Origin of the sequence: Herbidospora solisilvae (assembly GCF_009901565.1) — a bacterium.
GTDB classification, from domain to species: Bacteria; Actinomycetota; Actinomycetes; order Streptosporangiales; family Streptosporangiaceae; genus Herbidospora; species Herbidospora solisilvae.
This window is the reverse complement of the sequence record NZ_WXEW01000012.1, coordinates 109,079-166,749: the sequence shown is the minus strand read 5'-3', so window position 1 is coordinate 166,749 and position 57,671 is coordinate 109,079. Positions and strand designations below refer to the sequence as shown.

General features: G+C 71.5%; 39 protein-coding genes (2 of these 39 running past the window's edge). 16 read left to right on the top strand and 23 right to left on the bottom strand.

Going from position 1 to position 57,671, the window contains the following annotated elements:
* Positions 1–634, top strand: the 3' portion of a protein-coding gene (locus tag GT755_RS35070; protein WP_161483864.1) for a TauD/TfdA family dioxygenase. Its footprint begins 302 nt before the window's first position; the window shows 634 of its 936 coding nt (coding positions 303–936); the start codon falls outside the window, past its left edge; the stop codon is at positions 632–634.
* Here GT755_RS35070 and GT755_RS35065 read toward each other — a convergent pair.
* The gene (locus tag GT755_RS35065) at positions 631–1,953 is read right to left on the bottom strand and encodes a cation:proton antiporter (RefSeq protein WP_235968113.1); all 1,323 of its coding nucleotides are present in this window, start codon (positions 1,951–1,953) and stop codon (positions 631–633) included. The genes GT755_RS35070 and GT755_RS35065 overlap by 4 nt on opposite strands.
* A gap of 100 nt (positions 1,954–2,053) precedes the next feature.
* Here GT755_RS35065 and GT755_RS35060 point away from each other — a divergent pair, with 100 nt between their 5' ends.
* Together GT755_RS35060 and GT755_RS35055 are read left to right on the top strand one after the other, a co-directional pair.
* On the top strand, positions 2,054–3,547 hold the full coding sequence (locus GT755_RS35060) for a tryptophan 7-halogenase (RefSeq protein WP_161483862.1): 1,494 nt from the start codon (positions 2,054–2,056) through the stop codon (positions 3,545–3,547).
* 77 nt (positions 3,548–3,624) lie between these two features.
* Positions 3,625–4,098, top strand: a complete 474-nt coding sequence (locus tag GT755_RS35055; protein ID WP_161483861.1) for a hypothetical protein — start codon at positions 3,625–3,627, stop codon at positions 4,096–4,098.
* Positions 4,099–4,148: 50 nt separating this feature from the next.
* Here the strand turns inward: GT755_RS35055 and GT755_RS35050 are convergent, their stop codons facing one another.
* Positions 4,149–13,529, bottom strand: a complete 9,381-nt coding sequence (locus tag GT755_RS35050; protein WP_161483860.1) for a non-ribosomal peptide synthetase — start codon at positions 13,527–13,529, stop codon at positions 4,149–4,151.
* A 225-nt stretch (positions 13,530–13,754) separates the two neighbouring features.
* On the opposite strand from GT755_RS35050, the gene GT755_RS35045 reads away from it, so the two are divergent.
* Entirely contained in the window at positions 13,755–15,677 is a 1,923-nt protein-coding gene (locus GT755_RS35045; RefSeq protein WP_407929446.1) for an ABC transporter ATP-binding protein, read from the top strand.
* Here GT755_RS35045 and GT755_RS40240 read toward each other — a convergent pair.
* The 5 genes from GT755_RS40240 to GT755_RS35020 form a co-directional block, all read right to left on the bottom strand.
* Positions 15,593–17,977, bottom strand: a complete 2,385-nt coding sequence (locus GT755_RS40240; protein WP_161483859.1) for an aminotransferase class I/II-fold pyridoxal phosphate-dependent enzyme — start codon at positions 17,975–17,977, stop codon at positions 15,593–15,595. The two genes, GT755_RS35045 and GT755_RS40240, sit on opposite strands and share 85 nt — an antisense overlap.
* A 19-nt stretch (positions 17,978–17,996) precedes the next feature.
* Complete coding sequence (gene hppD, locus GT755_RS35035; protein WP_161483858.1) at positions 17,997–19,046, bottom strand: 4-hydroxyphenylpyruvate dioxygenase; 1,050 nt, start codon at positions 19,044–19,046, stop codon at positions 17,997–17,999.
* Between the two features lie 116 nt (positions 19,047–19,162).
* Entirely contained in the window at positions 19,163–20,302 is a 1,140-nt protein-coding gene (locus GT755_RS35030) for a sensor histidine kinase (RefSeq protein WP_328794726.1), read from the bottom strand.
* Positions 20,299–20,952: a response regulator transcription factor gene (locus GT755_RS35025; RefSeq protein WP_030455509.1), complete on the bottom strand. Its 654-nt coding sequence runs from the start codon at positions 20,950–20,952 to the stop codon at positions 20,299–20,301. The genes GT755_RS35030 and GT755_RS35025 overlap by 4 nt, the downstream gene beginning before the upstream one ends.
* 50 nt (positions 20,953–21,002) lie before the next feature.
* Positions 21,003–21,986: a ParB/RepB/Spo0J family partition protein gene (locus tag GT755_RS35020; protein WP_202610897.1), complete on the bottom strand. Its 984-nt coding sequence runs from the start codon at positions 21,984–21,986 to the stop codon at positions 21,003–21,005.
* A gap of 683 nt (positions 21,987–22,669) precedes the next feature.
* On the opposite strand from GT755_RS35020, the gene GT755_RS35015 reads away from it, so the two are divergent.
* Positions 22,670–23,605, top strand: a complete 936-nt coding sequence (locus GT755_RS35015; protein ID WP_202610896.1) for a ParB/RepB/Spo0J family partition protein — start codon at positions 22,670–22,672, stop codon at positions 23,603–23,605.
* 90 nt (positions 23,606–23,695) lie between these two features.
* Here the strand turns inward: GT755_RS35015 and GT755_RS35010 are convergent, their stop codons facing one another.
* Both GT755_RS35010 and GT755_RS35005 read right to left on the bottom strand, forming a co-directional pair.
* Positions 23,696–24,844 carry a pectate lyase gene (locus GT755_RS35010; protein WP_161483856.1) on the bottom strand — a complete coding sequence of 383 codons (1,149 nt, stop codon included), beginning with the start codon at positions 24,842–24,844 and terminating at the stop codon, positions 23,696–23,698.
* A gap of 114 nt (positions 24,845–24,958) precedes the next feature.
* Positions 24,959–25,549 (bottom strand): hypothetical protein, encoded by a 591-nt coding sequence (locus tag GT755_RS35005; protein WP_161483855.1) that lies wholly within the window; start codon positions 25,547–25,549, stop codon positions 24,959–24,961.
* Positions 25,550–25,571: 22 nt separating this feature from the next.
* Between GT755_RS35005 and GT755_RS35000 the strand changes: the two genes are divergently transcribed.
* From GT755_RS35000 to GT755_RS34990, 3 genes are read left to right on the top strand one after another with little or no spacing between them, the layout of a single operon-like run.
* A complete protein-coding gene (locus tag GT755_RS35000; protein ID WP_161483854.1) occupies positions 25,572–26,066 on the top strand; it encodes a hypothetical protein in 495 nt (164 codons plus the stop codon).
* A gap of 17 nt (positions 26,067–26,083) precedes the next feature.
* Positions 26,084–26,386: a hypothetical protein gene (locus GT755_RS34995; protein WP_161483853.1), complete on the top strand. Its 303-nt coding sequence runs from the start codon at positions 26,084–26,086 to the stop codon at positions 26,384–26,386.
* Positions 26,387–26,396: 10 nt separating this feature from the next.
* Entirely contained in the window at positions 26,397–26,783 is a 387-nt protein-coding gene (locus GT755_RS34990; protein WP_161483852.1) for a VOC family protein, read from the top strand.
* Between the two features lie 55 nt (positions 26,784–26,838).
* Here GT755_RS34990 and GT755_RS34985 read toward each other — a convergent pair whose 3' ends face one another.
* On the bottom strand, positions 26,839–27,042 hold the full coding sequence (locus tag GT755_RS34985; RefSeq protein WP_030455501.1) for a cold-shock protein: 204 nt from the start codon (positions 27,040–27,042) through the stop codon (positions 26,839–26,841).
* Positions 27,043–27,389: 347 nt separating this feature from the next.
* Between GT755_RS34985 and GT755_RS34980 the strand changes: the two genes are divergently transcribed.
* Positions 27,390–29,102: an NAD-dependent malic enzyme gene (locus GT755_RS34980; RefSeq protein ID WP_161483851.1), complete on the top strand. Its 1,713-nt coding sequence runs from the start codon at positions 27,390–27,392 to the stop codon at positions 29,100–29,102.
* Positions 29,102–30,517, top strand: a complete 1,416-nt coding sequence (locus GT755_RS34975; RefSeq protein WP_161483850.1) for a class II fumarate hydratase — start codon at positions 29,102–29,104, stop codon at positions 30,515–30,517. The genes GT755_RS34980 and GT755_RS34975 overlap by 1 nt, the downstream gene beginning before the upstream one ends.
* Before the next feature lie 500 nt (positions 30,518–31,017).
* Here GT755_RS34975 and GT755_RS34970 read toward each other — a convergent pair whose 3' ends face one another.
* Positions 31,018–31,926, bottom strand: coding sequence for a protein kinase family protein (locus tag GT755_RS34970; RefSeq protein ID WP_202610895.1), 909 nt, complete (start codon positions 31,924–31,926; stop codon positions 31,018–31,020).
* Between the two features lie 76 nt (positions 31,927–32,002).
* Positions 32,003–32,521 (bottom strand): hypothetical protein, encoded by a 519-nt coding sequence (locus tag GT755_RS34965; protein ID WP_161483848.1) that lies wholly within the window; start codon positions 32,519–32,521, stop codon positions 32,003–32,005.
* 122 nt (positions 32,522–32,643) lie between these two features.
* Here GT755_RS34965 and GT755_RS41450 point away from each other — a divergent pair, with 122 nt between their 5' ends.
* Together GT755_RS41450 and GT755_RS34955 are read left to right on the top strand one after the other, a co-directional pair.
* Positions 32,644–33,690, top strand: a complete 1,047-nt coding sequence (locus tag GT755_RS41450) for a sensor histidine kinase (protein ID WP_161483847.1) — start codon at positions 32,644–32,646, stop codon at positions 33,688–33,690.
* Entirely contained in the window at positions 33,687–34,346 is a 660-nt protein-coding gene (locus GT755_RS34955) for a response regulator (protein ID WP_161483846.1), read from the top strand. Before GT755_RS41450 ends, GT755_RS34955 begins: the two co-directional genes overlap by 4 nt.
* 6 nt (positions 34,347–34,352) lie before the next feature.
* On the opposite strand, the gene GT755_RS34950 is transcribed toward GT755_RS34955, so the two are convergent.
* The 7 genes from GT755_RS34950 to GT755_RS34920 form a co-directional block, all read right to left on the bottom strand.
* Entirely contained in the window at positions 34,353–35,564 is a 1,212-nt protein-coding gene (locus GT755_RS34950; RefSeq protein WP_202610894.1) for an ROK family transcriptional regulator, read from the bottom strand.
* 1 nt (position 35,565) lies between these two features.
* Entirely contained in the window at positions 35,566–36,627 is a 1,062-nt protein-coding gene (locus tag GT755_RS34945) for an ABC transporter permease (protein ID WP_161483845.1), read from the bottom strand.
* Entirely contained in the window at positions 36,620–38,122 is a 1,503-nt protein-coding gene (locus tag GT755_RS34940; protein WP_161483844.1) for a sugar ABC transporter ATP-binding protein, read from the bottom strand. The genes GT755_RS34945 and GT755_RS34940 overlap by 8 nt, the downstream gene beginning before the upstream one ends.
* The gene (locus GT755_RS34935; RefSeq protein ID WP_161483843.1) at positions 38,123–39,184 is read right to left on the bottom strand and encodes a sugar ABC transporter substrate-binding protein; all 1,062 of its coding nucleotides are present in this window, start codon (positions 39,182–39,184) and stop codon (positions 38,123–38,125) included.
* Positions 39,181–40,542, bottom strand: a complete 1,362-nt coding sequence (locus tag GT755_RS34930) for an L-fuconate dehydratase (RefSeq protein WP_202610893.1) — start codon at positions 40,540–40,542, stop codon at positions 39,181–39,183. The genes GT755_RS34935 and GT755_RS34930 overlap by 4 nt, the downstream gene beginning before the upstream one ends.
* A gap of 350 nt (positions 40,543–40,892) precedes the next feature.
* Positions 40,893–44,132: a discoidin domain-containing protein gene (locus GT755_RS34925; protein WP_161483841.1), complete on the bottom strand. Its 3,240-nt coding sequence runs from the start codon at positions 44,130–44,132 to the stop codon at positions 40,893–40,895.
* Between the two features lie 131 nt (positions 44,133–44,263).
* Entirely contained in the window at positions 44,264–47,389 is a 3,126-nt protein-coding gene (locus GT755_RS34920) for a glycosyl hydrolase family 95 catalytic domain-containing protein (protein WP_202610892.1), read from the bottom strand.
* 476 nt (positions 47,390–47,865) lie between these two features.
* Between GT755_RS34920 and GT755_RS34915 the strand changes: the two genes are divergently transcribed.
* Entirely contained in the window at positions 47,866–49,980 is a 2,115-nt protein-coding gene (locus GT755_RS34915; RefSeq protein WP_161483840.1) for a ThuA domain-containing protein, read from the top strand.
* 110 nt (positions 49,981–50,090) lie between these two features.
* On the opposite strand, the gene GT755_RS40230 is transcribed toward GT755_RS34915, so the two are convergent.
* The 3 genes from GT755_RS40230 to GT755_RS34900 all read right to left on the bottom strand — a co-directional run bounded on the left by GT755_RS40230 (position 50,091) and on the right by GT755_RS34900 (position 53,555).
* Positions 50,091–51,461, bottom strand: coding sequence for a chitinase (locus GT755_RS40230; RefSeq protein WP_161483839.1), 1,371 nt, complete (start codon positions 51,459–51,461; stop codon positions 50,091–50,093).
* 182 nt (positions 51,462–51,643) lie between these two features.
* Entirely contained in the window at positions 51,644–52,738 is a 1,095-nt protein-coding gene (locus GT755_RS34905; RefSeq protein WP_161483838.1) for a hypothetical protein, read from the bottom strand.
* A complete protein-coding gene (locus GT755_RS34900) occupies positions 52,713–53,555 on the bottom strand; it encodes a hypothetical protein (protein WP_161483837.1) in 843 nt (280 codons plus the stop codon). The genes GT755_RS34905 and GT755_RS34900 overlap by 26 nt, the downstream gene beginning before the upstream one ends.
* Before the next feature lie 198 nt (positions 53,556–53,753).
* Between GT755_RS34900 and GT755_RS34895 the strand changes: the two genes are divergently transcribed.
* The 3 genes from GT755_RS34895 (at position 53,754) to GT755_RS40835 (ending at position 57,581) form a co-directional block, all read left to right on the top strand.
* Entirely contained in the window at positions 53,754–55,208 is a 1,455-nt protein-coding gene (locus GT755_RS34895; RefSeq protein WP_328794725.1) for an MFS transporter, read from the top strand.
* Between the two features lie 74 nt (positions 55,209–55,282).
* Positions 55,283–55,600, top strand: coding sequence for a nuclear transport factor 2 family protein (locus tag GT755_RS34890; protein WP_161483836.1), 318 nt, complete (start codon positions 55,283–55,285; stop codon positions 55,598–55,600).
* Positions 55,601–55,694: 94 nt separating this feature from the next.
* Complete coding sequence (locus GT755_RS40835) at positions 55,695–57,581, top strand: hypothetical protein (RefSeq protein WP_161483835.1); 1,887 nt, start codon at positions 55,695–55,697, stop codon at positions 57,579–57,581.
* Between the two features lie 7 nt (positions 57,582–57,588).
* On the opposite strand, the gene GT755_RS34880 is transcribed toward GT755_RS40835, so the two are convergent.
* On the bottom strand, positions 57,589–57,671 hold the 3' portion of the coding sequence (locus GT755_RS34880) for an NUDIX hydrolase family protein (RefSeq protein WP_202610891.1). The gene runs 454 nt beyond the window's last position; 83 of the gene's 537 nt are visible here — the last part of the coding sequence; its start codon lies off the right edge, out of view; its stop codon occupies positions 57,589–57,591.

Sequence of the window (57,671 nt, the reverse complement as noted above, 5' to 3'; positions counted from 1 at the left end):
CTACGCCCACCGCTGGCCCACCCGGCTGGCGTTCTACTGCGAGAAGGCGGCCGAGCGCGGCGGCGCGACCCCGGTCGTCGACGGGGAGCGGTGGCTGGCCTCGCTGGACCCGCAGGTCAGGGAGGCGTTCGCGGGCGGCGTCCGCTACGTGCAGAACCTCCACGACGGGTTCGGCTTCGGCAAGAGCTGGCAGGACACCTTCGAGACGGCCGACCGGGGCGTGGTCGAGGACTTCCTCCGCGAGTCGGGGGCCGAGTGGGAGTGGGGCCCCGACGGGCTGCGGGTGGTGCAGCTCCGTCCGGCGACCACGCGCCATCCGGTGACGGGAGCCGAGGTCTGGTTCAACCAGGCCGACCAGTGGCACCCGGCCGGCCTCGGCGACGAGACCTCGGCGGAGCTGTACGACATCCTCCCGCCCGAGGAGTTCCCCCAGTACGTGACCTTCGCCGACGGCACGCCGGTGCCCGACTCCCACGTCGAGCAGATCCAGGAGCGCGGGCTGGCCGCCGCCGTGGACGTCGACTGGCGCGACGGCGACGTGCTGCTCATCGACAACGTGCTGCTGGCGCACGGGCGGCGGCCGTTCGAGGGCACCCGCCGGGTGCTGGTGGCGATGTCGGGGGTGCCGTCCTAGACGGCCCGGGAGCCCGAGCCGTCGTCGACGCCGAAGGCCTGGGCGCGCAGCCGTTCCTCGGCGGTGTGCTCGATCCGGGACATCGCCGTGCGCAGGATCGGCGGGGCCATCAGCGAGGTCGCGATCGCCACCAGCACGATGATCGTGTACATCTCGGGCCCGAGCACGCCGAGCCGCAGCCCCACCATCGCGATGATCACCTCGATGACGCCGCGGGCGTTCATGCCGGCGCCGAGCGCGAGCCCCTCCCAGTGGTTCAGCCTGCTGAGCCGGGCCCCTAGGTAGGCGCCGGCGAACTTTCCGACGACGGCGACGGCGAGCACCCCGAGCCCGGTGAGCAGCACGACCGGGTCGGCGAGCGCGGTGAGGTCCATCCGCAGCCCGGCGGTGGCGAAGAAGACCGGCGCCAGTACCGCGGCCACCATGGTCTGGAGCGGGGCGATGCGCTCCCGGTCGAGCGCGTCCGACCTGCTGATCACGATGCCGGCCACGAACGCGCCGAACACCGCCTCCAGGCCCATCGCGTGGGTGGCGGCGGCCGCCAGCAGCGTCATCAGCACGACGACGGTGACGAGCGTCCCGTTCCCCGGCGACCGCTGCGCGGCCCGCAGCAGGGCGGCGACGGGACGGCGGGCCAGCCCGGCGCCGAGCAGGACCACCGTCAGCCAGACGATCGGCAGCACGACGTCGCCCGCGCCCACGCCGGTCGTGGCCATGGCCGCGACCACCGACAGCAGCATCCAGCCGACGATGTCGTCGACCATGACCGCGCAGAGGATGAGCTGGCCCACGTTGCGGTGCAGCAACTTCATGTCCATCAGCGTCCGGGCGATCACCGGGATCGCGCTGACCCCCATCGCGACCCCCATGAACAGCGCGAACGTGGGCCGGTCGGCGGTGTCGGGGACGAGCGAGCCGGGCAGCGCCAGGCCGAGCCCCACCCCCGCCGCCAGCGGCACCGCGATCCCGGCCACCGAGATCCGCAGCGCGTCGCCGCCGCGCCGCCGCACCAGCCCGAAGTCCATGTGCACGCCGGTCAGCGCGATGAGCAGCAGCACGCCGAACTGGCCGACGGCGTCCAGCATGTACTGCTGACCGGGGTCGCGCGGCAGCAGCCACTCGCTGACGGCCGGGGCGACGTGCAGCAGCACCGAGGGCCCGACGAGCACGCCGGCGCACAGTTCGCCGACCAGGGGCGGCAGCCCGACCCGCCGGGCGAGGCGGCCCAGCACGAACGCGAGCAGCAGCAGTCCGCCGACCTGGAGGAGGAATAGCAGAAGCTGGTGGGCGGGAATTGGCGGTATCGGCGCCGTCGGCATGGTCACCATTCCATGGAAAAGGGCCGCGCATTTGGCGGGCGAAGGAAGTGGAGAGCATTATCTTCATCGGCGATTGCCCAAATTCGGAAGGCGGCCGTGAATGACCAGCGTAAATCAAGAGGAATTCGATGTCGTCGTCGTGGGCGGCGGCCCCGGCGGTTCGACCCTGGCCACGCTCGTGGCAATGGCCGGGCATCGGGTGCTGATCCTCGAGAAGGAGTCGTTCCCGCGTTACCAGATCGGTGAGTCCCTGCTACCGTCGACGGTGCACGGCGTCTGCCGTCTCATCGGCGTGACCGACGAGCTGGCGAAGGCCGGATTCACCCACAAGCTCGGCGGCACATTCCGCTGGGGCGCCCGCGACGAACCCTGGACTTTCTCGTTCTCGGTCTCCAGGAAAACCGCGGGCAGCACCTCCTACGCCTATCAGGTCGAGCGCATGAAGTTCGACCAGATCCTGCTCGACAACGCGCGGAGGAAAGGCGTCGAGGTCCGGGAGCGCTGCGCGGTCAACGACGTGGTCGAGGACGACGGGAAGGTCGTCGGCGTCACCTACACCGACGCCGACGGGACCGTCCGCCAGGCCGGCGCCCGCTACGTCGTGGACGCCTCGGGCAACACCGGCCGCCTCCACCGCCACGTCGGCGGCACCCGCGAGTACTCCGACTTCTTCCGCAGCCTGGCGCTGTTCGGCTACTTCGAGAACGGCAAGCGCCTGCCCGCGCCGCGGTCGGGCAACATCCTGTCGGTGGCGTTCGGCAGCGGCTGGTTCTGGTACATCCCGCTGAGCGACACGCTGACCAGCGTGGGCGCGGTCGTGCGCCGCGAGGACGCCGACAAGATCCAGGGCGACCCCGAGACCGCGCTGATGAAGCTCGTCGCCGAGTCGCCGCTGATCAGCGAGTACCTGAAGGACGCCACCCGGGTCACCACCGGCGAGTACGGCAAGCTGCGGGTCCGTAAGGACTACTCGTACACGAACACGAAGTTCTGGAAGCCGGGCATGGTGCTCGTCGGCGACGCGGCCTGCTTCGTCGACCCGGTCTTCTCCTCGGGCGTCCACCTGGCCACCTACAGCGCCCTGCTGGCGGCCCGCTCGATCAACAGCGTGCTGGCGGGCGAGATCGGCGAGACGGCGGCCTTCTCCGAGTTCGAGAACCGCTACCGCCGCGAGTACAGCGTCTTCTACGAGTTTCTGATGTCGTTCTACGACATGCACGTCGACGAGGACTCCTACTTCTGGCAGGCGAAGAAGGTCACCTCCAGCACACGCGGCGAGCTGGAGTCGTTCGTCGAGCTGGTCGCCGGGATCTCGGCCGAGGAGTTCGACCTGAGCGACGCCGAGTCGGTGGCGCTGCGGTTCAAGAAGCGGTCGGCCGAGTTCGCCGACGCGGTCGGCGAGTTGTCCGGCCCCGAGGAGGGCGGCGACATGAAGCCGCTGTTCAAGTCGTCGGTCGTGCGCCAGGCGATGGAGCAGGGCACGCAGGAGCAGACCCGGGCCATCCTCGGCGTGGGCGCCGACGCGCCGATGTTCCCCGGAGGGCTGGTGCCCTCGGGCGACGGCCTGCGCTGGGCCGTCCCCGACACCGACTGACCCGGCCCGGCCGGATAAGGAGAGGGTTAACGTTGGCGGTCACCGTGCCGAAACCCCCGGTTCGCGATCCTCAGGGCATGAGGAGACTGATGCTCGCGGCGGCGGTCCTGGCCGTGTCCACGCTCGGGCTCGCCGGCTGCGGAGACGAGCTCACCGGACGGTCGATGTCCCAGGCCGACCGCGACAAGATGGTGAAGTACGCCGAGTGCATGAAGGAGTACGGCGTTCAGGTGCCCGTCCCCGACCCCAACGGCGGACCGGCGATCGGCGGCGGCCAGACCGCCGACCCGAACGACCCGAAGGAACTCGCGGCCCGCGCGGCGTGTGAGCGGTTCGCCCCGCCCCTCGTCGCCGACCAGGCGCCGCCCGCCGGGGTGGTGGAACACGCGCTGAAGATGGCGGCGTGCCTGCGCGAGCAGGGCATAGCCGCGAAGGATCCCAAGCCGGGCGAGAACAACCTCACCCTTGAGGAGGGCGCCGCCGAGTCGCCCGAGAAGCTGCGGGCCGCGTACGCGACCTGCACCCAGAAGTATCCCGCCCCCGAGGCCTGACCAGCAGACGGAAGCCCGTCCCCCGATCGTGGGGGACGGGCTTTCGCGTGTCAGCGGGCGGGCTGGCGCATCGGCCGCAGCCGGGGCCGTTCGTCGGCCCGGTCGCCGGTCGCCAGCCACGCCGCGAGGGCGGCGGGGGTCGGCCGGTCGAACAGCTCCTGGATCGGGATCTCCTCGCCGAGCGTCACCCTGACCCGGCTGACCAGGCGGGTGGCCAGGAGCGAGTGGCCGCCCAGGGCGAAGAAGTCGTCGTCGACGCCGACCGACGGCAGGCCCAGGATCTCCGCGAACGCGGCGCACAGCGCCTCCTCGCGGGCGCTCGACGGGCGGGGGCCGGTGTCGGCGGTGACCCGTTCGGGCTCCGGCAGGGCGGCGCGGTCGAGCTTGCCGTTGCCGGTGAGCGGCAGGTGGTCCACCAGGACGACGGCGGAGGGCACCATGTGCCGGGGCAGGTTCTCGGCGGTGAAGTCCCGCAGGCCGCGCACGAGTCCGGGGTCGGCGCCGGTGGGCACCACGTACGCGACCAGGGACAGGTCCCCGGCCGGGTCGGGGCGGGCGACGACGGCCGCCTGCGCCACGGCGGGGTGCGCGGCGAGCACGGCCCGCACCTCGCCGGGCTCGACCCGGTGGCCGCGGATCTTGACCTGGTCGTCGGCCCGGCCCCGGTGCTCCAGCACTCCTCCGGTGGTCCAGCGGGCGCGGTCGCCGGTGCGGTAGACGCGGGTGCCCGACCCGAACGGGCTGGCCACGAAGCGTTCGGCGGTCAGGCCCGGCCGTCCGGCATAGCCGCGGGCGAGCTGCGCGCCGGCGACGTAGAGCTCGCCCTCGACGCCGGCCGGGACGGGACGCAGCGCGTCGTCGAGGACGTAGGCGGCCGTGTTGGGCACGGGAGTGCCGATCGGAACGGCGCCGTCGGCGGCGAGGCGGCCGGTGACGACGCCGATCGTGGTCTCGGTCGGGCCGTAGTGGTTGTGGACCGGCAGGTCCCCGGCGGCCTCCACCAGGCGCCGGGCCCAGCCGGGCTCGGCCGCCTCGCCGCCCAGGACGAGGGAGCCCTGGGGCAGCAGCCACGTCAGGTCGCCCGCCGAGCCGAGTGCGGCCAGGTGGGAGGGCACCATCTTCACGTGGTCGATCCGGTGGCGGGCCAGGTAGCCGGCGACCGCCACGGGGTCGGTGACGGTGTCGGGGTCCAGGACGTGCAGCACGCCGCCCGTGGTCAGCGCCGCGAGGACCAGCGTGTTGCCCAGGTCGGTGACGAGCGGCTGGAGCAGCGCGTAGCGGGCGCCCTCTTCGCCCAGGCCCAGGCGGGGCGGCACGTGGGCGGCGTAGTTCGCCAGGTTGCCGTGGGTGACGGCGACGCCCTTCGGGCGGCCGGTCGAGCCGGAGGTGTAGATCACGTAGGCCGGCCATCCGGGGTCGGGGACCAGGCCCAGCGGAGTGGCGGGCTGGGCGGCCACGGCGGGGTCATCGATCGCGACCAGGCGGACCCGGCGGGTGACCGGCATCTCGTCGAGGACGTCGGCCGACCCCACGAGCACCCCGGCCCGGCTGTCGGCGAGCACGGCGGCGGTCCGGGACACCGGGTGGGCCGGGTCGAGCGGCACGTAGGCGCCGCCCGCCTTCCAAACGGCCAGCATCGCGGCGACCATGTCGAGGCCGCGCGGCAGGCACAGGCCCACCACCGACTCGGGGCCGACCCCGAGGGAGCGCAGGTGACGGGCCAGCCGGTTGGCGCGCTCGTCCAGGTCGCCGTAGCGCACCTGATCGGGGCCGCAGACGACGGCGACGGCGCCGGGGGCGCGGGCCGCCTGCGCGGCGAACGCCTCCGGCACGGTCGGCACGGGCCCGGCCGCGGCGGTCCGGTTCCAGTCGCCGACCACCCGTCGCCGCTCCTCGGGGTCGAGGACGTCCACGGAGAGGAACGGCCGGGCGGGGTCGGCGGCCAGCGCGCCGGTCAGGTTCTGGAGGCAGGTGCGCAGCAGGGCGTGGACGCGGGCCGGATCGGCCGGGGTGCGCGCGTCGACGGTCACCACGAAGTCGGCGCCGGTGTCGCGCACGATCAGCGTCACCGGATAGTTGGTGCGCTCGGTGGTGGCGCGGACGGTGACGCCGTCGAGGACCGGGACCGACTCCTTGAGGTGCTGTTCGTGCTGGTAGTTGAGGATCGAGGTGAACAGCGGGCCGCCCGAGGCGATCCCGGCCGCCTTCTGGGCCAGCGCGAGCGGCGCGTGCTCGTGGTCGAGCAGGTCGGCCAGGCCGCTCCGGACCTCCGCCAGCGCCTCGGCCACGGTCCGGTCGCCGGCCCTGACCCGCAGGGGCAGCGTGTTGAGGAACAGGCCGGGCACCCGGTCGGCGCCCGCGCCGCCGTTGAGACGGCCGGTGAGCACGGTGCCGAACACGACGTCGTCGCGTCCCGAGAGGGTCGCCAGCACGCGCGCCCACGCCAGATGGAAGACGGTCGCCGGGCTCGTGCCGAGACGTCTGGCGGCGGCCCGGACCCGGTCGGCCAGGGCGCCGTCGACCGGGCCGCCCGCCCGCGACAGGCCGCCGCCGTCGCCGCGCACGTCGACCAGCCCGTAGGGCGCGGTGGTCTCGGTGACGTCGCCGAGCAGGGCGGCGAAGTGGCGTTCGTGCTCGGCGGCGGGCGTCCCGAGCCGGGCCTGGGCGACCAGGTTGCGGAACGGCAGCGGCTCGGGCAGCGCGTCGCCCCGGCCCGCGAGGAAGGCGCGCACCTCGTCGAGCAGCAGGCCGACGGTGGTGTGGTCGCCCACCATGTGATGGATGCGCAGCAGGGCCCGCACCGGCCCCTCCCCGCCGGCCTTCACCTGCACGCCCATGAGCGGGGCCCGGTCGAGCGGCAGCCGCTCGGCTCCCCCGAGTTCGCCGGTGACGTCCTCGATCGGGATGACCGCCCGCCGCCAGACCACCTGGACCGGCTCGCGCAGCCCTTCGGAGACCACGGCGGTCCGGTAGACGTCGTGGCGGTCGACCACACGTTGCAGCGCGCCGAAGAAGGCGTCGAGCCGGTCCCGGGTGTCGAACTCCAGCACCACCGAACGGAGGTAGACGTCGGCGTCGTCGGTGAGGTGGTGGAAGAGCATGCCCTCCTGGAGCGGGACGAGCGGGTAGACGTCCTTGACGTTGGCCGCGCCGCCGTCCACGGTGGCGACGACCCGGGCGATCTCCTCCGGGTCGAGGTCGACGAGGGTGAGCATGCCGGGGGTGATCTCGCGGGCGCCGTCGGGGATGCGGTTGGGCGGCACCTCGACCGGTTCCGGCCCGGCGACCGCGGCGAGCTCGGCCGGGGTCGGGGTCAGGAACAGGGCGCGTACGGACACCGAGACGCCGCGCGCCCGCAGGTCCTCGACCAGGGTGACGGCCGTCAGGGAGTTGCCGCCCAGGGTGAAGAAGTCGTCGTCGGGCCCGACGGCGTCGAGGCGGAGCACGCGGGCGAAGGCGGCGCAGAGGATCTCCTCCTGCACGGTCGCCGGGCCCCGCCCCTCGCCCGGTCCGGTCGCGTGGCCGGGCGCGGGCAGCGCGGCGCGGTCGAGCTTCCCGTTGCCGGTCAGCGGCAGTTCGTCCAGCACGACGACGGCCGACGGAACCATGTGGGCGGGCAGGCGAGCGGACAGGTGGTCGACGACCCGGCCGGCCAGGCCGTCGGGCTCGCCGCGTTCGCCCGGGGCGACGTAGGCGACCAGGCGGGTCTCCCCCGGCGCGTCGTGGCGGGCGACGACGGCCGCCTGACCGAGCTCGGGGTGGGTGGCGAGCGCGGCCTGCACCTCGGCGGGCTCGACCCGGTGGCCGCGGATCTTCACCTGGTCGTCGGCCCGGCCCGCGAAGGCCAGGCGTCCGTCGGCGCCCCAGCGGGCCCGGTCGCCGGTGCGGTACATGCGACCGGCGGGGCCGTACGGGCAGGCGACGAAGCGTTCGGCGGTCAGGCCGGGCCGGTTCACGTAGCCCCGGGCCAGGCCCTCGCCCGCGACGTACAGTTCGCCGGTGACGCCGACGGGGACCGGGCGCAGGCGGTCGTCCAGGACGTACACGCGCGCGCCGCCGATCGGGGAGCCCATCGGGACCCGGCCCGCCGCCACGTCGCCTGCGGTGAGCCGGGTGGTCGTGACGCCGATCGTGGTCTCGGTCGGGCCGTAGTGGTTGTGCACCTCGCGGTCGCCCGCCTGGGCCAGCAGCCCGGCCACCCAGCCGGGCGGGGCCGCCTCGCCGCCGAGCACCAGCGTGCGGGCCGGCATCGCCGAGAGGGCGGCCAGGTGCGACGGCACCGCCTTGAGGTGGTCGATCCGGTGGTCGGCCAGGTAGCGACGGACCTCGGCCGGGTCGAGCACGCTGTCGGGGTCGAGCACGTGCACCTCGCCGCCGGTGACCAGCGCGCCGAACAGCGTCGTGTTGCCCAGGTCGGTGACCTGCGGCTGGAGGAGGGCGTAGCGGTCGCCGGGGACCGACCAGCCGAGCCGGTCGGGCACGGTCGCGAAGTAGGCCGCGAGCGCGCCGTGGGTGACGGCCACGCCCTTGGGCCGGCCGGTCGAGCCCGAGGTGTAGATGACGTACGCCAGCCCGCGCGGCTCCACCCCGGCGAAGGGCGCCGTGTCCGGTTCCGGCACGAGCAGGTCCTCCGCCGCGACGATCCGCGTGCGTCCCGCCGGGAGGTCGCTGATGTCCTCGCGCGGCGCGACGAGCAGCACGGCGCGGCTGTCGCGGAGCTGGAAGGCGACCCGGTCGACCGGCTGCCGCACGTCGAGGGGCAGGTAGGCGGCCCCGGCCCGCCACACGCCCAGGATGGCCGCGATCATGCCGGGTCCGGGCGGCAGGCCGAGCGCGACCACCGACTCGGCCCCGATCCCCCACTCGGTCAGGCGGCGGGCCATGCCCTCGGCGCGGGCGGCCAGGGCGGCGTACGAGAGGCGCTCGTCGCCGGAGACGACCGCGACGGCCTCCGGGGTGCGCGCGGCCCGGTCCCAGAACCGCTCGGGCACGCTCGCCGGGTTCGCGGGGAACGGAGTGTCGTTCCAGGTGACGAGGGTTCGCTCGCGCTCGGCGGCGTCGAGCGGATCGACCTCGCTCAGCCGGACGCCCGGCGTGGCGGTCACCGTGTCGAGCACCCGCAGGAACCGCTCGGTCAGCGACCGCGCCGTGGCGGGGTCGAACAGGTCGGCCGACGCGGTCACCGCGCCGGTCAGACCGGCCGGGCGCGACCGCTCGTCGAAGGTCTCCGCCACCATGACGTCGAGGTCGAACTTCACCCCCGGTCGTGCTCCCGGCACCGTCTCCACGGCGATCCCAGGCAGGTCGAGCCGTACGTCACCGGCGTCCTGCATGGTGAGGACGACCTGGAAGAGCGGGTTGCGGGCGGCCGACCGGACCGGGGCGAGCTCCTCGACGAGCCGCTCGAACGGCACGTCCTGGTGGGCGAAGGCGCCCAGCGTCACCTCCCGCACGCGGGCCAGCACCTCGGTGAACGCCGGGTCGCCGCTCAGGTCGGTCCGGATCACCAGCGTGTTCACGAAGCAGCCGACGAGGTCGTCGAGCGCGTCGTCGGCGCGGCCCGCCACGGCCGACCCGATCGGGACGTCCTCCCCGGCCCCCGACCGCGACAGCGCCACGGCCAGCGCGGCGTGCAGGACCATGAACGTGGTCACGCCCTCGGCGCGGGCCAGCCGGGCGATCCGCGCGTGCACCTCGGCGGGCACGTCGAGCGGCACGTCGTGGCCGCGGTGCCCGGCCACCTCGCCGCGCGGGCGGTCGACGGGCAGCGGCAGCTCCTCCGGCGCGCCCGCCAGCGCGTCGCGCCAGTGGGCGACCTGCTCGGACAGCAGCCGTTCGCTGAGCAGGTCGTGCTGCCACAGGGTGTAGTCGGCGTACTGGACCTTGAGCGGACGCCAGCGCGGCGCCCGGCCCAGAGCCCGAGCGGCGTAGGCCTCCGAGAGGTCGCGGGCGAGCGGGCCCATGGACCAGCCGTCGCCGGTGATGTGGTGCACCAGCACGACCAGCACGTGCTCCCGGGAGCCGACCCCGAACAACCACGTCCGCATCGCGGGCTCGGCCGACAGGTCGAAGGCGTAGGAGGCGGCCCGGGCGACGGCCTCGGCGACCCCGTCGGGCGCGACCCGCTCGAAGACCGGTTCCCAGCGGGCGTCGTCCACGTCGAGCACCCGCTGCCAGGGGTGGCCGTCCTCGACGGGGAAGACCGTCCGCAGGCTCTCGTGCCGGTCGACCACGTCGCGGAAGGCCAGGCGGAGGGCGTCGCGGTCGAGCTCGCCGGTCAGGCGGAGCACGATCGGCGCGTTGTACGTCGCCCCGCGCCCCTCCAGCCGTTCCAGGAACCAGAGCCGCCGCTGCGAGAAGGACAGCGGCAGCCGTTCGGGGCGCTCGCGGGCGGCGAGCGGCGGCCGGGCGGGCGCGGCGGACGCGCCCAGGCGGGCGGCGAGCCCGGCCGGGGTGGGGGCGGCGAACAGGTCGCGGATCTCCAGGTGGACCCCGAACGCGGCGCGGACCCGCGAGATGACCCGGGTGGCCAGCAGCGAGTGGCCGCCGAGTTCGAAGAAGCCGTCGTCGGGACCGACCGATTCGACGCCGAGCACCTCGGCGAAGACGCCGCAGAGCAGCTCCTCCTCCAGGGTCGCCGCCCGCCCCGGCCCGGCGCCGCGCACCGGCGCCGGCAGCGCGGCCCGGTCGACCTTGCCGCTGCGGGTCAGCGGGAACTCGGGCAGCACGACCACCACCGCGGGCACCATGTGCGCGGGCAGCCGCTCCGCCACGAACGCCCTCGGGTCGCCGGGGTCGTCACCGGTCACGTACGCGACCAGCTGCCGGTCCCCCGACTCGGCCTCCCTGGCGACCACCGCGGCCTGGTCGACGCCGGGGTGGGCGGTCAGCGCCGCCTCGATCTCCCCCGGTTCGATCCGCAGGCCGCGGATCTTCAGCTGGTCGTCGGCCCGGCCCGCGAAGACCAGGCCCGTCTCCGGGGTCCACCTGACCAGGTCGCCGGTCCGGTACATGCGCTCGCCGCCGGGCGCGGCGACGAACCGTTCGGCGGTCGGCCCGGGGGCCGCCAGGTAGCCGCGGGCCAGGCTGGTGCCGGCCACGTAGAGTTCGCCGGTCACCCCGGCGGCGACCGGTTCGAGGAAGTCGTCCAGGACGCGGAGGCGCGAACCGGCGACCGGGGTGCCGATGCGGGGCACGCCGCCCGCGACCAGCGGCGCCGACATGGTGGCGCAGACGGTCGTCTCGGTCGGGCCGTAGGCGTTGACGAGTTCCCGTCCGGGCGCCCACCGCGACAGCAGGTCGGGGGTGAGCGCCTCCCCGGCCGACACCAGCGTGCGCACGCCGGGCAGGTCGGCGGGGTCGAGCGCGGCCAGCACGGCCGGGGGCAGCGTCGCGTGGGTGACGGCGTGGCGGTCGAGGACCTCTTCGAGGCCGCGTCCGGGCAGCAGTTCGTCGGCGGGGGCCACGACGAGCGCCGCGCCGGTGCAGAGCGCCATCAGCATCTCCCAGGTCGCCGCGTCGAAGCCGATCGAGGCGAACTGGAGCACCCGTGCTCCGGGGCCGGCGCCGAGCCGGGCGGCCTGGGTGGCGACCAGCCCGGCGACCCCGGTGTGCGACAGCGCCACGCCCTTGGGACGGCCGGTCGAGCCGGAGGTGAAGATCACGTACGCCAGCCCGGTGAGCTCGGCCGTGACGTCCGGCCGGTCCGCCGGGCGGGCCGCGACGGCCGCCGCCGTGGCCGGGTCGTCGAGGGCGATCGGCAGCACGCCGCGTACCGGCAGGTCGTCGAGGACGGCCGACTCGGTCAGCAGCGCGACCGCGCCGCTGTCGGCGAGCATGCGCGCGGTGCGCTCCAGCGGCTGCCGGGGATCGATCGGCAGGTACGCCGCCCCCGCCTTCACCACCGCCAGCAGCGAGGCGACCAGGTCGGCGCCCCGGTTCATGACGACCGCCACGACCGACTCCCGGCGCACCCCGGAGGCCGACAGGTGGTTGGCGAGCCGGTTGGCGCGGGCGTCGAGGTCGGCGTAGGAGAGCGTGCCCGCGTCGGAGACGACCGCCGGGGCGTCCGGGGCGCGGTCGACCTGGGCGTGGAACAGCTCCGGCGCCGTCGCCCCCGGCACCGGGCGGGCCTCCTCCAGGGCGACCGCTCCCCCGTTGAGGCGGACGCGGCCGATCCGCTCCTCCGGCGCCGCGGCGGCCAGCCAGGTCAGCACCCGCACGAACCGGTCGAGGACGCGGTCGGGCGCGCCGGGGCCGAAGCGGCGGCCGTTGAGGTCGGCGCTGATCTCCAGGCCGACGCCGGGACCGCGGTCGTACACGTTGATCTGCTGGTTCCTGACCGGGCCGATGGTGTGGTTGCGGACCCTCGGCACGCTCGGGCCGAAGGCCGGGTAGTCGTAGCCGAGCATGTTGACGTTCAGGTCGAACAGCGCGGCGTGGCCGAGGTCCCTGGCCAGGTCTTCGTGGCGGTAGCGCTGGTGCCGCACTCCGGCCTTGATCGCCTCTCCCGTCCGCTGCACGAGTTCGGCCACCGTCATGCCCGGTGCGAGGGTCAGCCTGAGCGGCATCACGTTCGTGGTGACCCCCGGGACCAGCCGTTCCTCCCGCCCGGCCCGGCCGAGCACGGGCAGCCCGAGCACGACGTCGCGGGCGCCGGTGGCCCGGTGGTGGTGGAGGGCGGCGGCGGCCACGACCAGCCCGGCGAGGCTGGTCCTCAGCCGCCGGGCCGCGTCCTTGAGCGGCCCGGTCCGCCCGGGGTCGAGGTCGGTCGTGGCGCGCAGGCGGATGCCGGGATGCGGCTCGTCGTCGGCGGGCCGCTCCTCGGCCCCGGCCAGGACGTCGAGCCAGAACCGCCGGTCGAGCGCCTGGTCGGGCGAGTCGCGGTAGGCACGGTCGGCGGCGGCCAGCGCCGCCACGGGCAGGGTGGGGAAACCGGGCGGCTCCGCGCCGGCCAGCAGCGCGGTGTACGTCTCGGCGACCCGCCCGGCCACGGTGGCGACCCCGTGGCCGTCGAGGATGAGGTGATGCGGCCGGTGGTGCCAGATCACCCGGCCGTCGCCGAGGTCGAACACGGCGCAGCCGTACAGGGGGCCGTTCGCCAGGTCGACGGGGCGCTCGAAGTCGGCCCGCATCCAGGCCGTCGCCGCCGCGAACGGGTCGGGCTCGCCCGACAGATCGGCGACGTGGACCGGGAGCCCGGCCGCGGGGTCGACCCGCTGGCGGGGTATCCCGTCGGCCACGTCGAACCGGAGCCGGTAGGCGTCGGTGCGGGCCAGGACGTGGCGCAGCGCGGCCACCAGCAGCCCGGCGTCCAGGCCGGCGAACTCCAGATATTCGCCGACATTGTAAAGTCCGGAGTCCCCCGCGACCTCCTGGGCGTACCAGAGACCTAATTGGGCGGACGTCAATTCCTGCGGCTCGGCGGTCATCGGCCCTCAGCTCTCTGCGCCGGCCGAGCGAAAATCGGCACGGCCCGTCCGGGTCAAAAGAAAATATGCCGTACCCTATGGGCCGCCATCCTCGCCAGCGACGTTATAGGACGTCAAGCGGCGTTCAACTGCCGCTGCGCTGTGGTTGAACATCGGCCTGCCACGAATAAGACTCCGGAAATACAATCCCGGAACAGCGCGAAAGCGAGGGGATATCACGTGGCCATGATGAATGGCCCGCGCATAGGCCCGATGCGGCTGGGCGCCGACGAGTCCATAGGTCGGCACAAGGTCAAACCCGGCACCGTCCGGCGAATTCTCTCCTACGCGTCGCCCTATCGGTGGTCGCTGGCCGTGGTGATTCTGGCGACCGCGGTGGACGCGGCGATCGTGGCGGCCGGGCCGGTGCTGCTGAAGACGATCATCGACGAGGGCATCCTGCGGGGCCGCCACGGCGTGGTCGTGGCAGTGGCGGCCCTCATCGCCGGGCTGGCGGTGCTGAACGCGCTGGCGATCTTCACGCAGACCCGGTTCTCCAGCCGTGTCGGTCAGGGCATCGTCTTCGACCTGCGGTGCAAGGTGTTCGGCCATGTGCAGCGGCAGCCGCTCGCGTTCTTCACGCGAACCCAGACCGGCTCACTGGTCAGCCGGCTCAACACCGACGTCGTCGGCGCGCAGCAGGCGATCACCACGCTGCTGTCGCAGACGGTCTCGACCCTGTTGACGCTGGTCTTCGTGCTGAGCACGATGTTCTACCTGTCCTGGCAGATCACCGTGGCGGCGCTGGTGATGATCCCCCTCTTCCTGCTGCCCGCCAAGCTCATCGGGCGCAGGTTGCAGACGCTCACCCGTACGGGAATGGAGCTCAACGCCGACCTCGGCTCGATGATGAACGAGCGCTTCAACGTGTCGGGCGCCCTGCTCGCCAAGCTCTACGGCCGGACCGACCAGGAGCAGGGCGACTTCTCCGGGAAGGCGGCCCGGGTCCGCGACGTCGCCGTCTCGACGGCCGTCTACGGACGGCTGCTGTTCATCATCACCACCCTGATCACGGGCGTGACCACCGCCGTCGTCTACGGCCTCGGCGGGGTGCTGACCATCGGCGGCGAGTTCCAGATCGGCACGCTCGTCGCCATGGCCACCCTGCTGCTGCGCCTCTACGGCCCGGTCAACCAGCTCTCCAACATGCACGTCAGCGTGATGGTGGCGCTCGTCAGCTTCGACCGCGTCTTCGAGGTCCTGGACCTGCGGCCTCTGGTCGACGAACGGCCCGGCGCCCGGCCGCTGCCGGCCGACGCCGCCCCCGACGTCGTGTTCGAGGGCGTCTCGTTCGGCTACCCGGGCGCCGACGAGGTGTCGATCGCCTCCCTGGAGTCGGTCGCCCACCGGCAGCCCGAGCGGGCGGGCCGCCCGGTCCTCGACGAGGTCAGCTTCACCGCCCCCGCGGGCGGGATGACCGCGCTCGTCGGCCCCTCCGGCGCCGGCAAGACCACGATCACCCAGCTCGTCCCGCGCCTCTACGACGCCACCGAGGGCACGGTCCGGGTCGGCGGCCACGACGTGCGCGACCTGACGCTGCGCTCCCTGACCGACGCCATCGGCGTCGTCACCCAGGACGCGCACATGTTCCACGACACGATCAGGGCCAATCTCCTGTACGCCAACCCGGACGCCACCGAGGAGGACCTGGTCGGCGCGTGCGAGGCCGCCCGGATCTGGCCCACGATCGCGGCGCTGCCCGACGGCCTCGACACCGTCGTCGGCGACCGCGGCTACCGCCTGTCGGGCGGGGAGAAGCAGCGGGTGGCGCTGGCCCGGCTGCTGCTCAAGTCGCCGCCGATCGTGGTCCTCGACGAGGCCACCGCCCATCTCGACTCCGAGTCGGAGGCGGCCATCCAGCGGGCGCTGAAGACCGCGCTGGCCGGCCGCACCTCGCTGGTGGTGGCGCACCGATTGTCGACGATCCACGAGGCCGACCAGATCCTGGTGCTGAACGGCGGCCGGATCGAGGAGCGCGGCACCCACCGGGAGCTGCTCGCCGCCGGTGGGCTCTACGCCGAGCTCTACCGCACCCAGTTCGCGGCCGACCCCTCGATGAACGCCACCAGCCGGGCGACGCCCTCGTCGATCTCGGCCGGGGACAGGTAGCTGGTCGACAACCGCATCGCCCGCTGCCCGCCCCCCGAGGGGTAGAAGTACGACATGGGCGTCCAGATGACCCCGTACTCCTGCGCCGACCGGGTCAGCGCCGCGTTGTCGGCCGGGAACGGCACCTGGACGGTGAGGAAGAAGCCGCCCGAGGGCGTGTTCCAGCTGACCCCGAGCCGCTCGCGGCGGTCTTCCGGCAGGTGGCGGCCGAGGGCGGCGAGGGTGCGGGTCATGGTCTCGCCGTAGTAGGCGGCCGTCTCCGCGTTCAGGTCCGAGAGACGGCCGCCGGTGGCCAGCAGCGCGCCGCCCACCGCGGCCTGGCTGAGCGGGGAGGTGTTCACGGTCACCATGCTCTTGATCTTGGCCAGCTCGTCGGCCAGCAGCCCGGTCGTGCCGTCGGGGCGCACCACCGGCTGGTCGGCCACGGCGAACCCGAGCCGGGCGCCGGGGAACAGGCTCTTCGCGTACGAACCCAGGTGAACCACCCGCTGCTCGCGGTCGAGCGACTTGAGCGTGGGCTGCTGGGCGCCGGGGCTGACCAGCCGGTAGGGGCTGTCCTCCAGGATCAGGAGGCCGAGCCGTCCGGCCAGGGCGAGCAACTCGTGCCGCTCCGCGAGCGACATGGTGACGCCGGACGGGTTGGAGTGGTCGGGGCAGACGTACACGGCCCTGACCCTGCGCCCGCGGGACCGCTCCTCCTCGGCGGCGGCCTCGATCGCGGCGACCGAGCCCTCCTCGACGGCGGTGACCGCGACGTCCAGCAGCCGGGCCGCGCCGGTGATGCCGACGTAGCAGGGGCTGACCACCAGCAGCACGTCGTGAGGGCCGGAGAAGATCGCCCGCAGCGCGAGGAACATCGCCTCCTGACAGCCGACCGTGACCACGATCGACTCCGCCGGCACGTCGATGCCCTCGTCCACCCGCAGCGACTCGGCGACGAGCTCCCGGATCCGCCCGGCGGTCGGGCCGTACTGGAAGATCGCGTCGCGCACCTGCGCCGGCGTCCGCCCCTCGGCGGCCAGCTGGTCGAGGTAGCGCCGGATGTAGGTGAAGACCTGCTCGGTGTCGAAGAACCCGTCGTACGGGCGCCCCGGCGCGAACGACACGGCGTCGGGGTAGCGGATCGTGACCTCGTTCAGGAAGTTCATCGTGTCCATGACCGGGTCGCCGACGCTGGCGTGCAGGTCCTCCCGGCGCAGCACGCCGGTGAGCGGGACCGGCGCGGCGGGCTCGGCGGCGACCGGGCCGGCCGGGGCCGCGCGCACCAGCTCGGGCCCCACGTCGGCGATCGTGCGGACACCGGCGAGCGCCATCGTCTCGGTCACCTCGGCGAGCAGCACGGTCAGCACGTCGGTGACCCCCTCGGCCCCGCCGGTCGCGAGCCCGTGGAGGACCGGACGGCCGAGGAGCACCGCGTCGGCGCCCAGCGCGAGCGCGGCCAGCACGTCACGGCCCCGCCGCACTCCTCCGTCGAGCAGGATCGGCACCCGCCCGGCGACCGCCGCGGCGACCTCCGGCAGCACGTCGAGCGTGCCGGGGGCGCCGTCGAGCTGCCGCCCGCCGTGGTTGGAGACGACGATGCCGTCCACGCCCGCCTCGACGGCGCACACCGCGTCGGCGTCGGAGAGCACGCCCTTGACCAGGATCGGCAGCGAGCTGACCGAACGCAGCCAGTCGATCACCGACCAGTCGAGGTCGGGCGCGAGTTCGGCCCGCGCGTGCGCGGCGGGGTCGGTGAACCCCGACCCCGGCAGGTTGGCGGGACCGACCCCCTCGGGCAGCCGGAAGCCGTTGCGCAGATCGCGCAGCCGCCGCCCGAGGTGGGGGGTGTCGGCGGTCAGGACGAGCGCCTCGAACCCGGCGGCCTGGGCGCGTTCGACGACCGCCCGCGTGACGGAACGGTCGCGCAGGCAGTAGACCTGCAGCCACAGCGGCACGTCGGCCGCCGCGGCGATCTCCTCGAACGGGCGTCCGGCGAAGGTGCTCACCACGACGGGCACCCGGGCCGCCGCGGCGGTCCCCTGGGCGGTGGCGACCTCGCCCAGGGGGTGGGCGAGGGTCTGGAAGGCCAGCGGTGCGATCCCGACGGGCACGTCCCACGTACGGCCGAGGATCTTCACGGCCGGGTCGGGGTCACCGCCTCCGCGCAGGATGCGGGGGCGCAGCCGGACCCGGTCGAACGCCTCGACATTGGCCGCGACGGTCTTCTCCTCGCCCGCGCCGCCTTCGAGGAAATCCCATACCGGCGGTTCCAGCCGGGCCCGCGCGGATTCCCGGAATTCACCGAGTGTCAATTTCATCGAAGTGCGCCTTTCGATTTCAGTCCGCCTCCTGCCGCCTGATGGCGTCATAAAGCGCGTGGATGTTGTTGCTGCCGAACGAGTTCGCGCCCCGGCGTTCGATCACCTCGTAGAAGAGGGTGCGTCTCGGGTGGGTGGACTGGGTGAAGATCTGGAGCATGATCCCGGCCTGGTCGCGGTCGGCCAGGACGTTGAGCTCGCGCAGCACCTCGACGGGCGTGCCGACGGGGCCGAGGCGGCCGGGCAGCATGTCGTAGTAGCCGCCGGGGGTCGGCAGGAAGGTCACGCCCCGCTCCGCGCTGGTCCGCACGGCCGTCGCGATGTCCTCGGTCAGGAAGGCGACGTGCTGGACGCCGGCGCCGCCGTGCGCCTTCACGAACGCGTCGATCTGGCCGGGTTCGAGGTTCCCGTCGGGCTCCAGGATCGTCAGCGTCAACCGGCCCGACTCGCTCTGCACGACGGTGGACTCCATCGCCTGCGTGCCCACCACGATCCGCTCCGCGTACGTCTCCCCCAGACCGAAAACGCGCTGGTGGTAGTCGACGACGTCGGCCATCGTGCCGCCGGGCACGCAGATGGCGAAGTGGTCGACGGCCGAGAACAGCCCCATCCCCGAACGGCCGCAGCCGCTCTCGTCGACGAAGGCCGCGAAGGCCCCGCCGGGCTGCTCGCGCGAGACCAGCCGGTACGCCACGTCGCCGAAGGCCGACACCGACGCGAACACCACCCGCGCGCCGGGCGGGCCCGACGTCTCCGGCGGCGACAGCGACGTGGCCCCCCGCCCGACCGCCTCGGCGTAGGCGGCCGCCGCGTCGGGCACCCGCAGGCCGATGACGCCCACACCGTCGCCGTGGTCGCGGACGTACTCGGCGGCCCGGCCCTCGGTCCCGGCCGGGGAGGTGAGCAGCACCGCGATCCCGCGCTGGCGCAGCAGGATCGACTCCCCGCCGCCCGGATGGCCGCCGCCGCGGCCGCTGAGCGTGAATCCAAAACCTTCGCGAAGATAAGCCGCGGATTTTTCCACGTCTTCCACGAAGAATTCGATGTGGTCAATCGCCTGAATGTCCATTCGCCGCCTCCGTCGGGCCGATTTAACTCGGGCCAAAGCATTCAACGACAGGAATCGAGGCATCGTCCAACAATGCGAACGCGACGCTTGAACAGCGGATGATTTCCCGACGGAATTCAGGCGGCCGGCGCGACCGGGAGGGTCACGGTGACCGCGAGGCCGCCCTCGGGTTGTGCCTGCGCCCGCACGGCGCCGCCGTGGGCGTGCACGAGCGCGGCGACGATCGACAGGCCCAGCCCCGCGCCGTCGGCCGAGCCGGTCCGGTCGGCGTTGAGCCGCCGGAAGGGCTGGAACAGCTCCGCCACGCGCTCGGGCGGCACCCGCGGACCGCTGTTGCGGACGGCCAGCACGGCGTCGGAGGACAACTCGACCGTGACGTGGCCGCCGGGGTGGTTGTGCCTGATCGCGTTGTGCACCAGGTTGGCGGCCAGCCGCCCGAGCAGCACCTCGTCACCCGACACGACCACCGGTTTGGTGCGCACGTCGAGCGCCACGCCGTGGCGGACGGCCAGCGGCAGGTGGTCTTCGATGACCTGCTCGACGACGGCCTCCAAATCGACCGGAAGGTGGGCGTCGAGGCCGCGCTCCCCCTGCGCGAGCACGAGCAGCCCCTCGATGAGCCGCTCGCTCCGGAGCGTGTTGCGCAGCAGTTCGGCGCGGATTCTGGCGACCTTCTCGGGCGTCGGGTCGGCCAGCCCGACCTCGATGGCGGTGCGCTGGATGGCCAGCGGCGTGCGCAGCTCGTGGGAGGCGTTGGCGACGAAGCGGCGCTGGCTGTCGACCGCCTGCTCCAGCCGGTCGAGCATCGCGTCGAAGGTGTCGGCCAGTTCCTTCAGCTCGTCGCGCGGACCGGTGAGCGCGATGCGCTCGTGGAGGGTCGACAGCGAGAGGCGGCGGGCCGTGGTGGTGATGCGGTGGACCGGCCGCAGCAGCCGCCCGGTGAGCCAGAAGCAGACGGCGAAGGCGAGCACGGTGATGAGCACGAGGGTGACCACCGTGACGACGCGCTGCGAGTTGATCAGGGTGCGTTCGAGGTCGGCCTGCGCCTTGGCCAGCACGGCCGGGTCCTGGAGCGGCGCGGTGCCGGGATTGCCGACGAAGGGCGAGTCCTGCACCTTCTGGCCCACGATGATCTGCTGGATCTGCTGGGCGCCGAGCAGCACAGCGAGTGCGACGGTCGTGAAGATGCCGCCGTACAGCAGCGTCATCCGGGCCCTGATCGACCCGCCCGACCAGACGCGGCGCGCCTCCTTCACAGGCGGTACCCGCTTCCCGGGACGGTGGAGATGACGGGCGGGTCGCCGAGCTTGGCGCGGAGCTTGCTCATGGTCACCTTGACCACGGTGGTGAACGGGTCGGTGTGTTCGTCCCAGGCCCGTTCGAGGAGTTCCTCGGTGCTGACGACCGTGCCGCGCGCCTGCATCAGGACCTCCAGGACGGCGTACTCCTTGCGCGACAGCGGGAGGTACCGGCCGGCGCGGTGGGCCTGCCGCCGGGCCATGTCGAGGGTGATGTCCTGCCATTGGAGGACCGGCGGCAGCGGCTGGCCCGCCCGGCGGGCCAGCGCGCACACGCGCGCCACCAGCTCGTCGAACGCGAACGGCTTGGCCAGGTAGTCGTCGGCGCCGAGGTTGAGGCCGCTGATGCGTTCGTGCACCGCGCCCGAGGCGGTCAGCATCAGGATGCGCACCGCCTCACCGCGCTGGGCCAGCTCGCGGCAGATGTCGTCGCCGTGCACCTCCGGCAGGTCCCGGTCGAGGACGAGCACGTCGTACTCGTTCACCGACAGGCGCTCCAGCGCGGCGGCGCCGTCGTAGGCGACGTCGACCGCCATGGCCTGGTCGCGCAGCCCTTCGGCGATGAGGTCGGCCAGGACGTGCTCGTCTTCGGCCACGAGAATCCGCATGGCTTTCATTCCCCCACATCCGCGGTAAGACCGCGGTTAACGATCGGGCTTCATTCGCCTCCGGGCGGGGGCTCGGTCGCCCGGTCCTCCAACCGGTCGGCGAACTCCGCCCACGCCGCCGCGCAGCCGTCGGCGAGCGTGGCCACGACGTTGGTCCAGTGGGGTGGCACCGCCGACAGGATGCGCTCCCAGGATCCCGCGTCGATGGTGTGCAGGTTGAGCAGGTTGAGGATGGCTCGCCCGTTCTCGCTGAACCGCAGCGCCGGGTCGGCCCGCAGCCGTGCCACCATGCGCGCGCGGTCGTGGGCGGTGAACTGCCCGAACGGGCTCGGCTCCGATGGGACGGGTGGGGTCGGCGGTGGTGTGCGCTCCTGCGACCTGAGCAGGCCGTCTTCGCCGCGGGCGATGCGTTTTCGCACGTCGCGGGCGGTCTCCGGGGAGATGCCGGCGATCTTGGCCACCTGGCGCAGCGACATGTCGGGGTTGCTCCTGATGACCTCGCCCGCCCGCCGCCGCCCCTCCTCGGGGTCGAACCTGCGGACCCGGCCGTCCTGGCCGGTGCGGTCGAGCGTCACCACGTCGGCGTCGGCCTGGAGCTGCGACCGTATCTTGGCCACCGTCGCGGGCGCGATGCCGGCGACAGAGGCGATCATGCGGTCGGACCAGTGGGGGTGGGTGATGATGATGCGCTCGGCCGCCCGCTTGCGGTCCTGTTTCGACAGCGGCAGCCCGTGGGTGACGTTCGACTGCACGGCCAGGACGAACGCGTCGTCCTCCGCGCCGTCGAAGAAGACGACCGAGATCTTCTCCTCGCCGCGCCGGCGTGCGGCCTTCAGCCGGTGGAAGCCGTCGATGACCCGCATCGTCGGGCCGTGCACCACGATCGGCGGCAGCGGGTTCTGGGCCTCGGCGAGCGCGTCGACGTGATCGAGGTCCTCCCCGTCCAGGCGCGGCGACCCCGTCGTCGTCAGGTCGTCGATCAGCACCTCGGTGACCGACGTCAGCTCCATCAGTCGTAAGTCCTGCTTCGTCACGCTTATCTCCCAGCATTCGCGTACTGGTCATCGGCGGGACTGCGAGGCATCAGCCCGAACTGCTGTGCCGGGGAGCTGACGTCGTGTCGCGCGCGCGACGGCATGGCCGTCGCACACGACACGGCTGCTGACGATGGTTCCTGCGGCGGGCACGTTGGCCGTGTCGGCCCGTCCCCACGACGATTCTGCCGCGTCGACAGAAGCTTGATCCTTGCTACCCCCGGCTTTCCCGAACCGCTCAGCGACGAACCAATCGCCCCGTCATTTGCGTCGCTTGGTGCAAATCCACCTGCATATTGTGCAGAGCCACACAACAAGTCAAGAGCCTCTTGACTACCGTGCGTACGAGCGCCGCTACCTGGGCATACGACGCCGCGCTGTAATGCCGCGATCCGGCGCCCCACGGAAACCACTTGACGGCGGTGTCCACGATAGCGCCTGGACACTGTTCGATCGCACATCGGCCGGGCGCGCTCCGTCCAAGCGCGTGATTGCTCACTTGGACGCGAGAGACGCGTTAGGCGAGTTTTGGCGGCCTTGATGACGGTCGCGGCGGCTACTTATATTCGGCTCCGCGGTCGGGCTCCCGACCGGCGAAATCACGCTTCCACACTCTCCGCGCTGGAGTGTCATTGGAGAATCCACGTCATCATCAGCTCGGCGTAATCGTCCACGACGACGCGGTGACGGTTCCGGTGGGCCTGCTCCGCCACGCCGACTCACCGCGCCTCGACGGAGAGAACCACGACCACGTCCGCGCACTCGCGGAGACCACCGGCGCGCTGCCGCCCATCCTCGTCCACCGCGCCACCATGCGGGTGATCGACGGGATGCACCGCCTGCGCGCCGCCATCCTGACCGGCCGCCAGCACATCCCCGTCCGCTACGTCGACGGCGCCGAGGCCGACATCTTCCTGGCCGCCGTCCGCGCCAACGTCGAACACGGGCTGCCGCTCTCCCTCGCCGACCGCGAGGCGGCCGCCACCCGGATCCTGACCACCCACCCCCAGTGGTCCGACCGCGCCATCGCCGAGACCACCGGCCTGGCCTCCACCACGGTCGGCCGGATCCGGCAGCGCACCGCGACCACCCAGCCGGCCTCACGCATCGGCAAGGACGGCCGGGCCCGGCCGGTCAACGCCGCCGCCGCCCGCCGCCACGCCGGGCGTCTCATCGAAGAGCAGCCGCACGCCTCGCTGCGCGACATCGCCGAACAGGCGGGCATCTCCCCCGCCACCGCCAAGGACGTGCGCGACCGCCTGCAGCGGGGCGACAGTCCCGTACCGGCGAAACTCACCCTGGCCGAGACCCGCACACCCGGCACCCACCCGCAGACCCCGACGGTCACCCGGCTCCTGCGCAGGGGCCGCATCCCCGACCCCGACCAGATCCTCCGCAAGCTGCTGCGCGACCCGTCGCTCAAGCTGACCGACAACGGGCGGCTGCTGCTGCGCTGGCTCAGCACCCACACGGTCAACAGCCACGAGTGGGAGCGCCTGGAGGACGAGCTCCCCACCCACTGCGTTTCACTGGTCGCCGACCTCGCCGTGGGCCTGGCCTACGAATGGGCCCGGCTCGCCGAGACGCTGAAGAGCAGAGACCAGCGCGAGATGGCGTGACGGGCCGTCCTCGGGCGAAGCGCCATTCTGGCAGTGCTGGGCATTGACAGGAAGAGAGCCGGCCCGACATGAGTTGGACCGGCTCTCTTCTCATCGGTACGTCAGATCCGACGCCGAATAGAAGCAGTTCGTCGAGTCGGCCCCCGTGCCGACCTGGGTCGGCTCGTTGCCGCTGCTGTTGCCGTTGTACTTGCGGCAGATCACCATCGACCGGCCCGAGTCGTTGACGATCGTCACCCCGGAGAACCGGGCCGTGTCGCCGTAGTTGACGTTGACGCCGGCCACCGTGTTGCCCGGCCGGGTCAGCGTGACGTTCCTGATGACGACGTCCCGCTGGTACTGCGTGGAGCAGTTGCCGCACGAGCGGTAGAACGTCCCGAAGTTGGTCGCCTGGAAGTTCTGGACCGTGAGGGTGCCCGCGCCGTTGTGCTGGAACACCTTGTCGCTCGCGTACCGGGCGCCGCCGCCGTCGACGAGGAAGACCGGGTTGCCACTGCCCCGGAAGGTCGCGGCGTCCTCGCCGACGTCCTCCCACCAGACGTTGCGCAGCGTGCACGAACCCGAGCAGTGCACGCCGTCGCCGGCGGGGGCGCCGATGATGACGTTCTGCAGGGTCGCGCCGTTGGCGAGCTGGAACACCGGGTCCTGGCTCTCCTCCTGTCCGCCGTCGCCGATGCAGCAGTAGCGCCGCATGCCGCCGTCGAAGGTGCCGGACACCGAGATGGTCCCGTTGACGCCGACCTGCCCCGTGGGGGTGGGCCACCCGGTGGGCCGAGGTGTCGGCGTCGGGGTGGGGGTCGGCGTCGGGGTCGGGGTCGGGGTCGGGCTCGGGGTGGTGCCGCCGCAGGCCACGCCGTTGACGGCGAAGTTCGTCGGCGCGGGATTGCTCGACCCCGACGTGCCGTTGAAGCCGAACTGGGCGGAGGCGCCGGTGGCGAGGGCGCCGTTGTAGCTCAGACTGGCCGCGGTCACCGTGTTCCCGCTCTGGGTCACGGTCGCGTTCCACGCCTCGGAGACGGTCTGGCCTGCGGTGTACGACCAGGTCACCCGCCAGGCCGAGAGCGGGTCGCCGGTGTTGGTCAGCGTGAGGCCCGCGGTGAACCCGCCGGGCCACTGCGACTGGACGGTGTAGGTCACCCGGCAGGCGACCGCCGCCTGCGCCGCCACCACCGTCAGGGGGACGACGGCCGTCGCGGCCGTCAGGACGAGTAGCGCCTTCTGGCGCCATGAGCGCAGCATGCTGCCTCCTGCTGCTCGGGAACGTAGGCGCCAGCATCGGCGCCCCGCCTCCCGTCGCCCCCTCGGCTCACGTCGTTCGCCCAGGTGGGCGCTGAACGTTTCTGAAATCCGGTGTTACCAGGTGCGGGTGTGGTCACCGGCGAGCACCTTGGCGGCGGCGGCCTCCAGCTCGGTCGTGTACGCCTTCACGTCGGCCATCGCCGGACCGCCGGCCGCGATCACCTTTTCCCGCATGCACCCGGCCCAGCGCTCGTCCGCGCCGGCGATCCGGGGATCCTGACCGGCCGCGCCCGCCGCCTGCTGGGCCAGCACGTCCAGCGGATCCTTGCGCGGGGGCCGCAGATGATCATGGACGGCCTGCCGGCAACCTCCCCCCGGCACGGTCCTGCCGCCGCGGCGTTCGACCGTGCCGAGGTAGACGGCCTCGGCGTCGCCGGTGAAGGCGTACTCTCCCATCGCGGAGTAGCCGGTCACCGGTTCGCCGAGCCAGCCGAGATACCCGGCGTTCGGGTGGCGGCGGCGCAGGTCGCCGGCCGTGACGCCGTAGGCCGCGAGGCACTCGGTCACCAGGTGCTCCTCGGCGCGAACCACATCCGGGCCGGGTCCGTTCTGGTCTAGAGGGAGCGTGAGGTCGCGGGGCGTCTGCGTGCACGCGGAGAGAACGACGATCGCGGCGGCCGTCCATACTCCAAGTGATCGTTTCACTCGACGAACTTTAGGAGTCATCGTGGTGAAAGGTGGGGTGATCGCCGCTCTTGTTCTGCTCGTCGCCGCCGTGTGGTGGATCGCCGGCGCGGACGAGCGCCGGCTGAACGCTCACATGGAGGAGGTCCTGGAACGCGGCGGGCCCGTGGAGGGGCGGACCGAGGAGACCCGGCACATCGAAAGGGCCGTCCTGCTGCCGGACGGGCGGACGCTGCGGCTCTCCTTCGTCGGCGGAGCGCCGGAGGGCGAATGCGCCGAGTCCTTCACGGGCAGGTCCGTCGAGTCGTCCCGGGCCGTCGTGGTCGCCGTCGTCAACACGACGAGATTCGGGTTCGGTCCACGCGCCTGCACCGCCGTCGGCTACAGCCGGACAGTGGATGTGACCCTCGACCGGCCGCTCGACGGTCGTGCCGTGCTCGACGGGGCGAGCGGCCACCCCATCGACCTGAGCGCGTCCTCTTGGCCGTCCCCTGTCCTGCCCTCCCCGAACCGGGATCTTGCTCCGACACCGTCATAACGGATTTACTGGTGTCCATGATTATGCGGACCTGGCGTGGCTGGACGCGGAGAGAAGACGCCGACGCCTATGCGAAGTACCTCATGGAGACCGGCCACCCCGGTTACATCTCCACCCCCGGCAACCGGGGCGTCACCTTCACCCGCCGCGACGACGGCGACCGGACCGAGTTCTTCCTCGTCTCCCTCTGGGACTCCTGGGAGGCCGTCCGCGCCTTCGCCGGCGACGAGCCGGGCACGGCCGTCTTCTACCCGCAGGACGACCGGTTCCTCGTCGACCGCGAGACCACCGTCGGCCACTTCGACGTCTTCGCTCACTAGATTGGCCGCCATGGCACACCGATCGCGGCTGCACGCCGTCTCCATCGACGTCCCGCCGGACGTCCACGACCGGGAACTGGCCTTCTGGCAGGGGGCCGTCGGCCGGGAGATGCCGCGGCTCAGCGCCTTTCCCGACTTCCACCGGACCACGCCGCCCGGCGCCGGGATCTCATTCATCATGCAGCGGCTCGGGGAGGGCGCGCCAGGCGTCCACGTGGACATCCACACCGACGACCTCGACGCCGAGGTGGCCCGGCTCGAAGGGCTCGGCGCGGTGCGGGAGACGTTCACCGACAACGGGTGGTGGATCATGCGCGACCCGGCGGGGCTGCGGTTCTGCGTGCTGGAGGATCCGCCCGGCACCTTCGGCGACGACGACTCGACCCTCTGGGAGTGACGAAAAAACCGGGCCCGCGCCGTGTGGCGCGGGCCCGGTCGGGTCGTGCTGAAGATCAGGCGGGAACGATGTTCTCGGCCTGCGGGCCCTTCTGGCCCTGCGTGACGTCGAAGCTCACCCGCTGGCCCTCCTGGAGCTCACGGAAGCCCGAGGCGGCGATGTTGGAGTAGTGGGCGAAGACGTCGGCGCCGCCGCCGTCCTGCTGGATGAAGCCGAAGCCCTTTTCCGAGTTGAACCACTTCACGGTACCGGTAGCCATATCGATTCTCCTTCGGGGCCGAACCCGTGAGAAGCGCACTGTGCGCGTCTCGCGTCGCCGTGATGATCACCCCGACCGGAAAATCATCCGGAAATACAAAAGTGCCACCACCGATTCATTTCACCGGTGAGGCACTTGAAGTCTTCGGGAACCACAACTGCAACTGAAAACGACAGTATCACGGCACCCTCGGCCCATATAACGGTGGTACGGAAAAACCTGGTCCCCCGGCTGCGCGAAACCGGATCAAGAGGGATTCCTGGCGAAAACCTGACTTTGCCCGGCGTGTCGCCGGGCACGCCCCGCTGGACAGCCACTTTCCTGGGCGAAACGGGGGGATGGTGACGATGTCACCTGGGAACAGGAAGCCGGACGCGGCCCGCCGCGCCTTCTCCGAGCAGGAGGACGGTTCGTACACGACGTCCCTGCGGGGCCTGGAACTGCTGCGGGAGCCGATGCTGAACAAGGGCACGGCGTTCACGGCGGAGGAGCGCGCGGAACTGCTGCTCGACGGGCTGCTGCCGCCGGTGATCGAGTCGCTCGACGAGCAGACCCGCCGCGTGTACGCCCAATACCGGGCCCAGCCGACCGACCTGCTCAAGAACGTCTACCTCGAAGGGCTGCGCGACCGGAACGAGACGCTCTACTACCGGCTGCTCGGCGACCACCTGCGCGAGATGCTCCCCATCGTCTACGACCCGACGGTGGCGCGGGCGATCGAGACGTACAGCCACGAGTACCGCAGGCCCCGAGGGGTGTTCCTGTCGATCGACGACCCCGGCGGGATCGAGCGCGCCTTCGCCAACCTGGGGCTCGGCCCCGACGACGTCGACCTGATCGTCGCCTCGGACGCCGAGGAGATCCTCGGCATCGGCGACTGGGGCGTGGGCGGCGGCGCCGGCATCGCGGCCGGCAAGCTGGCCGTCTACACGGCCGCCGCCGGGATCGACCCCGACCGCGTCATCCCGGTCGCGCTCGACGTCGGCACCGACAACGAGGGGCTGCTCAACGACCCCGCCTATGTGGGGAACCGGCACTCGCGGGTGCGGGGCAAGCGCTACGACGACTTCATCGACGCCTACGTCACGGCCGCGACCCGGATGTTCCCGGGCGCGATGCTGCACTGGGAGGACTTCGGGCCGTCCAACGCCCGGCGCATCCTGGAGAGGTACACCGACCGGATCTCCACCTTCAACGACGACATGCAGGGCACCGGCGCGATCGTGCTGGCCGCCATGCTGAGCGCGGTGAAGGTGTCGGGGCTGCCGATGCGCGACCAGCGGATCGTCGTCTTCGGCGCGGGCACCGCCGGCATCGGCATCGCCGACCAGCTCCGCGACGCGATGATGCGCGACGGCCTCGACCACGACGAGGCGACCCGGCGCATCTGGCCGATCGACAGGCAGGGCCTGCTCACCGACGACATGGACGACCTGCGCGACTTCCAGATTCCCTACGCCCGCCCGGCCGGCGAGGGCGGCGGCGGCCTGGCGGAGGTCGTGGCGCGGGTCAAACCCACCATGCTGCTCGGCACCTCCACGGCGCACGGCGCCTTCACCGAGAAGGTCGTGCGCACGATGGCCGCGAACGTCGAACGGCCCGTCGTCTTCCCGATCTCCAACCCGACGGAGCGGATCGAGGCGATGCCGGGCGACCTGATCCGCTGGACCGACGGCCGGGCCCTGGTCGCGACCGGCGTGCCGATCGACCCGATCACGCACAACAGCATCACCTACGTCATCGGCCAGGCCAACAACGCGCTGCTCTACCCGGGCCTCGGACTCGGCGTGATCGTGTCGCGGGCCCGGCGGGTCAGCCGGGGCATGCTCCAGGCCGCCGCCGAGGCCGTGGCCGGGCTGGTCGACCCGACCCTGCCCGGGTCCTCGCTGCTGCCGCAGGTCGACAACCTGCGCGAGATCTCCGCCACGGTCGCGGTCGCCGTCGCCGAGCAGGCCGCGCGGGAGCACCTGGCCCGCACCGAGCTCCGCGACCCGGTCCAGCAGGTCCAGGACACCATGTGGCACCCGCGTTACCGGCCGGTCCGGGCGAGGGAGCGGTGATGACGACGTACAAGGAGACCCGCACCGAGAGCGACTCGCTCGGCGAGATCCAGGTGCCCGCCGACCGTCTGTGGGGCGCGCAGACGCAGCGGTCGCTGATCCACTTCGACATCGGCGACGACCTGATGCCGAAGGCGGTCTACCACGCCTACGGCTACGTCAAGAAGGCCGCCGCGATCGTCAACGCCCGCGCGGGGCGGCTGCCCCAGTGGAAGGCCGAGGCCATCGAGGAGGTCGCCGACGAGGTGATCACCGGGAGACTCGACGACGAGTTCCCCCTGTACGTCTGGCAGACCGGCTCCGGCACCCAGTCGAACATGAACGTCAACGAGGTGATCTCCAACCGGGCCATCCAGCTCCTCGGGGGCAGGCTGGGCAGCAAGGACCCGATCCATCCCAACGACCACGTCAACATGGGCCAGTCGTCCAACGACACCTTCGTCACCGCGATGCACCTGGCCGCCGTGGAGGCCGTCGAGGGCGGGCTGATCCCGGCGGCCCGCCGCCTGCGCGACGCCGCCGCCGACAAGAGCCGGCAGTGGGCCGACGTGGTCAAGATCGGCCGCACCCACCTGGAGGACGCCACCCCGCTGACGGTCGGCCAGGAGTGGTCCGGCTACGCCGCCCAGCTCGACGACGCCGCCGAGCACCTGGCGGCCACCGCCAAGGGCCTCTACCGGCTGGCCATCGGCGGCACCGCCGTCGGCACCGGCCTGAACGCGCCGCCCGGCTTCGCCGAGGAGGTCGCCGCCGAGATCGCCGAACTGACCGGCCACCCGTTCACGGGCGCGACCAACAGGTTCGCCGCCCAGGCGTCGTGCGACGCGCTGGTCCGGGTCTCGGCCGCGATCAGGGCGCTGGCCGTGCCGCTGTTCAAGTTCGCCAACGACATGCGCTGGCTCGGCTCGGGCCCGCGCGGCGGCCTGCACGAGCTGATCCTGCCGTCGAACGAGCCGGGCTCCTCGATCATGCCGGGGAAGGTCAACCCCACCCAGGCCGAGGCCATGCTGATGGTCTGCATCCAGGTGATGGCCGACGACACGGCGGTCTCGGCGGCGGGCGCCGAGGGCAACTTCGAGCTCAACGCGTTCCGCCCGCTGATCATCAACAACGTGCTCCACTCGGCCCGCATCCTGACCGACATGATCGACCACTTCCGCAGGTTCCTGGTCGCCGACGCCCGCCTGGACGAGGACCGGCTGCGCGAGTACGTCGACCGCTCGATCATGATGGTGACGGCGCTGAGCCCGGTGATCGGCTACGACAAGGCGGCGAAGATCGCCCACCGGGCGCTCGACGAGGACCTGACGCTGAAGGAGGCGGCGCTGAAGTCGGGGGTGGACGAGTCGTTGTTCGACCGGGTGGTCGTCCCCGAGAAGCTGACCCGGCCGGGCACCGCGGACTCCGGCCGCTGAACGGCGTCGGGCCCGATGGCCACGAGCCGACAGCGGCTCCTCGGTTTCGGTCACCGCACTAGCTATCAGGGGGCGACCCGAGCGCTTCACCGGCTGGACGCCCGACCGAACCGCGATCTGCCCGAGTTCCGGCCGTGCCCCGAGGTGCTCGACATGCCGCGGGCGAAAATGACGGGCATGGAGGAGCACATCGAGGCGCTCTCAGAGACGTGCACGGTGCTCCAGGACTACATCACAGGCACGGAGCGGCAGCCGGCCTACGAACCGTGAGGAACACTCCTCACCGTTCGATGAACCGACGTTCGCCCTTCCCGTGTGAGCAGAGCGGCGGGCTGAGTTCTGAGCTGGTCCACGCGGCGGCCTGGTCCGCAGCCGATTCGACGTCGCTGCCGACCCGGTCCGGGATCAGCACCTCGGCGTGGTGATCCGCCGCCAGGACACACCGCGGGCAGCAGCACGACCACGATATCGACCCGCGGCGGCCATCCGCAGCCGGGTGTTCATGAGACCTCAGTCGTGGGGGCCAGCAGACGGCGGTGGAAATCATCCTGGACGCGAGCGGTCCGGGCATGCCGATCGTGGATCGCGGCGACGCCGGGCGGGAGTTCGCCTTTCCAGATTCGGCGGATCTCGCGCACCAGAGACCCGGCCGTGTAGTCGTGGTCATACCGGAGATGAGCGGAGTGGAACTCCGTCTCGGCTGGTGAGAGCTCGAACTGCGAGCTCAGCGCGAGCCCGAAGTCGGCGAAGCGGAGCGTCTCGTCGTCGGTGAGAACGTTGCGAAAGTGTGCGTCGAAATGGACGAGCCCGCGCGAGCTCATGAAGTCACACCCCCGGACGAGCTCCCGCTCCGCCCAGGCGAAGCGCGCCTCCTCGGTGAGCCACTCTCCCAGCGTGTACGGAATGTGCTCCAGGAACAGCACGAGACTGTACGAAGCCCGTCCGATCGCCTCAAGCCGCGCCCGCACGGCCGGGGAACCCCGCCAGTGCGCGACCGCGCCGTCGATCCCGCCGAACTCGTCGGCGAACCCCTCGGGCGGGGAGTCGGGGATGACCCGCCAGTGGAGAAGCAGCGGAAACCCGACGTAGTCGCCCGCACGGACCCAGCCGGTCGTCATGAGATGGACGGCCAGCTCACGCCAGGCGCCGAAGCCCGTCGAGCCGAGCCCGTAGTGGTAGAAGGCGGGCAGGTCGAACAGGTTCCGCGTCGACCGGACGTGCTCCGGCCGCATCTCCAGATCGGTCACGGGGACCCGTTTGACGAAGACGGGTGTGCCGTCGACGTCGAGCGTGGCCGACCGTCCGCCGATGCCCGCGCCGTGCGCGGCGGCCTGCCGCACCCGGTCGGCGAGCTCGTGGTCGTCCAGCGACGACAACCGGGCCGACACCGCTAATGCTGGGTTTTCCACCGGTCGATTCTCCACCACGCCGAGTAAAAGGCGGTGTTGGGCAGTGTCGGCGGCCGACCTCGCAGAGGTGAACAGCTCAGTCAGTGACCGCCTCTCGGTACACAGGCGTCTTACTCAGGTGGTGGACCACCACCAGCCAGAAGACCCCAACGACGATGCCGCCTCCAAGCTGCGACAACGGGACCTCGCAGACCCAGACCAGCGGCAGCGCGGCGGCCAACGGCCGGGGGAAGCGGTCGGCCCGCCAGAGGGTGACCGCCATGGTGATCGACCCGGCGAGGATGGCGAGGTTGGCGGAGAGGGCGACGTACGGGAACCAGGAGAAGTCCTCGCCCTTGACGTTGGACGAGGTCGCACCGAACGCGAGCAGGACATGTCCCGCCGAGACGGCCAGCACGCCCAGGTTCGCGGATCCGAAGCGGCGCAGTTCGAGGAGACCGGGGATGAGCAGGACCAACCCGGCGGCGAACAGGGCGAGGAGCAGGTGTTCCTCGCCGAGCACACGCGGGTCGGCGTCGAACGGCCGGACGGCTTGGATGACACCGGAGACGGCCATCGCCAGCGCGGCCAGGAGAGTGAAGATTCGTGCGATCACCTTGGCGACGGTAGAGACCGGGGCGTCCCCGGCGAATCGGTCGCGGGTCGCCGCCTCATACGACCGTGGACCTATCAGACTCCATCTCAAGGCGGATGCCCGGAATGCCGTACCTTCTAGACGTGCGACGTGTGCTGATGCCTTCGGTGGCCGTGGGTCTGGCCCTCTGGGCGGTCGCCGAGGCCGCCCCACTGGGCGGGGTCGCGCTCGTGTTCGCCCTGGCCACCACGGCGCCCATCGCGTTCGGGCGGCAGGCTCCGCTGCCGGTGCTGCTGGTGATCGTCGCGGCGCTGCTGGTGCGAGCCGCGACCACCCAGGAAGTTCCGGCCACGGTCGCGCCGTTCCCGTCGATCCTCGTCATGGCCTTCTGCGTGGCGCTGTTCGGGGGTGGGTGGCTGGTCGCAATCGCCGGATGGGTCGCCGCCGTCGGAGGGATGGCGGGGGCGATCCTGCTGCAGTACTACACCGCGCCGCCCGATTCCGCCTCGTCCACGATCATGGTTTTCTTCGTCACGGCGGCCTGGGCCTCCGGGCTGCTGGTCGCACGTCGAGAGGAACAGGCCGCTGAGCGGGCCCGGTCGGCGGTCGCCGAGGAGCGGCTGCGGATCGCCCGTGAGCTGCACGACGTCGTCGCCCACTCGTTGTCGATCATCGCGGTGAACGTGGGCGCCGCCCAGGAGGTGCCGCCCGAACGGGCGCGGGCGCACCTGGACGCGATCGCCGACACCGCACGGGCCGCGCTGGCGGAGATGCGCCAAGTCCTCCACGCCCTCCGCGCCGACGACGACCCCGCTCTCGGGCCGCAGCCCACCCTCGACGAGCTCCCCGACCTGCTCGACCAGGCCAGGGCGGGTGGCCTGCCGGTCACGTTGGAGGAGGAGGGCGTCCGGCGGGCGCTGCCTGCGGGGCTGGAGTTGACGGCGTACCGGATCGTCCAAGAAGCCCTGACCAACGTGCGGCGGCATGCCGGACCCGCCGCGACCCGGGTGCGGGTCGCCTACGGCGAGCGCCTCGACCTGGAGGTGGTGAACGCGCCCGGCCACGGGCTGATCGGCATGCGAGAACGCGCCCGCCTCTACGGCGGCGCCCTCCACGCCGCACCGTCGCCCGACGGCGGTTTCGCGGTCCGCGTCTCCCTCGACCCCCGCTCCCCGGAGGAGCCCCGATGATCCGCGTCCTGGTCGCCGACGATCACGCGCTCGCCCGGATGGGCCTGACCGCGATGCTCGGCGCCCAGCCCGATCTGGAGGTCGTCGCCGAGGCCGCCGACGGGCTCGCCGCCGTGGAGGAGACCCGGCGGGTACGCCCCCACATCGTCCTGATGGACATCCGGATGCCCCGTCTGGACGGGATCGAGGCCACCCGCCGGATCCGCGCCCTCCCCGACGCCCCCGCGGTCCTGGTGCTGACCACGTTCGATCTCGACCAGTACGTCTACGACGCCCTCCGCGCCGGAGCCGGCGGCTTCCTGCTCAAGGACGCCCCGCCCGGCAGGCTCGCCGAGGCGGTCCGGACGGTCGCCGAAGGGCATTCCATCCTCGCCCCGACCGTGACCAGGCGGCTGATCGAACGGTTCCTGACGATCGCGCCCCGCGACACCGAGGTCCTCGCCCGGCTGACCGACCGGGAGCGCGAGGTGCTGACCCTGATCGGCCAGGGGCGGTCCAACGCCGAGATCGCCACGGACCTGCTGCTGGCGGAGGGGACCGTGAAGACCCACGTGTCCCGGGTGCTGATGAAGACGGGTCTGCGGGACCGGGTGGCGGCGGTGGTGTTCGCGTACGAGCAAGGACTGGTCAGAGTCGGGAGCGCCGGCAATGCCTGATGACCTCTATGGGACAGGCCGCGGTGAGGCCCCTTCCAGTGCCTGTTCTCCCTTGGTTGGATAGCGCACCGGCCCGAGAGTGAGCGGGTCGTCGAGGACTCGGTCGACCACAGTTCCGGCCGCCCCTCGCGAGGCCGCCTCGAAGCCCAGCTCCGAGGCCATGATCCGGCACCGCCCCCCGGCCACCGCCCGACGTTCCAGTTCCGCCTGCGCCGGCGGGATCAGCCGGGAGGCCAGCCGGGCGAAGTAGCCGCCGACGACGATCGCGCGCGGGTTGAAGAGGTTCACCAGGATCGAGCCGCCCAGGCCCAGCCAGCGGCCCACCTCGGCCAGCGCGTCGAGGGTGCGGGGGTCGCCGGCCGCGGCGGCCGAGGCGATCGAGTCGACCCGCGCGTCCGGGTCGGCCGAGGTCGCCCCTGCGGGGCCGAGCGCCGCCAGGCCGACCTTCGTCTCCCAGCAGCCGGTACGGCCGCAGCCGCACCTCGCCCCGTCGGGGTCCACGAGCAGGTGGCCCGTCTCGCCCGAGAAGCCGTCGGCGCCCTGGAGTAACCGGCCGTCCATGATGATGCCGCCGCCCACGCCGACCTCGCCGGTCAGGTAGACCATGTCGGAGGTGCCCGCCGCCACGCCGCACGCGTGTTCGGCCAGGGCCGCCAGGTTCGCGTCGTTGCCCACGCCGACCGGCACGCCCAGTTCCGCGCCGAGCAGGTCGGCCAGGGGGACGTGCCGCCAGCCGAGGTTCGGCGCGAAGGTGACCACGCCGTCGGCGACCAGTCCGGGCACGGCCACCACGACGCCCGCCAGGGAGCCCATCTCCCCCGCCGCCCTGCGGGCCGTCCGCACTAGTTCGGCGAGGCAGCCCTCGGGGCCCGCGCCCGCGGCGTCGAAGCCCTTCCGGCTGGAGAACAGGACGCGGCCGCCCAGGTCGCAACCATGGGCGGCCACATAGTCCACGTTGATCTCCAGGCCCAGCGCCCCCACGTGGGAGCCGTCGAGGGCCACGTCACGCCGTGGCCGCCCGATGGCCCCCGCCGAAGAGGTGCCCGCCTCCCGCGCCAGGCCGAGCGACATGAGCTCGGTCATCAGCGAGGAGACGGTGGCCCGGTGGAGACCGGTCGCCTCCACCACATCCGCCCGGGAGCATGTCCCGTGGTCGCGCAGGTGCCGGAGCACGCGGGACAGGTTGTCCCTGCGCAGGGTGGCGCGGCCGGTCGTCACGTCAGTCCTGGGCCCTCCCGCCGGCCAGCCGGCTGATCATCAGGGCGACCAGGATGATGCCGCCGTACACGAGCTGCTTCCACTCGCCGGGCACGCCCTGGAGCGTCAGGATGTTCTCGACCAGGCCGATGACCAGGACACCGGTGAGGGCGCCGAGGATGGTGCCCTTGCCACCGTCCATGCTGACGCCGCCGATGACGGCCGCGGCGAAGACCATGAAGATCCAGCCGACGCCCTGGTTGGCGCTGATGCCGCCGAGGCGGCCGGTCTCCAGGATCCCGGCCAGCGCCGCGAGGGTGCCGCCGATGACGAAGACCGCCAGAACGACCCGCTCCACGCGGATGCCCGCCGCCCTGGCCGCGTCGGCGTTGCCGCCGATGGCGTACAGGGAGCGGCCGGAGCGGAAGTAGCCCAGGGCGGCCATGCCGACGGCGAACAGCACGCCGGTGATCCAGATGGCGGCGGGCAGGCCGAGCCAGACCGCGCTGCCGAGGTAGGTGAACGACTCCGGCAGGGCGAAGAGGCTCTTGCCGCCGGTCAGGCCGAGGTGCAGGCCGTGCACGACGATCAGCATCGCGAGCGTCACGACGAAGGCCGACAGCTGGTAGCGCAGGATGAGGAAGCCGTTGAAGGCCCCGATCAGGGCGCCGATGAGCAGGCACAGCACCACGGCCGTCGCGGGCGGCAGGCCCAGGCCGAAGCCGCCGTCGCCGGTGGAGATGACGAGCATGACCGCCACGGCGGGGGCCATGCCGACGATCGACTCCAGCGACAGGTCGAACTTGCCGGCGATCAGGATGAGCGCCTCGGCCAGCACGACCAGGGCCAGCGCCGACTGCTGTTGCAGCACGTTCGTCAGGTTGCCCATGGTGAGGAACACCGGGTCGATGAACGACCCGACGATCAGCAGCACCACGATGACCGGCACCAGCGTCAGGTCGCGGAACCGGCTCAGCCGGAAGCCCGGCCGGGCGGCGAGCGCCGGCGCCGGGCCGGAGCCGTTCGCCGACGCCGCCGGGGTCTTCGGCAGTGTCGAGGCGCGGCGCCCCTGCCGATCACTCATGACTGACACCCTCCATAGCGGCCACGAGGTCGTTGTCCGACCATCCGCGTGGCACGTCCTTGATCACCCGGCCGTGGAACATCACCAGGACCCGGTCACAGATTCGCAGGTCGTCGAGTTCGTCGCTGACCAGCACGGCTGCCGCGCCCCGCTGCGCGGCGTCCTCGACCGAGCCGAGCAGCGACTGCTTGGCCTTGACGTCGACGCCGGCGGTGGGGTTGATGACGACCAGCGCGGCCGGGTCGTCGACCAGGGCGCGGGCCATCACGACCTTCTGGGCGTTGCCGCCCGACAGGTCGCCGACCGGCTGGTCGGGACCCTCGGTCTTGATGTCGAGCTCCTGGATCATGGTCCGGGCACGGGCCCGGCGCCTCTCGGGCGAGATCATCCCGAAGCGGCCGAGCTTGCCGGCGATCGGCATGGTCGCGTTCTCGCCGACCGACAACAGGGGCACGAAGCCCTCGTGGTGGCGGTCCTGCGGGACGAAACCCACCCCGGCGGCCAGCGCCGACGGCACGTCGCCCGGCTTCGGCCGGGTCCCGTTGATCGTGATGACGCCGCTGTCGGCGCGGCGCAGCCCGACGATGCTCTCGGCCAGGCCGACCTTGCCGCTGCTGCCCGATCCGGCCAGCCCCACGATCTCGCCGGCCTTCACGGTCAGGTCGACGTCGTGGTAGCGGCCCGCGGAGTTCAGGCCGCGCACCTCGATGACGACCTTGGCCTTCGCGTCGACCGTCCGGGGCTTGGCCTCGTAGGTCACGACGTGCTCGCCGGTCATCGCGGCCACCAGCGCGTCGTGCGGGAGGTCCGCGACGGTGCTGGTGACGATGTGACGGGCGTCGCGGAAGACGGTGACGCTCTGGCAGACCTCGTACACCTCTTCGAGGTGGTGCGAGATGAACATCATCGTGACGCCCTGGTCCCGCAGGTCGCGCATGCGGTCGAAGAGGCGTCCGATGGCCGGGCCGTCGAGCTGGGCGGTCGGCTCGTCGAGGATGATGAACCGCGCGCCGAAGGAGAGCGCGCGGGCGATCTCGACGAGCTGCCGCTGCTCGACGCCCAGGTCGCCGGCGAGCCCCGAGGGGTCGACGTCGACGTGGTACTGGTCGAGGAGGGCGGTGGCGCGGGCGCGCATGGCGCGCCAGTTGATCACCTTGCCCTCGGTCTGGCGGTTGATGAAGAGGTTCTCGGCCACGGTCAGCGCGGGGATGATCGTGGACTTCTGGTAGACGCAGGCCACGCGGGCCTTCCAGGCGTCGCGGTCGGCGAGCGGCGGGGCCGGCTCGCCCGCGAACCGGACCTCACCGGCGTCGGGGCGCTGCAGGCCGGTCAGGATCGACACCAGGGTCGACTTGCCGGCGCCGTTGCGCCCGATCAGGGCGTGCGTCTCGCCCTGCTTGATGGTGAGGCCCGCGTCGTTGAGTGCGACGGTGGGGCCGAAGCGCTTGGTGATCCCGCGCGCCTCGACCGCCGCCGCGTTCGATGAGGTGCTCATCTAGCTGACCTGGTTGCCCCAGAGGTTGGGGTCATCGACGTTCTCCGCGGTGACCAGCGGAGCGGGGAGCTGGTCCTCCAGGCCGTTGGGGAGCTGGATGATGTTGCTGTCGTGGTCGGTCGGGCCGGGCTGGAAGGTCTTGCCCTCCAGGGCGGCCTTCGCGTAGTAGACGGCGTACTTGGCGTAGAGGTCGGCCGGCTGCGAGACGGTCGCGTCGATCTCGCCGGCGCGGATGGCCTCGAACTCGGCCGGGATGCCGTCGTTGGAGACGACGAAGATGTGCTTGGGGTCGTCCGGCTTGACCAGGAGGCCCTTGGCCTTCAGGACCTGGAGGGTCGGGGCCAGGTGCACACCGCCGGCGTGCATGTAGATGCCCTTGATGTCGGGGTTCTGCTCCAGGCGGGTCTGCAGCATGGACGCGGCCTTGCTGCCCTCCCACTCCGTCGGCTCCTCGAAGACGGTGATCCCGGGGAACTTCTCCTTCATGCAGTCGCGGAAGGCCTCGGCGCGGTCACGGCCGTTGATGGAGGCCAGGGCGCCCATGAGCTGCACGACCTTGCCCTTGCCGCCGAGCTTCTCGCCGAGGAACTCGCAGGCCTTGGTGCCGTAGGCGCGGTTGTCGGCGCGCACGACCATGTAGACGTTGCCCTTGTCGGGGCGGGTGTCCACGGTCACGACCGGGATCTGCTTGCTCGCGAGCGAGTCGAGCGTCGAGGCGATGGCGCCGGTGTCCTGCGGGGCCATGATGATCGCCTTGGCGCCCTGGCTGACCAGCGCCTGGGTGTTGGCGACCAGCTTGGCGACGTCGTTCTGGGAGTTGGTCGGCGGCATCAGCTCGACGCCGTCCTTGCTGGCGATCTCCGGCACGTACTTGTTGTACGAGTTCCAGAAGTCGGAGTCGGCGCGCGGGAAGTCCACGCCGACCTTGCCGCCGGCGGCGGCCGCGGGGGCCGACTCGCCGGGGGCGGCGCTCGCTGCGGAGTCGGGGGTGTCGGACGACCCGCAGGCCGCCAGGCCCAGGGCGAGCACGGCGGCGCTGGCGGCGACGGACAGAAGTTTCATGCCGATCGGCCTTTCAGGACGGGGGGGTGAGTGACGGCGGAGGTTCTGCGCGCCTCCGCCGCCGGGGAGCTCTGGGCCACTGCGCTGGTCCAGTACTGACCCCATGGATAGGTGAACGCGGCGAGCGACGCGGGTCGCATCGCCGAGCTGAATCCGGCTGCTTCGGGCGCCACATAGCTGCCGTCCCGGATGACCACCGGGTCGACGAAGTGCTCGTGCAGGTGGTCGATGTACTCGATCACCCGGCCCTCCTTCGACCCGCTGACGGAGACGAAGTCGAACATGGCCAGGTGCTGGACCAGCTCGCACAGCCCGACCCCGCCCGCGTGCGGGCAGACGGGGACGCCGAACTTGGCGGCCAGCAGCAGGATGGCGATGTTCTCGTTGACGCCCCCGACGCGCGCCGCGTCGAGCTGCAGGTAGGAGATGGCCTCCGACTGGAGGAGCTGCTTGAACACGATCCGGTTCTGCACGTGCTCCCCGGTGGCGACCGGGACGGGCGCGACCGCGCGTGCGATCGCGGCGTGGCCGAGGACGTCGTCCGGGCTGGTGGGTTCCTCCACCCACCAGGGGCCGAACTCGGCCAGTGCCTTCACCCAGCGGATCGCGTCGGAGACATCCCATCTCTGGTTGGCGTCGATCGCGATCGGGTAACCGTCGCCGCAGACCTCACGGGCGATCCGCATGCGGCGGACGTCGTCGTCGAGGTCGGCGCCGACCTTCAGCTTGATCTGCGAGAACCCCTCGTCGAGGGCTTCCTTGCAGAGGCGCCGAAGCTTGTCGTCGTCGTAGCCGAGCCAGCCCGGCGACGTCGTGTAGGCGGGATAGCCGTGCTCCCGCAGGGCCGCGATGCGGCCGGCCCGGCCCGGCTGGGCGGCGCGGAGGATCTCCAGCGCCTCGGCGGGGGTCAGGGCGTCGGAGATGTAGCGGAAGTCGACCAGGGAGACGATCTCTTCGGGGCTCATCTCGGCGAGCAGCAGCCAGAGCGGCTTGCCCTCGCGGCGGGCCCTCACGTCCCACAGGGCGTTCATGACGGCGGAGATCGCCATGTGCATGACGCCCTTCTCCGGTCCCAGCCAGCGCAACTGCGAGTCGCCGATGAGGTCCTGGTAGACGGCGCCCAGGTCGGAGCAGTCACGGTCGACGATGTGACCTTCGAGCGCCTTGATGGCGGCGGTCTGCACGTCGTTGCCGCGTCCGATGGTGAACGCGAATCCGTGTCCCTTCTCGCCCTCGTCGGTCCGCAGCACCACGTACGCCGCCGAGTAGTCGGGGTCGGGGTTCATCGCGTCGGAACCGTCGAGTTCCGTCGAGGTCGGGAACCGGATGTCGTGCGTCTCCAGGGAGATGACCCTCATGCGAGCTCCAGACACATCCGATTAATGTTAGAGACCGGCGGTACCGCCGGGCGGTCGTCTTCGAAAGCCTTTCGAGATAAAGATCCGATTAATTTGCGGACACGACGCCTCGCGGCGCCGTGGACCGATCCCAGGTGGGATCAGAATTCCGCAGGTCGCCGCCGGGCGGAAGGCCACGCGACTATCTTCTCGGTTACTCTCCAGACATCCGATGTTTGGTTCTCAAGAAGAATGCCCCGCGTGTTACAGGCATGTCAATAGCCGCAACCGGAAAGAGATCCGATGATTGCGAAGGGCCGCGACCCACCAGAAGGTGGGGCGCCGCCCGCCGGCAGACCAGCCAAGACCCCCTAGACGTCGAACTCCCAGAGCGAGTAGCCCCATGCGGTGGCCCGCTGGGTGCCGTAGATCCGGACGTATCGCCCGGTTCCGGTCACCGTGAGGTCGTCGACGCCGCCGTCGCTCGCGGTCTGGGTGTTCACGACCGTCCAGGAGCTGTTGTCATTGGAGGTCTCCACCCGGTACTGCCGGCCGTAGGCCGCCTCCCACTGGAGCCGGACCCGGGAGACGGACCGGGTCTGGCCGAGGTCGACGGTGATCCACTGCGGGTCGGCGTAGAGGCTGGACCAGCGGGTGGCGGTGTTGCCGTCGACCGCGTTGGCCGCGACGTTCGCCCCGGCCTCCGTGCTCGACACCGTCACCGGTCTGCTCCGTGACAGCAACTGGGCGGTCCCGCCGGCCGGTGTGCCGTACACGTTGAGGTCCCAGAGCGAGTAGCCGTACTGCGTCAGCGCGCGCTGGGTTCCATATATACGGACATACCGCCCCGTGCCACTGACGGAGAGATCGTCCACTCCCCCGTCCGAGGCGGTCTGGTTCGACAGGACCGTCCAGGTGCTGTTGTTCGGGGAGACCTCCACCCGGTACTGGCGGCCGTAGGCCGCCTCCCAGTTCAGCCTGACCCGGTTGACGTCGTAGGACGCCCCGAGGTCCACCGTGATCCACTGCGGGTCGGCGTACAGGCTGGACCAGCGGGTGGCGCCGTTGCCGTCGACCGCGTTGGCCGCGACGTTCGCCCCGGCCTCCGTGCTCGACACCGTGACCGGCTTGCCCTGCGCGAGGTCGCCGCCGCCACCGGAGATCGGCGTCGAGACGCCGGGGCCGGTGAAGGTGTAGCTGTCGACGTCGAACACGGCCGTGCCGGCCGCGCCCGAGAACGTCAGGTACAGGTCGTGCGTGCCGGTCGGGGCGGTCACGGGAGCGGTCAGCTCCACGTAGTCGTCCCAGCCGCCGGTGTTCGTCACGTTGACGCTGGCGACCACGGGGCCGGTCGGGGAGTCGTACCGGAAGGAGAGCACTCCCCCGGCGTTGGCGGTGGAGACGCGGGCCTTGACCCCGGTGATCCCCTGGAGGTTCACCGCGTGGTGGCGCACCCACTCGCCGTTCTGGATGTCGCCGAGCCGCTTGCCGCCCTCGGCCTGGGCCTGGTCGACGACGCGCGGCCCGTTGAGGGTGACGTAGTGCTCGGCCTGCCACTGCTTGGGCCACAGGGTGATCTCCCGCTCGCCCGTCAGCGGCACCGTGCCGGTGGCGCCGCGGTCGGTGTAGGAGGCCCTGATCACCCAGAACAGCACCGAGTCGGGACCGGCGTGCACCGGGCCGACGTCGAAGGAGGCGCCGCAGCCGGTGCCCTCACCCTCCTCGTGGGCGTGTTCCTGGTGCCCGAGCGCCGCCCGCACGACCACGTTGGCGCACGGGATCGTGCCGTCCTGCGCGTCGGTGGCCGACGCGGAGGCCGTCAGGCGTTCGTCCCACGAGAACAGGCCGCCGTTGGGCAGCCCGCCGACGTTGACGACCGGGCGGTTGTTGCCCACCACGACCGGGATCAGGGTGGTCCCCGTCATGGTGCCGTCGTTGACGGTCAGCCGGGCTCTCTTGTCGCCGTTGGTCGTGTACGTGTACGACGGGTTGGCCGCCGTCGAGTCGGTGGTGCCGTTGTTGTCGAAGTCCCACGCGTAGGTGAGCGGGTTGCCGTCGGGGTCGTTGCTGCCCGCGCTGGAGAACTGCACGGTCAGCGGGGTGAGCCCGTTGTCGACGCTGGCCGTGGCCACCGCGACCGGCGACCGGCCGCCCTGCACGTAGTTGATCTTCACCAGGGCCGCGTCGGCCGCGCCGGAGAAGTACCCGCTGCCGTATTCGAGCAGGTAGAGCGACCCGTCGGGGCCGAACTCCATGTCGATCGGATGGACGAACGGCATCCCGGCGAGGACAGGTTCGATGATCGTCGGGGTGCCGGTCGCGGGGTTGCCGTTGCCGAACTGGACCTCCTTGATCCAGTTGCGGCAGTACTCGGTGATGATCAGCTTGTTGTCGTAGTACTGCGGCCACTTCACCGCGCTGTTGAGGCCCGGATCGTAGTGGTAGACCTCGGCGTGGTTCGGCGAGCCGCAGCCGCCGGGCTGGTCGAGGGCAGGCCACTCCTTGCTGCCGCCGTGCTGCTCCCACACCAGCGCGCCCCGCGTGGGCGGGAGCTGCTGGAGACCGGTGTTGCGCGGCGAGTTGTTGACCGGGCCGGTGCTGCCGCCGCAGGGGAACCAGCCCCGGGGCGCGTTGGCCGCGAAGTCCCAGTCGTTGTAGGCGACGTTCGGGCCGCCGCAGTAGGGCCAGCCGTAGTTGCCCGCGCTGGTGGCCCGGTTCCACTCGTCATAGGCGGCCGGTCCGCGGTTGGCGATGGTCGCGCCGGCGTCCGGCCCGACCTCACCCCAATAGAGGGTGTTGCCGCCCTGCTTGTCGACCCAGATCCGGTACGGGTTGCGCGTCCCCATGACGTAGATCTCGGGCCGGGTCTGCGCCGTGCCCGGCGGGAACAGGTTGCCGGCGGGGATCGTGTAGGTGCCGTTGGCCTCCGGATGGATGCGGTTGATCTTGCCCCGGAGGTCGTTGGTGTTGCCCGACGTGCGCTGGGCGTCGTACTGCGGGTTCCGGCTGGTGCGCTCGTCGATGGGTGCCATCCCCGCCGAGTCACCACCCGAGTTGGTGTTGTCGCCGACGGCGAAGTAGAGGTTGCCGTTGCCGTCCCAGGTCATCGACCCGGCGGAGTGGCAGCACAGGTCACGCTCGGTCGGCCATTCGATGATCATGTCTTCGGTGGCGGCCGGGATCGTGTTCGTCGACGGGTTGAAGGTGAACCGGGAGATCCGGTTCACCAGCGGGGTCACCTTGGGCGAGTAGAAGAGGTAGACCCAGCGGTTGGTCGCGAAGCCCGGGTCGAGGGTGATGCCGATCAGGCCGTCCTCGAAACGGGCGTCGAGCGGGAGGGTGAGGGCGACCGTCGTCGCCTGGGTGGCCGGGTTGTACAGGCGGACCTGGCCGCCGCCGGCGCTGGTGCCGCGGTTGATGTACAGCACCTTGCCGTCGGGCAGCACGGACAGTTCGATGGGCTCGCCCATCGACAGGCCGCCGTCGAGCCGGACCTTCTCGAAACCACTCGTGGGTGGCGGCGCCGCGTGAGCGGGTGCGGCGGGCACCAGGGCGACGACGACCAGGGCTAACACGCCCAGGATCGCGCGCAGGCGCGGGATACCTGACATGGGGTCTCCAGTGCAGGAGGGGATGGGGACGGGACGGCGGCCCGTGGTCACCGAGAGCCGCCGATAGAGAACGCACCGGCGACCACCCGCCACAAGCGGTCACCGGCGCGCTTACTGCCCCGAGGGGTGTTCTAGACAGGGATCAGATCGAACTGCTCCCATGGTCCGATCGCGGGCCGGTTGGTGACCAGGTTCTGCGAACCGCCACCCTCCGCGCACACGTATTGGCTGTTCACGGTGGCCCGCAGGCTGATCGAGCCGTCGCCGTTGGTCACCACCGTGAAGGTCTCCCAGGACCCGGCCGAGGGCCGGTCGGCCAGCAGCGGCACGTTGCCGCCGCCCTGGTTGGTCACGTAGAGGTTGTTGGCCACCGAGCGCAGCGCGATGTTGCCGCCGCCCAGGTCGACCCGGACGAACTGCTCGGTCGCCCCGGCCGTCGTCTTGTTGGCGATGAGCGGGGTGGTCGCGTTGGCGGCCGACACGAACAGGTTGTTGGCCCGCGAGCGCAGCGTGTAGGTGTTCGCCGGGGTGGACCCGGTGAGCACGCGCACCGCGTCGATCATGCCGACCGACGTGGTCTTGTTGACCACCCGGAGCGTGTGCTGGCCGTTGGACAGGCCGGTCTTGCTGTAGACGACCTGCTGCGCCTGCCGGGCGCCGCTCTGGTAGAGGTTCACGTTCTGCTGGAACACGTTGTCGATGTAGACGTCGACGTTGCCCATGTCGGAGAACCGTTCCGAGAGGATCTCGATGCCGGTGCCGGTGAACGTGTAGGTCGCGGCGGCGTTGACGGTCGTGCTGTGGTGGGTGTCGTCGTTGTAGTCGCCGTAGCCCCGGCCCGTGGTCAGGTGCCAGTTCGCGTCGTAGGTGAGCTCGGTGTTGTTGACCAGGCCCGGGGTGCCGCCGCCGTTGATGCCGAGGGTGGAGGCGGTGCCGCTCAGCGACTTGGCCGCCTGGTTGGCCGTGCCGGTGAGCTGGGTGTAGCTGTAGGCCGACAGCAGCTTGGCGGTGCGCTCCACGACGTAGTTCGTGTTCGCGGCGGTGGCGAAGCTGATCTCGGCGGCCGAGCTGGTGGTGATGATCGCGTTGTCGGAGGTGCGGCGCACGCGGACCTGCTGGGTGCCCCACGGGTTCACCACGGTGGCCTGCTTGCCGTACAGGGACCTGATGCCGACGTACTTGGTCTCGTTGCCCTCGCGCTCGGAGGACACGATGAAGCCGTCCTTGGCCAGCAGCGAGAACTTCCCGATGAACGAGGAGCTGCTCGGCGCGGCCGGGAAGACCCGGATCTTGTCGTTGTACGACTGCATCAGCGACTCGTTCATCGCCGCCATGTGCACGCCGTGGTACTCGAACACGCCGTTGGTGTTGCTGGTGAAGCTGTTCGGGTAGTTCTGGTACCGCTGCGCCATCGTCTTCATGCCCTGGAAGGTCTGGTCGCCCAGACCCAGGCGGGCGGCCTGCACGGCGTCGTTGGCCCACACGTTGCCGTACGGGTGCGGGCGCACGTTCCAGGTGTTCAGCGCCGTCTGGTAGTCGGGGAAGCCGATGCCGGTCAGGTTGTACGGCCAGATCATCTCCGCCGCGACGTTCTCGTTGTTGCGGGTCTGCGAGATCGGCGGCTGGTGCGGCTGGTAGGCGTTGTTGACCACCGAGTAGGGCACGAGGTTGTTCAGGATGTTCTGCAGCTCGGTGCGCAGCGTCGCGTCGACGCCGAGCTGCTGCGCCGTCTGGATCGTCACGGGGAACAGGCTGCGGATCGCGGTCAGGTCGGTAAGGGCGTTCCGCACGTTCCAGTACGTCTCGTGGGCGTTGGAGTTGGCGATGTAGTACTGGCCGGTCGAGGCGTCACGCGACACGAAGCTCCGGTAGAACTTCGCGGCCTCGCGCATGAACGGGTAGGCCGTGTTCGCCAGGTAGTTCGCGTCGTTGGTGTACCGGTAGCGCAGGTACATGTTGTACGCGGCCTCGGCGGCGGTCGACATCGTGTTCTTGGTGTAGTCGGAGTTGATGGTGCCGCGCGCGTTGCCGTCCCAGCCGTAGGTCTCCGGGAGCCAGATGCCGTCGATGCCGTATCTGGTCTGCGTGTACGACTTCAGCGCGTTGTAATTGCGCGAATGGAGATTGTTGAACACGTCCATCAGATCGATGTGGTTGGACGCGTAGAACGAGTAGTACACGTGGCGCATGTTCCAGTACCAATAGGCGTTGGACCACTTCGACTGGTCTCCGGTGGCACGGAAGACCCCGTTGATGAAGTGGAACGGATAGTTGCCGTACCCGCCCGCCGCGACGATGTAGTTGCTCAGGTAGTAGAAGTTCTCCAGGTAGTCGTTGTCGGCGCTGCCGCCGTACTGGACGAACGACTTGCTCCAGAAGTCGTGCCAGAAGTTCTTGAAGTTGGTGAGCGTCGTGCCGATTCCGGCGTTCTTGACGTTCGTCAGCTGGTTGCGCGCCTGTTGCACCGAGTTCGCCGAGGGAGCGTTCTTCCGCGAGGCCGCGGTGAACCAGATCGTGTAGTCGTTGTCGGCGGTGATGCTCAGCCGGACGGTGCGCCCGTTGACGGTCGAGGTCGAGTAGTTCGCGCCCTCGACGGTGGCGGCGAAGGTGTAGCCGAACCCGTTGGCGTCGGTCTGGCCGCGGCTGAACCCGGCGACCGAGGAGTCGTTGAACGTCTGGACGGTCCGCCAGGTGTTCAGGTCGGGCGTGTCGGCGATGTTCTGGACCGTGTTCGGGTCCCACAGGCCGAGGTCGACCGTGGTGGTGCCGAGCCCGCCGCGGCCGTCCTCGACGCGGATGCCCATGACCTCCGAGCCGGGCTGGCCCAGGATCGTCACGGTGCGGTTGTTGTCGTACTTGGTGGTCAGCGTGCCGTCGTACAGGTTGAGGCGCTGCTGGTAGGTGGTGTAGCCGGTGTCCAGGCCCGGGCTGGTGTTCAGGGTCAGCGTGCCGGCCGCGTAGGTCGACTGCTGGGCCAGGTCGGCGCCGGAGACCTGCATGGTCATGCCGTTCTGGCTCCACACCATGGCCCCGGTCTTGCCGTTGCCGACCGTCAGGCCGTAGTTGGGGTTGGTGTTCGGGCGGTTGTACACGATGTCGTGCTTGGACAGATAGCCCGCCCGGTTGACGTTCAGGGCCCCGGCCGACTGGTCGAAGGCGTGGTCGGTCGTGGACGCCAGCGCGGGCGCCGTCACCACTCCCCCGGCCGCCAGCCCGCCGACGAGCGCTAATGCGGGGAGCGCTCTCAGAAATCTCATGTCATCGATCTCCTGGTCACCACAGCAGATTCAGGGGGTGTGTCCCTCTGGCAGGGGAGCCGCCGGGCCCCCTGACCGGCGATCGGCGACCGGTATGGGACAGCCCGACGGCCCCTCTGCACAGGCACAGGCCCGACTCGCACTGTTACCAAGTCGGAACTGTCAGGCGCAGTTAACATTGGATGTCTTCGGGCGTCAATAGCCGTCCCCCGCATCACGGAATCCGGGAAACCGATCAAGAATCCCCGGACAGACCGGCGATCAGCCGCTTTTTATGTCGGATGCGAGAAGAAACTCCTTCGGACCGGTCCCAAATACCTCCGATGTCTTGAGATCGTTATCGTCCGTTGACGGTCTCCTGTCAGGTGTGCGAGCCTTTCGGGGCACCCGCACGCGAGTGGCTCCGCGTGCCTTTCGAATCCACCATTCGGGTAGCGGTCGGCGCGCGCTCCTGCGAGCACAGTAAGGAGTCACGGATGCGCCGACTTTTCCTGGCGCTGCTTGGGGCGGTCCTGTTAGGGAGCGCGCTCTCCGCCGTGCCGACGGCCGCCAGCGCGGCACCGCTCACGAAGGTCCTCGTCTTCAGCAAGACCGCCGGGTTCCGGCACGACTCGATCCCCACGGGGATCGCCGCGATCCAGCAGCTGGGCGCCGCCAACGGGTTCACCGTGACGGCCACCGAGGACGCGAACCAGTTCACGACGGCCAACCTGGCCCAGTACCAGGCGGTCATCTGGCTCTCCACCACCGGTGACGTGCTGAACGCGACCCAGCAGACCGCGTTCCAGTCGTACATCGCCGGCGGCGGGGGCTACGTCGGCGTGCACGCCGCGGCCGACACCGAGTACGACTGGTCCTGGTACGGCGGCCTCGTCGGCGCCTACTTCGCCAGCCACCCGGCCAACCAGACCGCCGTGGTCAAGGTCGAGGACCGGTCGAACGTGTCGACCTCGCACCTGCCGCAGACCTGGAGCCGCCTCGACGAGTGGTACAACTACCGCACCAACCCCCGATCGGTCGCCCGGGTGCTCGCCTCGCTCGACGAGTCGACGTACAGCGGCGGTTCGATGGGCGGCGACCACCCGATCACCTGGTGCCAGAACTACGGCGGCGGCCGGAGCTGGTACACCGGCATGGGGCACACCCAGGAGACCTTCGCCGACTCCAACTTCCGGCAGATGCTCCTCGGCGGCATCCAGATCGCGGCCGGGTTCCGGGCGGCCGACTGCCGTCCCGAGACCGGCTACACCCCGCTCTTCGACGGCACCCAGGCCAGCCTCGACCAGTGGCGGCAGGCCGGACCGGGCGGCTTCACCCTGGCGAACGGCACCCTGACCTCGTTCGGCGGCATGGGCCTGCTCTGGTATCCGGTGACCCCGTTCGCCGATTACTCGCTCAAGCTCGACTGGATGATGCCGGGCGACGACAACGGCGGCGTCTTCATCGGCTTCCCCGACCCGAACGGCGACCCGTGGCAGCCGGTCGACACCGGTCACGAGATCCAGATCGACGCCACCGACGCCGACCCGACCCGGACCACCGGCAGCGTCTACAGTTTCCGGGCCCCCGACACCGCCCTGCGCGACGCCGCGCTGAACCCGCCCGGCTCGTGGAACGCCTACGAGATCAGGGTCACCGGCCAGCGCGTCGAGATCTGGCTCAACGGCGTAAAGATCAACGACTACACGAGCACCCGGGCCATCCAGAACGGCCACATCGGCGTCCAGAACGACGGCGCCGGTCTCGACATCAACTACCGCAACATCCGCGTCAAGGGCGAGACGACCCAGCCGCCGGCGACCGACCTCGCCCGGGGCAAGACCGTCACCGCCTCCAGCGTCGAGGCGGGCAGCGCCCACGTTGCCGCCAACGCGGTCGACGGCAACACCGCCACCCGCTGGGGCTCGGCCTACGCCGACCCCCAGTGGATCACCGTCGACCTGGGGGCGTCCTACAACGTCAACCGGGTGCGCCTGAACTGGGAGGCCGCCTACGGCCGCGCCTACCGGGTGGAGGTCTCCCCCGACAACACGACCTGGACGACCGTCTCCACCCAGACCGCGAGCGACGGCGGCGTCGACGACCTCACGGTCAACGGCACCGGCCGCTACGTGCGGATCTACGGCACCCAGCGCGCCCTCACCCAGTACGGCTACTCGTTGTGGGACCTGAACGTCTACGGCACCCCCGCCTCCGGCGGCCCGGCGTTGCTCTCCCGGAGCCGCCCGGTGACCGTCTCCAGCGTGGAGCCCGGCAGCGCCCACGCGGCCGCCAACGCGGTCGACGGCAACACCGCCACCCGCTGGGGCTCGGCCTACGCCGACCCCCAGTGGATCACGGTCGACCTCGGCCAGACCCGCACCATCTCCCGCGTGCGCCTCCAGTGGGAGGCGGCCTACGGCCGCCAGTACCGCGTGGAGACCTCCCCGAACAACAGCACCTGGACGACCGTCAGCACCCAGACCGCGAGCGACGGCGGCGTCGACGACCTGACGGTCAACGGCACCGGCCGCTACGTGCGGGTCTACGGCACCCAGCGGGCCACCGCCTGGGGCTACTCGCTCTGGGAGTTCGACGTCTACGGCTCCTAGGAACACCTGAGCGGCCCCCCTCGTCTTGCGGGCGAGGGGGGCTTCCCCTTGTGCCCTGGAAACGGATCGGCCCCCCTCGTCCCGTGGACGAGAGGGGCCTCACTCCCGGTCTAGAAGCCGGCCGTGATGCGGGTGAAGTCCCAGTTGGCCTGGGCCACGCCCGAGCAGGTGTCGTTCAGGGCGCCCGAGCAGGGGCGGTCGCGGTTGACCGACCAGAAGGCCAGCCGGCCGAGGCCGCGGGCGCGGGCCCAGTCGCGGATCTGGGTCCAGGTGGCGACCGTGGTGATCTCGCTGTTGTCGGAGTAACCGTTCATGCCCGAGATGCCCATGCGGGCGTAGGCCTGCGCGTCGGTGTAGCCCCACAGGGACTTGAGCTGGTTCTTCAGGCCCTCGGAGGCGCTGACCGTCGCGTTGTAGATGTTGGAGGCGCCGAAGTTGAACGGCATGAGGGTGTAGTTGTCGATCGGCACGTTCAGCGCGCGGGCCTGCTGGAGGAAGCGGGCCTCGGCGCCGGCCGGGCCCGACTGGCTCGTGCCGATGGTGACGACGACCCGGACGTTCGGGTTGTTCTGCTTGATGATCTTGATGCCGTTGAGGATGCGGTCCTGGACGGTGTAGTTGCCCATCTCGTCGGTGTTCTCGACGTCGAAGTCGACCACGTTGGGGCCGTGGGCGTTGATGACCTGCTGCACGGCGCCGGCGAAGGCGGCCGGGGTGGAGCAGTTCGGGCCGAGCTTGTTGCCGGACCAGCCGCCGAAGGAGATCTGGACCTGGCCGCCCGCGGCCTTGATGGCGTTGATCGTCGACTGGTCGGTGCCGCCGGTCAGGGGGCGCTGACCGTCCCAGCGCGGCACGCAGCCGCCGCCGGACAGGATGAAGGCCATCGTGAAGGAGCGCACACCGGTCTGGCTCATGATCGAGGTGGCGCTGGGCGGGCTGCCCCAGCCGAGGTAGAGGTAGGGCGTGCCGGGGAACTTGGCCGGGTTGCCCGGGTCGGGGTCGGGGTTGCCGCCGCCGGTCGGGAGGGTCCAGCGCTGGTTGGCGCCGGCGAAGCAGTCCCAGATCTGGAGCGGGGTGCCGTCGGCCGAGGAGTTGCCGGTGGCGTCGAGGCACTTGCCGAGGGCGCGCAGGGTGCCGTCGGCCTGGGGGGTCCAGTTCTGCGCGGCGCTGCCGTTGCAGTCGTAGAGCTGCACCCGGGTGCCGTTGGCCGTGCCGGCGGCGGCGACGTCGAGGCACTTGCCGAGGGCGCGGATGGTCTGGCCCTGGCCGGTCGTCCACTGCTGGGCGTTGGTGCCGTTGCAGGTGTAGAGCTGGACGGTGGTGCCGTTGGCGGGGTTGGCGGCGGCGACGTCGACACACTTGCCGCCGAACCCGGTGATCTGCCCGACCGCCGCCTGGGCGGGGGCCGCGACGACACCGGTGAGCACGAGCGCGGCGGCGCTCAGCACGGCTCCGGCGCGCAACAGTAAGCGGAGGCGCATGGGGGGTCTCTTTCCGACGAGCGAGTACGAGGAGAGGAGAGCCCGGCCGTTGCTTCTCCTCTTAAATTAACTCGGATGGAACACCCTCCTACAGACCCTTGTCAATAGGAAAGTTTCCGAATTAATTCACCCACCGATGGCCTTCGGAATCCACTGAGCTGCGGGAATGCGCTCTCCTGTCATCACCGCCCATCGAGAGTGTGGAGAAGTCTGGTCACTTCGGCCCGCCACAGGCTGTCGGCCGGGAACCACCTGGACCGTTCCGACAAGGCGCGGGCGGCATGGCCGGCGGCGTCCGCCCGGGCCCCTGTCCGGGCGATCACCACCCACGGCCGCCCGGGATCCGCCCCGCCCCACCACGGCCGGGACCGCACCGCGAACAACCCGGCCGCCAGCCGCGCCGCCCGCTCCGCGTCTCCCGGCCGGTCGGCGGCCAAGTGCGCCTCGGCGGTCAGCAACGCCGCCCGGATCTGCCGGCCCGCGTCGAGCGGCCCCCCGAGCGACACGCAGGCCTCGGCCACGGTCAGCGCGTGCGCCACGGCCTCCGCCGCACTCCCGCCCCCGGCCCGTCCACCCGTAGCCCGCCCGGTCGCGGCGGTCGGTCCCGGCCCGTTCTCCCGTGCCGCCCTCGCCACCGTTCCCGTCCCGGCTCCAGTCGCCGCCAGGCGGGCGGAGGCCTCCAGAGCGCGGGCCTCCCAGGTCAGCACGTGGTGGCCGCCCAGGACGGCGGCCCGGCGGCCCGCCTCCTCCGCCGCCAGTTCCGCGGCCTCCGCGGTGGTCCGGCGGGTGTCCGGTTCGAGCAGCGGCAGGGTCAGGAGGGTGACGGCCAGGTCGGTCCGGGCCACGCCGGTCCAGTGGTCGTGGCGGCCCAGGGTCTCGCGGCGGCGGGCGAGTTCGGCGCGCTGGGCGGTCAGGGCCCGGCGCAGGTCGTCGGGGCGGGCCCGGCGGGCCAGCCACCGCAGGTGGCCGCTGGCGATCTCCATGGTGACCGGGTCGTCGGGACTGAGGGAGACGCCGGCCTCGGCGTGCACGGCCGACCAGGCGGCCACCGTCTCGTCGACCTGGCGGGTGCGGCTCAGTTCCCGTTCGGTCGCGGCGGCGATGCGCAGGGAGATCGAGTGGGAGGCGCCCAGGTGGGCGCGGGCACTGGCGAGCAGGTCGCCCAGCTCGGCCGCGGCGGACGGGCCGCCCGCGCGCACGATGGCGCGCAGGCGGGCGATCCACGAGCGGTCGGCCGGCTGGGCCGCCCCGTCAGGCCGCGCGGGGGCCGTTGTCACGTTCCCGCCCTTCTGTCCTGACGGTCCGGCGCAGCGCGTCGGCGGCGGCTTCGAGCAGGTCGGCGGCGGCCGTGCGCTGCGGCGGGTCGAGCCGGGCCGACAACACCGCCACGACCGCGTCGGCGAGCGCGGGCAGCGGCTCGCCGGCACGTTCCACGACCGGGATCCGCGACTCCAGCGCGGGCCGGACCCCGTCGAGGACCACCTCTGCCGGCACGTGCAGCCCGCGCGTCGCGTCGATGATCACGTTCTGCAGGAGGCAGAAGACGTCGTGCGCGGTGGCCCGGCGGCCGAAGACCGTCATCAGGTCTTCGACGGCGCAGACCGGCGGCTCCAGCTTGGTGGCGCGCAACAGGCCCGGATGGTCGGCCGCGAAGTCGGCCACCGCCAGCACCAGCCCTTCGGCGGCGGCCATCCGTCCGCCCGGTCCTGACTCCAGCATCTGTAGCCAGCTATCGCGATAGGGCCAGAAGGACCAGACCACGGTCTCGCGTGCCAGTTCGGTCAGCGCGTCGACCCGTCCGAAGCAGTCGGGCAGCTCCCCGCCGTAGGCCGCCGCCAGCGAATGACGCGCCCTCGGCCCCACGACGGTGTACAACGTGCTGGTCGAGCCCCCCGACACGTCCAGCACCTCCTTGCCGACCCGGCCGCCCGCTTCGGCCACCTCGCGGCAGGCCGCGTAGTAGACCGTCCTGGTCGCCCAGTGGCGTTGTGCGTGGCGGCTCCCCTGTACCAGGCGTTCCCGCCAACGGGCGGCCACGCTCCGGCGAGATTCCGTGAGTACGTCGGCCACGACCTCTCCCACCCGTATGGACATATTCGAATTGTCGACAGAAGACTACAGCTGACTTAAGTAGATTTCACGACCTGATTGCTTTTGGTGGCATTGGTGAGGATGTTCACCAGGCGTTCCCTGCGGAAAGACAGCCGATCGGCCAACACGGAGGCACCCGGGCCGAACCGTGCAAAAGTGACATGAATAGGATGCAATCCGACCTGCACGGAAAGGCACCACGTGACTCCCCCAGCTCGCCGCGGCGGCGCGATCATCACAGCACTGGCCTCGGCGGGGATCGTAGTCTCGGTGATGCAGACCATCGTCATCCCGATCGTGCCCGAGCTGCCGCGCTACCTCCACACCGACGCCGCCTCGGTCACCTGGGTGCTGACCGCCACCCTGCTCGCGGGCGCCATCGCGACCCCGCTCACCGGGCGGCTGGGAGACATGTTCGGCAAGCGGCGGCTGCTGCTCATCTGCCTCGGGCTCCTGGTGATCGGATCGGTGGTGGGGGCGCTCAGCTCCTCGCTCGTGCCGATGATCGTCGGCCGGGCGCTGCAGGGCTGCGCGGCCGGGGTGATCCCGCTGGGCATCAGCCTCATGCGCGACGAACTGGCCCCCGAACGGCTCGGCTCAGCGATGGGCCTGATGAGCTCCTCCCTCGGCGTCGGCGGCGCCCTCGGCCTCCCGGCCGCCGCCGCCATCGCCCAGAACGCGAGCTGGCACCTGCTGTTCTGGGGCGCCGCCGGGCTGGGCCTGATCGCCATGGTCATGGTGTGGACGCTCGTACCGGAGTCGAGCGACCGCAGCGGCGGCCGGATCGACTTCCCCGGCGCGATCGGGCTGACCGCCGGGCTGCTGTGCCTGCTGCTGGCCATCACCAAGGGCGGCGACTGGGGCTGGAGCGGCCCGCTGACGCTGGGCCTGTTCGGCGCGGCCCTGGTGATCCTGGCCGTCTGGGGCGTCTACGAGCTGCGCCGCCCCGGGCCGCTGGTCGACCTGCGCACCTCCGCGCGGCGTCCGGTCCTGCTCACCAACATCGCCTCGATCGCGATCGGCTTCGCCATGTACGCCCAGGCGCTCGCCATCCCGCAACTCCTCCAGCTGCCCGCCGCCACCGGCCACGGGCTCGGCCAGTCGATGCTCGTGGCGGGCCTGTGCATGGCGCCCGGCGGCCTGGTCATGATCTTCGTGTCGCCCCTGTCGGCCAAATTGTCGGCCTGGAAGGGCGCCAAGGTCTCGCTGATGACCGGCGCCCTGGTCTTCGCGGCCGGCGACATCGCCGCGTTGTGGCTGCTGAGCGCCCCTTGGCAGCTCATCGTGGTCAGCATGATCACCTCGACCGGCATGGCCGTGGCGTTCGCCGCCATTCCCGCTCTGATCATGGCGAACGTCCCGCACACCGAGACCGCCGCCGCCAACGGCCTCAACGCGCTGATGCGCTCGGTGGGCACCTCCACCGCCAGCGCCGTCGTCGGCGTGGCGCTCGCGCACATGACGCAGCCGTTCGCCGGGACCCTCGTGCCGACCCTCGACGGCTTCAAGCTGACCTTCGTCCTGGGGGCGGCGGCCGCCATGCTGGCGGCGCTGATCATGGTGTTCGTCCCCGGGCGCCAGAGGCGGGTGGCGTATGCCGCCCCCACAAAGGAAGCGGCCGGTATGGGGGCCGGCCACGTTCACCGGCCTTCATAACCGGCATATGGTCCTCGTGAGCGGGGGATGTGGCCCAGAAGGACACATCACCCGACCACACAGCGAGGACCGCGATGGATCCGCTTCTACCCGCCATCCAGCAGATGATCGACGCCACCAACCGAGGAGACGGCGACGCGCTCCTGGGGGCGTTCGCCGAGGACGCCGTCGTCAACGTCTTCGGCCGCACGTTCGAGGGGCGCGACCGCATCGCGGAGTGGAACGCACAGGAGCTCATCGGGGCCCACACCGAGATCGTGGTCACGGGGGCGCGCACCACGGGCGAATCGACCACGGTCGCGGTCACCGTGTCCGGCGAGGGTTACAACGGGCCGGGCACCCTGACCTTCCGCACGCACGACACCCTGATCGACCGGCTTGACGTCACCTGACGGACACATCGGTCAAGCACCACGAAAGGGTGGTGCAAGCGGAGGGTCTATCACTTGTTCACGTACGCGATGAAACGTACGAGAAGGAGCGCGGATGGCCCACGAGGGGGACCGCCAGGGACAGGGCACGGCCCTGGCGGCCGGGGAACACGCACTGCACGCAGAGGGGGATCTGCGGGCGGCCCGCCAGTGGTTCGAGCTGGCGTGGCGGAAGGCCGAGGGCGACGGCGACCACGAGGGGATGGCGCGGTCGGCCCTGGGTCTGGGGGGCGTCTGGGTGCACGAGCACCGCACCGCCGAGGCCGAGTCGACGGTGCGCACCCGCCAGTGGCAGGCCCTGGCCGCCGCCGACCCCGGTTCCGACCTGGCGCGGCGGCTGCGCGTCCGGCTGGCCGGCGAGGAGGACTACCGCCAGGGCACCCATGAGGCGATCATGCTGGAGCTGGCCGAGGCCCGGACCACCGGCGAGCCGGTCGCCCTGGTCGAGGCGCTCAGCCTCGCCCACCATTGCCTGCTCGGCCCCGACCACGGCGTGACCCGGCTCGCGCTGGCCAAGGAGCTGATCGGGCACGCCGGTCGCACGGGCCGCCGGGGCGACACGGTGATGGGGGTGATGTGGCGTACCGTCGACCTGTTCTTACTCGGCGACCCGCACGCCGAACGCGGCCTGCGGGAACTGGAGGCCCTGCTCGACCGGAGCCCTCACCTGGCGGCCGGGTTCATCGCCAGCGCGATCCGGGTGATGCTGGCCATCCGCCAGGGCCGGTTCGCCCACGCCGAGAACCTCGCCACCGCCAGCGCCGAACGCGGCACCGCCGCCGGCGACCGCGACGCCGCGGGCTGGTACGGCGGCCAGCTCGGCACCATCCGCTGGTTCCAGGGCCGCATCGCCGAACTGACCGGCCTCATGCACGACCAGGCCGACTCCCCCGTGCTGAGCGCCATCGACAACAGCTACTTCGCCGGCCTGGCCATCGCCGCCGCCACCGCCGGGGAGCACCGCCTGGCGGCCGGCATGCTGGCCCGCATCCGGGGCCGCGACCTGGCGGCGCTCCCCCGGTCGAGCTCCTGGCTCTACACCATGTACGGCGTCGCCGAGACCGCCCACCTGCTCGGCGACGAGACCGCCTCGGCCGAGGTCTACGACCTGCTGAGCCCCCACGAGGGCAGCCCGGTCATCGCCAGCCTGGGGGTCACGTGCCTGGGCTCGGCCCACCACCCGCTCGGGGTGGCCAGCCTGACCATGGGCCGCCTCGACCGCGCGATCGGGCACTTCCAGTCCGCCGTCCGCGACAACCTGGCCCTCGGCCACTGGCCCGCCACCGTGTTGTCGCGCTGGCGGCTCGGCCACGCCCTGGCGCTCCGCCATGGCCCCGACGACGAGGGCGCGCTGCGGGAGCTGGACCTGGCCACCAAGGAGGCCGCCGAACTCGGCATGGAACTCCCGCAGCCGGTCCATCGCCGCTCCCCCGGTCCGTCACCGGCCTCGGCCCGCCGCCACGGCCGCCACTGGCGCCTGGACCTCGGCGGCCGCTCGGTCCTCGTGGAGCACAGCGTCGGCATGGGCCACCTCGCGGTCCTGATCGCCAACCCGGGCCGGGAGGTCTCTGCCGCCGACCTGGCCGGCGTCCCCGACCAGCCCCCGGACCAGCCAGTGCTCGACGCCACGGCCCGCCGGGCGTATGAGACCCGGCTGGCCCGCCTCCAGGAGGCGATCGAGGAGCGCGAGGCGCTGACCGACACGGCGGGGGCGACGGCGTTACGGGCCGAACACGCGTGGCTGGCGGCCGAGCTGGCCGCCGCGACCGGGCTGGGGGGCCGGTCGCGGGCGTTCGCCGGCGACGGCGAACGGGCCAGAGTGGCGGTCGGCAAGGCGATCCGCCGGGCCCTGGCCCGGATAGAGGAGCTCGACGAGGCGGTGGCGGCGGAGCTGCGGGCGACGGTGAAGACGGGGGCCCGGTGCAGCTACCAGCCGCGCTGACCGAAGGTCAGACGATCTGGCCCACGTGGGCGAGCGCCTGCTTCAGCAGGGTGCCCTGGCCGCCGGTCATCTCCTGCTGGACGATCGGGG

Excerpts from the sequence above, each read along its gene's own strand:
- GT755_RS34990 (WP_161483852.1), top strand. The coding sequence starts at position 26,397 with ATGGCACACCGATCGCGGCTGCACGCCGTCTCCATCGACGTCCCGCCG.
- GT755_RS34975 (WP_161483850.1), top strand. The coding sequence starts at position 29,102 with ATGACGACGTACAAGGAGACCCGCACCGAGAGCGACTCGCTCGGCGAG.
- GT755_RS34915 (WP_161483840.1), top strand. The coding sequence starts at position 47,866 with ATGCGCCGACTTTTCCTGGCGCTGCTTGGGGCGGTCCTGTTAGGGAGC.
- GT755_RS34955 (WP_161483846.1), top strand. The coding sequence starts at position 33,687 with ATGATCCGCGTCCTGGTCGCCGACGATCACGCGCTCGCCCGGATGGGC.
- GT755_RS40240 (WP_161483859.1), bottom strand. The coding sequence starts at position 17,977 with ATGAAATTGACACTCGGTGAATTCCGGGAATCCGCGCGGGCCCGGCTG.
- GT755_RS35025 (WP_030455509.1), bottom strand. The coding sequence starts at position 20,952 with ATGCGGATTCTCGTGGCCGAAGACGAGCACGTCCTGGCCGACCTCATC.
- GT755_RS35060 (WP_161483862.1), top strand. The coding sequence starts at position 2,054 with ATGACCAGCGTAAATCAAGAGGAATTCGATGTCGTCGTCGTGGGCGGC.
- GT755_RS34985 (WP_030455501.1), bottom strand. The coding sequence starts at position 27,042 with ATGGCTACCGGTACCGTGAAGTGGTTCAACTCGGAAAAGGGCTTCGGC.
- GT755_RS35055 (WP_161483861.1), top strand. The coding sequence starts at position 3,625 with ATGAGGAGACTGATGCTCGCGGCGGCGGTCCTGGCCGTGTCCACGCTC.
- GT755_RS34925 (WP_161483841.1), bottom strand. The coding sequence starts at position 44,132 with ATGTCAGGTATCCCGCGCCTGCGCGCGATCCTGGGCGTGTTAGCCCTG.
- hppD (WP_161483858.1), bottom strand. The coding sequence starts at position 19,046 with ATGGACATTCAGGCGATTGACCACATCGAATTCTTCGTGGAAGACGTG.
- GT755_RS34920 (WP_202610892.1), bottom strand. The coding sequence starts at position 47,389 with ATGAGATTTCTGAGAGCGCTCCCCGCATTAGCGCTCGTCGGCGGGCTG.
- GT755_RS34930 (WP_202610893.1), bottom strand. The coding sequence starts at position 40,542 with ATGAGGGTCATCTCCCTGGAGACGCACGACATCCGGTTCCCGACCTCG.
- GT755_RS34935 (WP_161483843.1), bottom strand. The coding sequence starts at position 39,184 with ATGAAACTTCTGTCCGTCGCCGCCAGCGCCGCCGTGCTCGCCCTGGGC.
- GT755_RS34980 (WP_161483851.1), top strand. The coding sequence starts at position 27,390 with ATGTCACCTGGGAACAGGAAGCCGGACGCGGCCCGCCGCGCCTTCTCC.
- GT755_RS34890 (WP_161483836.1), top strand. The coding sequence starts at position 55,283 with ATGGATCCGCTTCTACCCGCCATCCAGCAGATGATCGACGCCACCAAC.
- GT755_RS40230 (WP_161483839.1), bottom strand. The coding sequence starts at position 51,461 with ATGCGCCTCCGCTTACTGTTGCGCGCCGGAGCCGTGCTGAGCGCCGCC.
- GT755_RS34945 (WP_161483845.1), bottom strand. The coding sequence starts at position 36,627 with ATGAGTGATCGGCAGGGGCGCCGCGCCTCGACACTGCCGAAGACCCCG.
- GT755_RS34995 (WP_161483853.1), top strand. The coding sequence starts at position 26,084 with ATGATTATGCGGACCTGGCGTGGCTGGACGCGGAGAGAAGACGCCGAC.
- GT755_RS35010 (WP_161483856.1), bottom strand. The coding sequence starts at position 24,844 with ATGCTGCGCTCATGGCGCCAGAAGGCGCTACTCGTCCTGACGGCCGCG.
- GT755_RS34900 (WP_161483837.1), bottom strand. The coding sequence starts at position 53,555 with ATGTCCATACGGGTGGGAGAGGTCGTGGCCGACGTACTCACGGAATCT.
- GT755_RS35065 (WP_235968113.1), bottom strand. The coding sequence starts at position 1,953 with ATGCCGACGGCGCCGATACCGCCAATTCCCGCCCACCAGCTTCTGCTA.
- GT755_RS35045 (WP_407929446.1), top strand. The coding sequence starts at position 13,755 with ATGATGAATGGCCCGCGCATAGGCCCGATGCGGCTGGGCGCCGACGAG.
- GT755_RS34940 (WP_161483844.1), bottom strand. The coding sequence starts at position 38,122 with ATGAGCACCTCATCGAACGCGGCGGCGGTCGAGGCGCGCGGGATCACC.
- GT755_RS40835 (WP_161483835.1), top strand. The coding sequence starts at position 55,695 with ATGGCCCACGAGGGGGACCGCCAGGGACAGGGCACGGCCCTGGCGGCC.
- GT755_RS35050 (WP_161483860.1), bottom strand. The coding sequence starts at position 13,529 with ATGACCGCCGAGCCGCAGGAATTGACGTCCGCCCAATTAGGTCTCTGG.